The following is a 56,543-nucleotide window of genomic DNA, read 5'->3' as shown; positions in this document are numbered from 1 at the left end:
CGGCGGCGACCGCGGCCGCCGACCCGCTGCTCGAACCGCCGGGCGTGTGCGCCGGGTGGTGCGGATTGCGGGTGGGGCCCGGGGCGGTCACCGCGAACTCCGCGGTCACCGTCTTGCCCGCGATCAGCGCCCCGGCGGCGCACAGCCGGCCGACGACGCCGGCCTGCGGGCCGCCGAGCACCTCGGGCGGCAGCGCCGAGCCCGCGCGGGTGGGCAGCCCGTCGGCGTGCACGATGTCCTTGATGCCGACGGGGATGCCGTGGAGGACGGGCCGGCCGGCGGGGTCCGGCGGACCGTCGGCCGCGCTCCCGCGCGCCGCCTCCAGGAGCCGCGTACGCCGCCCGGCCTCGGGCACAAAGGCCCGCACCTGCGGATCGACGGCGTCGATACGGTCGCACGTGCGGTGCACCGCGTCGACGGGGTCGTCCGTGCCGGCCCGGAGCGCCGCGGCCTCCGGGACAAGGGATCGCTGCCCGAGCAAGGTCGTCACTCGTGCAGGCTACAACCGGGGTCTGACAGCGGCCGGTGCATCGCGGCGCTGCACGACGGCCCGGTGCCGTGACCTCACAACTCCACGACCACCGCGCCCAGATGACGCCCCTCGGTGAGCTCGCGCAGAGCCCGTGGCGCCTGCTCGATCCCCTGGAGCCGGGCGTGCGGGAAGGTGAGGGTGCCCTCGCGCAGCCCCTCGCCGAACCGCTGGTTCCACTCCGGGATCAGGTCCAGGTGCTCGTACAGGGCGACACCGCGCAGGGTGATGCTGCGGGAGAGCAGCGAGAGGGTGTCGATCTCGACCGTGGCCTTGCCGCCCCTGGAGAGCTGGGCGGCGAGCGCGCCCACGATGGCGAACCGTGCGCCCCGGTTGGCGAGCGCGAGGGCGGCCCGCAACTGTTCGCCGCCCACGTTGTCGAAGACCGCGTCGATGCCGTCCGGGGCGGCCGTGCGCAGCTGCTCCTCGATCGGACCCGCGCCGCGGATCACCACCGCGTCATAGCCGAATTCCTTGATCAGCCGGTCCGCCTTCTCCTGCGAGCCCGTGCTGCCGATGATCCGGGCGGCGCCGCGCAGCCGGGCGATCTGGCCCGCCAGGGAGCCCACACCGCCCGCCGCTCCGGTGACGAAGACCGTGTCGCCGGGGCGTACTTCGGCGCCGCGCACCACCCCCATCCAGGCGGTGGGCCCCTGGGAGAGGTAGGCGGCCGGGTCGGGCAGCAGGCCGGGGTCGAGCCGCTGCACCTGGTCGGCGTCCACCACGGCGTACTCGCGCCAGCCGAAGCGGTGTTCCACCAGGTCGCCGGGCTGGAGGTCGGTCCCCGGGGCGGCGACCACCTCGCCGACGACGGCCCCGTGCAGCGGCTCGCCGATCTCGTAGGAGGGCATCGGCACCACGCTGGTCTCGTCCATCAGCGTGCGCATCACGGCGGCGACACCCATCACGGTGTTGCGGACCAGCACCTGACCGGGCCCGGGTTCCGGGACCGGCACCTCCACGATCTCGAAGAGGTCATCGGTGACAGGCCCCTGGGGCCGGGCGGCGAGGCGGACTTCGCGGTGTGTGCGCTGTGTCATACCCCCGAGGCTAGAACCTGACGCGCACGTCAAGGTCAAACGGTCGCTGGTCCTAGGACTTAGGGCTGGGCCTGGGCGGACTCGGGGGCGGCTCTTGAGGCGGGGCCCCAGGGGCCGGGGGCCGGAGCCCGCCGGCCCCGGGGCCACCCCCCTACTCCTGGAGCCGCTACCCCTGGAGCCGCTCCGTCAGCTCCTCCGGGTCCGTCGTCGGCCGCTCGCAGGTGAAGTGGCGGCAGACGTAGGCGGCCGGTTTGCCGTCGACCAGGGGGCGGTCCTTGAGGAGCGGAACCTCGTCGGCCCCGGGGGCGCCCAGCGCGACGGCCGCCCCCGGGGCGGTGGCGAGCAGTGCGGCGCGGTGCAGCGCGACGGTGGCCGGATCATCCTGCGGGCCGACGACGGCGATCTCGCGCGGACCGTCCAGCGCGGCCTCGGCGACGGCCAGCCCCCATCCGATGAAGCGCGGGACCCGGCCGCCGAGTGCGGTGACGATGCCCAGGGCCCGCTCCGCGGCGTCCCGGTGGAGGGCGCTGCCGGTCAGCGCCGCGTACGACAGCAGGGCACCGGCCGCCGCGGTCCACCCGGAGGGCGTCGCATTGTCGGTCGGGTCCTGGGGGCGGCGGATCAGCGCCTCGGCGTCGGCCGCGGTGTCGTAGAGCGCGCCGTCCTCGGTGGTGAACTGGAGCAGCACGGTGTCCAGGAAGAAGCCCGCGAACTCCACCCAGACGCCCTCCCCCGTGACCGAGGCCAGGGTGAGGAAGCCCTCCGCGACATCGGCGTAGTCCTCCAGGACACCGGAGTTGGCGCCGGGGGCGCCGTCGCGGGAGGTTCGGTGCAGCCGGGCCTGCCAGTCCATGTGGACGCGGACCAGCAGGTCGGCGGCGTCGGTGGCGGCCTGGATCAGGTCCGGCCGGTCGAAGTAGGCGCCGGTCTCGGCGAGCGCGGCGATGGCCAGTCCGTTCCAGGAGGCGACGACCTTGTCGTCCCGCCCGGGGCGCGGCCGCTCCTCCCGCGCGGCGAGCAGCCGCTGTTTGACGGAGGCCAGCCGCTCGGCGTCCACCGCCCCTTCGGCGTCCGGGAGTTGGAGGACGGAGGCACCCTCCTCGAAGGTGCCCTCCTCGGTGACGCCGAAGCAGGCGGCGGCGAACTCCGCGTCCTTCTCGCCCAGTACGGCGCGCAGCTGCTCGGGCGTCCAGACGTAGTAGGCGCCCTCGACATGCCGGCCGGTGCCCGAGCCGTCGTCACTGTCCGCGTCCAGCGCGGAGGCAAAACCGCCCTGGTCGGTGCGGAGTTCGCGGACCATGAAGTCGGCGGTCTCGACGGCGATCCGGCGCGCCAGGTCCGAGCCGGTGGACCGCCACAGATGGGCGTAGGTCCGGCACAGCAGGGCGTTGTCGTAGAGCATCTTCTCGAAGTGCGGCACGGTCCAGGTGGCGTCCACCGCGTAGCGCGCGAAACCGCCGCCGAGCTGGTCGTAGATGCCGCCGCGGGCCATCGCCGCACAGGTCGCCTGCACCATTTCCAGGGCTCCTTCGGAACCGGTGCGGGCGTGGTGGCGGAGCAGGAATTCCAGCACCATGGACGGCGGGAACTTGGGCGCGCCGCCGAATCCGCCCTGCACGGCGTCGAATTCGCGGGTCAGGGCCATCAGGGCGCCGTGCAGCTCCTCGGGGCGCGGCGGCCGCCGGTCCGCGGGCAGCGACTCGGTCAGGGACCGGCCGGCCAGGTCGGCGACGATCCGGCCGGCGACCTCGCCCACCTCGTCGCGGCGGTCGGTCCAGGCGTTGCGCACCCCTTCGAGGATCTGCCCGAACGACGGCATGCCGTGCCGGGGCTCGGGCGGGAAGTACGTACCGAAGTAGAAGGGCTCGGCCTCGGGGGTCAGAAAGACGGTCATCGGCCAGCCGCCCTGCCCGGTGGCGGCCTGCACGGCCTCCATGTAGACGGCGTCGACGTCGGGGCGCTCCTCGCGGTCGACCTTGACGGCCACGAAGTGGTCGTTGACCAGCGCGGCGGTGGCCGCGTCCTCGAAGCTTTCGTGCGCCATCACATGGCACCAGTGGCACGAGCTGTAGCCGACGCTGAGCAGCACCGGCACACCGCGCCGCCGCGCTTCCTCGAACGCGTCGGCCGACCACGGCCACCAGTCGACCGGGTTGTCGGCGTGCTGGAGCAGATAGGGGGAAGTCTCATGGGCCAGGCGGTTCGGCATGGGTCCATCCTCTCCCAATGAGGCGCGGGGAGCGGGGAGCGGAGGGAGTTATCCACAGGCCTGCCGGAATCCGTGCGGACGCGGAACACTGTGCGTACGGCGACGATCACCGCCGGAGATTGCTGGAACTGCTGGAGGGGGATGGGCATGCCGGGCTCACTGGCTGTGCTCCGCGACGACCACCGGGCGGAAGCGGAAGCACTGTTGACCAGAGCCGTCGAGGAAGAGGTGCGGCGCTCGGGCGGCCGGCTCGACGGGGACACGCTGCTCAGCCGGGCGCGGTCGGTGCTGGAGGATCTGGCGGGCAGCGCCGCCGAGGAGTACACCGCGTATGTCCGGGCGCTGGACGAGGCCGCCGCCGAGCAGCCGTCGCTGTCGAGGCGGCTGTCGCGCAAGGAGCTGGGCACTCCCGTGGTGGCGACGGCCGTGGCGGCGGTGGCCGCCTTCGGCACGGACCTCGCGTACGGCGCGGACGCGGGCGCGGCGCTGGGTGTGGGGGCCGCCGCGATGGTGGCGGGCGCGGCGGCCACGGTCCTGAAGCTGACCGCGGGCCACTGGCCGGCGGCGCACCGGGAGGCCGGGAGGCGCGGCCGGCCCGGCGGCGCGCAGCAGCTGCGGCTCCAGTGGCTGACGGCGCTGGAGGTGCGCGGCATCCGGCCGTTCCTCGACCAGCAGCGGATGCTGACGGCGGCGGCCCGCGGCGGCGGTGCGGCGTCCCAGCCCGCCGCCTCGAAGGCCGGCCGCGGACCGCAGCTGCGCGGCGCGGACCGCAGCGCGGCGGCCCGGCAGCGGTCCCTGCTGGAGCACTCCTTCTCCCAACTTCCGCGCCCGGACGGACCGTTCGCGGGCCGGCGGGCGGAGCTGACGCAGATCGCCCAGTGGGTGCATGCGGCCCGTGCGAGCACGGAGACCAAGCCGACGGTGGTGATACTGCACGGCGAACCGGGCTCGGGGCGTACGGCGCTGGCGGTGCGGGCCACCCATCAGCTGCGCGATCAGTTCCGTGGCGCGTGCGTGGTGGATCTGCGCAGTGACACCCCCGGTGAGGTGCCGCTGCCGACCCGGGACGCGCTGCTGCATCTGCTCAACCGGCTGGGCGCACCGCGCGAGCAGCTGCTGTTCCGCGAGCGTCCGTCCCAGGAACAGCACGTCAAACGGCTCACCGATCTCTACCACCAGCATCTGACGGGCCTTCCGGTGACGGTGCTGCTGGATGACGCCGCGGACCCGGAGCAGGTGCGCACTCTCGTTCCGGAACGGTCCGACAGCCTGGTGCTGGTCACCTCCCGTACGCCTCTGGAGCTGCCCGGGGAGATCGACGCATGGGTGCATCAGCTGCCGGTGGGAGCGCTGGACGCCGCGGGCACCGAAGAGCTGCTGCGCGCCACCACCGCCGGCGGCGAGGCCCCGGAAGCCTCCGGCCCGTACGACTCACGGGCCGTCGAGGAGATCTCCGAGCTGTGCGCGGGCCTGCCCCTGGCGCTGCGGGTGGCGGGCTCCTCGCTCGGCTCGCGCACCGCCACCGCACTGGCCACGGACCTGGCCGCCTACGGCCCGGTGCCGCCGGTGCAGCGTGCGCTGTCGCTGCGCTACGCCGACCAGTCGGAGACGGCCCGGCGGCTGCTGCGCCGGCTGGCGCTGGTGGGCCGGGCGAGCCTGGGGGCGGCGGCCTCGGCGGCGCTGCTGGGTGTCGAGCAGGCGGAGGCGGAGCGGCAGCTGACGACGCTGGCCCGGGCGGGGCTGATCGAGCATGTGCGCGGCGAGCGCTACCGCCTGCACGCCCTCGTGCACAGCTTCGCGCACGACCGCTTGATGGACGAGGAGGAGCCGGGCGAGCGCGGCGCGGCCCAGGAGCGGCTGATCCGCGCCTATGCGGAGCTGGCCGACTCGGTGATCCGGCTGGTCGACGGCCGTACGTCCACCCGCGCCGACCGCTTCGGATCCCATGGCTTCACCTCCCTGGACGCGGCCCTGCAATGGCTGGACGACGAGACCAGCTTCATCACGGCCGCGCTGCGCCACGCCGACCAGGGCGTGGACCAGGCCGCCGTCTCGCATCTGCTGGGCGCGCTGGCCGACTACTGCCTGCTGCGCGGTGACCTCTACCGCCTGGGCGAGCTGAGCGAGCTGACCCGGGCCGTCGGGCAGGGGCTGCTGGTCCGTTCGGTGCAGTGGCGTACGGGTGTGGCGGCCCGGCAGCTGGGCGAGCTGGACAAGGCGCGGACGACGCTGTCGTCGGTGGTCGATCTGTACTTCGAGGCGCAGCATCCGGCGGGCGCCGCCCGTGCGCTGCGCGATCTGGGCATCACACTCCAGCAACAGGGCAATCTCGTGGAGGCCGCGGCCAAGCTCCGTGCGGCACTGGAGCTCCAGTCCGCCCCGGACATGCACGGCGACCGGGCCTGGACGCTGCACGCCCTGGCGGCGGTGGAGCGCGACCGCGCGCAGATCGCCGAGGCCCTCACCATGCTGCGGGAGGCGCTGGCGCTCCACGAGGAGAGCGAGAGCATCCACGGCCAGGCCTGGGCGCACTTCCAGCTCGGCCAGGTGCATCTGCGAAGGGGCGACGTACCGGCGGCGGAGCGCGCACTGCATGCGGCGATGGAGCTCTACGGCCGTACGCACGACGAGCGCGGTGAGGCCTGGGCGATGACACAGCTGGCGCGCGCCCGGCTGGTGGACGGCGAGCCGGGGCCTGCGGTGGACCAGCTGCGCCAGGCGCTGCCGCTGCACCACCAGCACGAGGACGCCCGCGGTGAGGCCTGGACGATGTACTACCTGGGCCAGGCGCTGGAGGAGCGCGGCGAACACGATGCGGCGCTGCGGCAGCTGGAGCGGTCGCGGACGATGTTCAGCCGGATGCAGGACGGCTACGGCCTGGCCTGCGCCCGGCATCACTCGGGCCGGGTGACCCGCGATCTGCGGGCGGAGCAGACCGGCTCGCTGCGCAACAGCGGTTTCGCCCGGCAGCTGCTCCAGGACGCCCGTAAGGACTTCCAGCGCATAGGGGTTCCGCACGGGGAGGCGTGGTCCTGCCTGGAGCTGCTGATCATCGACGCCGGCAATGGCCGGCCGGCCCAGGCACTGGAGCTGGCCGACGAAGCGGCGCGCCTCTTTGCCGGCTACGGCGACCGGCGCGGCGAGGACTGGGCGCGTTTCCTGCGCTGCACGCTGCTGCCGCTCGCCTCGCCGGGCGGGTCCGTGGTGGGCGCGGCCGTCGCCCAGGAAGAGCTGACGCAGCTGATCCGCGAGAAGCATGCCTCCCGGGATTCCAAGCTGGAGGACTGTGCGGAGGCGTTCGCGCTGCTGCTGGACCGCGGGGTGGAGCCGGAGACGGGGTGGCAGGCATGGCGGCTCGGCATGGTGCCCAACCGCCATGCCCGCGAGGTCATGGGGGTGCAGGTCACGCCGACCGCCACGGAGTGACGCCCCGGCACGGCGGAGCGCCCGGCCACGGCACCGCGGCGCGCGCGGTGCGCACCGTGTGCGCGAGGTACGCCGGGTTCGCCGCCCGGCCCGTGCCGCGGCAGTGCCCGGGGCGGCGGATCGGGCCCGGCCCGCCGGCCGCTCGGACCGACGAGCCGCCGGGCCGGTCAGCCGGCCGTGTCCATCGGCCGGCCGTCGACCGTCACCCGGTCTTCAGGGACCGGCAGGCCCCGCCCTCGGCCGGTCCTCAGCTGGTCTTCGGCTCGGGTGCCTGCGCGGCGGCGGCGGAGGCGGTGGTGCCCGCCCCGCCGTCCTCCGGCTGCTCCTCGAAGTCCACCTTCTTCATCTGCTTGTTCATGGACTTCATCAGCAGCCACACGGCGCCGCCGATGACCGCGAAGACGATGAAGCCGAGGACGCCTGGGGTCACTTTGTCCTTGTCGAAGCTGTCGGCAAGGGTGACGAAGTGCGTCAGGGCGAGGGTGCTGGTCGCGCTCATCATGGGCTCAATTGTTGCGGATGCCCGCGAAGAGGTCGCCCTCGGGGAGGGAAGTGTCCACGAGCGACTTCGCGAGCTCGTACTCTTCCGTCGGCCAGACCTCGCGCTGGATGTCCATCGGCACCCGGAACCAACCACCGTCGGGGTCGATCTGAGTGGCGTGGGCGATCAGCGCCTTGTCACGGATCTCGAAGAAATCGGCGCACGGGACGTACGTGGTCAGCGTGCGCTCGCGCTGCTCGAACTGCTTCCAGCGCTCCAGCCACTCGCCGTAGGGCGAATCCATGCCGCGCTCCAGCAGCGCCTCGTGCAGAGCGATCGTGCGCGGCCGGTTGAAGCCCTGGTTGTAGTAGAGCTTCTGGGGCTGCCAGGGCTCGCCGGCCTCCGGGTACTTCTCCGGGTCGCCGGCCGCATCGAAGGCCACCATCGTGATCTTGTGGGTCATGATGTGGTCCGGGTGCGGATAGCCGCCGTTCTCGTCGTAGGTCGTGATGACCTGCGGCTTGAACTCCCGGATCAGCTTGACCAGCCGCCCGGCGGCCTCGTCGACGTCCTGCAACGCGAAGCAGTCGTCGGGCAGCGGCGGCAGCGGGTCGCCCTCGGGCAGCCCGGAGTCGACAAATCCCAGCCACTCCTGCTTCACGCCCAGGATCTCCCGGGCCTCGTCCATCTCCTTCTTCCGTACTTCGTGGATGTGCTCCTCGATGTACGGGTCTCCCTGGAGTTTGGGGTTGAGGATGGAACCTCGCTCACCGCCTGTGCAGGTGGCGACCAGCACGTCCACCCCCTCGGACACGTACTTGGCCATGGTGGCCGCACCCTTGCTCGACTCGTCGTCGGGGTGGGCGTGGACCGCCATCAATCGCAGCTGCTCAGTCAAGACTCGATCCTCAGTAAAGGGCCGGAGAAGATGCCTCCTATAGTGACCGAAGCGAGGGGGCGCTGTATTCCCTGGGGCGGGGACCCCCGGGGGGTTCGTGACTCAGGTCCCCCAACCAGGAGGATGGATCATGACCGCGGTGCGCGAAGGGCTCCCCGACGGACGCTACGGCCGCTCCGCGGATGAGCGTGCGGACCGTAAGCTCAAGATCATTGGTGCGGTGCTCGGCGCCGCCCTGCTGGGCGTGATCGGCTGGTCCGGCATCTCGTACATCACGGGGCAGGACCTCAGCGCCCGCGTGATCACCTGGGACGCGGTCTCCGACCACGCCGTCAAGGTCCATCTAGAGGTCGTCAAGGGCACGGACGACAAGGGCGTGTGCACGCTCCGCTCACAGGCCGAGGACGGCTCCGAGGTCGGCCGCAAGGACGTCACCGTCGACCAGCGCTCGGACCAGGTGGACACCGAGGTCACGGTGCGCACGACGAAGCGGGCGACCAATGCCGTGCTCGTCGGCTGTACGCCCGCGGGCAACGGCTGACCTGCACGGCAGCGCCCACCGGCCCGGCACACGGGCCCACGGCGCCCCGTACGGCCCGCCCCGCGCCCGGTCACTGCGCGTGTCGTGACCGCCTCTGAGCAGCGATGATGCGTTGCTGTGCGGCCGCTGTGAATTTCCTCTTCCCCGTTTTGTGCCGGAATTGTTAGGCTCGTGGTTTCGCCCACCCGTGAAGGCGCAAACCTTCCTGGTAGGGCGTTTGATTTATCCCCAGTACCGACGAGGAGCACCTGTGACCCAGACCAGCGAAAACGTCACCTGGCTTACCCAGGAGGCGTATGACCAGCTCAAGGCCGAGCTGGAGCACCTGTCTGGTCCCGCACGCGCCGAGATCACCGAGAAGATCGCGGCGGCCCGCGAGGAAGGTGACCTGAAGGAGAACGCCGGGTACCACGCGGCCAAGGAGGAGCAGGGCAAGCAGGAGCTGCGCGTCCGCCAGCTCACCCAGCTGCTCCAGACCGCGAAGGTCGGCGAGGCCCCCGCCGCCACCGGCGTCGTGGCTCCCGGCATGGTGGTCACCATCGCGTTCGACGGGGACCCGGACGACACGCTGTCGTTCCTGCTGGCCTCCCGGGAGTACGCGAGCTCGGACATCGAGACCTACTCCCCCCAGTCGCCGCTGGGCACCGGCGTGAACGGCAAGAAGGTCGGCGCCGAGGCGGAGTACGAGCTCCCCAACGGCAAGAAGGCCGCCGTGAAGATCCTCGACGCGAAGCCGTACACGGGCTGAGTCCCGAGGCTTCCCGCGACGCCGAAGCGGCCCGGAGCGTGACGCTCCGGGCCGCTTCGCGCTGTCTGCGCCGCCAGGCCGCCGAGGCCGTGAGCCGCTCAAGCCGTGAGCCGCCCAGGCCGTGAGCCGCTCAGGCCGTGAGCCGCTCAGGCCGTGGCCGACCGGTATTTGCGGACGGCCAGCGTCCGGAAGACCGCGATGATCAGGACGGACCAGATCACCGAGGCCAGCACCGGGTGTTCCATCGGCCAGGCACCGGTCACCGACGTGGGCGCCCCGCCGATGGTGTTGCCGAACAGCTCCCGGGCCGCGGCCACCGTCGCGCTGAACGGGTTCCACTCCGCGACGTGCTGAAGGAACGCCGGCATGCCGTTGACCGGCACGAACGCATTCGAGATGAAGGTCAGCGGGAAGAGCCAGATCAGGCCGCCCGAGGTGGCCGCCTCGGGCGTCCGCACCGTCAGGCCGATGAGCGCGCCGATCCAGGAGAAGGCGTAGCCCAGCAGGAGCAGCAGCGCGAAGCCGGACAGCACCTCGGCGAGGCTCTCGTGGGTACGCCAGCCGATCAGCAGCGCGACGACCGCCAGCACCACCAGGGTCAGCGCGGTCTGTACGAGGTCGGCGAGGGTACGGCCGGTGAGCACCGCACCGCGGGACATCGGCAGCGACCGGAAGCGGTCGATGAGGCCCTTGTGCATGTCGTCGGCGATCCCCGCGCCGGCACCCGCCGTGGCGAAGGTGACGGTCTGCGCGAAGATCCCGGCCATCAGGAACTCGCGGTAGGCCTGGGCGTCGCCCACCGGGGCGCCGGGGATGTTGATGGACCCACCGAAGACGTACGTGAACAGCACCACGAACATGATCGGCTGGATCAGCCCGAAGATCACCACCTCGGGGATCCGCAGCATCCGGATCAGATTGCGCTTGGCGACGACCAGCGAGTCGCGTACGGATCTGCTGAGGCCGCCCCGTGGCTGCGGGGTGCGGGTGCGGGCGTCGCCGGCCGCTTCGGTCACCGTGGTCACTTCACGCCCTCCTTGTCGGTCGTCGCGCTCGCGTCCGCGTCGACCGCTCCGGCCGCCGGTGTCGTGCCCGGCGCGGCGCCCGCGGCGCCCTTGCCGCCCTTCTTCTGCCGGCCGACGGCGCCCTTGCCGCCCGCGCCGTTCTCTTCCCCGGCCTCCGCTGCGTGCCCGGTCAGCGAGATGAACACATCGTCGAGGGTCGGGCGGCGCAGCCCGATGTCGTCGATCTCCACCCCGCGGACATCCAGTTCGCGGATGACCTCGGCGAGCAGCTTGGCGCCGCCCGCGACAGGGACCGTGAGCTTGCGGATGTGCGGTTCGACCGTGCCCTCGCCCTTGCCGAAGCCGCGCAGGACCTCGTCGGCGACAGAGAGATGGTCGGGGGAGTGCACCACGACCTCGACGCGCTCGCCGCCGGTACGCGCCTTGAGCTGGTCGGAGGTGCCGCGGGCGATGACCTTGCCGTGGTCGACGACGCAGATGTCGTGGGCCAGACGGTCGGCCTCCTCCAGATACTGCGTGGTGAGCAGCAGGGTCGTACCGCCCGCGACCAGCTCCTGGATGACCTCCCACAGCCCTTGGCGGTTGCGGGGGTCCAGGCCGGTGGTCGGCTCGTCCATGAACATCACGGGCGGGCTGACGACCAGTGCGGCCGCGAGGTCGAGCCGGCGGCGCATACCTCCGGAGTAGGTCTTGGCGGTGCGGTCGGCGGCGTCGCCGAGATGGAAGCGTTCCAGGAGTTCGGCGGCCCGCCGCTTGGCGTCGCGCCCGCTCATCTGGTAGAGCTGGCCGACCATCATCAGGTTCTCGCGGCCGGTCAAGTACTCGTCCACGGCGGCGAATTGGCCGGAGAGGCCTATCGAGCGCCGCACTTCGTCGGGGTGCGCGAGGACATCGATCCCGGCGACCACCGCCTTGCCGCGGTCGGGCCGGAGCAGGGTCGTCAGGACCCGTACCGCAGTGGTCTTGCCGGCACCGTTGGGGCCGAGCATTCCGAGGACGGTTCCTTCGGGAACGTCGAGATCGACGCCGTCCAGTGCCCTCACGTCGCCGAAGGTCTTCACCAGACCTTCGGCGTAAATGGCGCCTGGCATATGGGTACTCCCATGGCTTGGGTCAGTTCCAGGTCGAATATTACGTTTGGCGGCTTATGCCCGCCCTGCGGGCATTTGTCCGCGACAGGACGCCACGACTCCTCGGCCCCCCGCAGCGGCGATACTACGGCGGAACGCGATACATCGCGATACATATTTCGATTTTCCGCGCACGAACGGAAGGGGAACGGTCGTTCGTCGACGGGTGTGGGGAGGGCGCCACGGTATACCCGCAGCGCCCCTGAGCCCCATCGTTTTACGGCAATCCCCTGCGCGCCACGCCGTGCCGCGACCGCCCGCCGCGGCCGCCCGAAGCCGCTGCCGTACCGCGCTCACTCCGCGACGGCGTACCCGGCCTCGTGCAGCGCCGCGCGCACGTCGTCGCAGTGCGCCGGCCCCTGCGTCTCCAGATGCAGCTCCACCTCGACCTCGGTCAGCCCGAGCTGCGGATCCGTGCGCACATGGCCGACGTCGAGCACGTTGGCATCGGCCTCCGACAGCACCCCGAGCAGCGTCGCCAGCGCCCCCGGCCGGTCCGTCAGCCGCAGCCGCAGCGAGAGATAGCGCCCGCCGGCGGCCATGCCGTGCCGCAGGATCCGCTGCAACAGCAGCGGGTCGACGTTGCCGCCGGACAGCACCGCGACCACCGGCCCCTCGAAGGACTCCGGTTCGGCGAGCAGCGCCGCCACCGGGCTCGCCCCGGCCGGCTCCACCACCAGCTTCGCCCGCTCCAGGCACAGCAGCAGCGCACTGGAGAGCTTGTTCTCGGTGACCGTACGGACCTCGTCCACCAGCTGCTCGACCATCGCGAAGGTCACCTCGCCCGGCCGCCCGACCTTGATGCCGTCCGCCATCGTCGAGAGCCCCTCGATCGCCACCGGACGCCCGGCCGCCAGCGACGGCGGATAGCAGGCCGCCCCCGCCGCCTGCACCCCGACGATCTTCACGTCCGGCCGCAGCGCCTTGACCGCGAGCGCGACCCCCGCGGCGAGCCCGCCGCCGCCGATCCCGATGACGATGGTCCGCACCTCGGGGCACTGTTCGAGGATCTCCAGGCCGACGGTGCCCTGGCCGGCGATGATGTCGGGGTGGTCGAAGGGGTGGATGAAGACCGCGCCGGTCTCCCGCGCGTAGTCCTGGGCGGCGGCCAGCGTCTCGTCCACCACCTGGCCGTGCAGCCGTACTTCGGCGCCGTATTCGCGGGTCGCGGCGACCTTGGGCAACGGGGCGCCGACCGGCATGAACACCGTCGACCGCACCCCCAGCAGCGACGCCGCGAGCGCCACGCCCTGCGCGTGGTTGCCGGCGCTGGCGGCCACCACACCCGCCGCCCGCTCCTGCGCCGACAGCCCCGCGATCCGTACGTAGGCGCCACGGATCTTGAAGGAGCCGGTGCGCTGGAGGTTCTCGCACTTGAGGTGAACGGGCGCGCCGACCAGCCCGGACAGATAGCGGCTGCCCTCCATCGCGGTGGCCCGGGAGACACCGGAGAGCATCTTGTGCGCCGCGCGCACGTCATCGACCGTAATCGCGGCGCCCGGACCCTCGGCGGAGTGTGCGGAGGCGGAGGTTCCGTGCGGCGTACGCGGCGTGTGGTCGGCCATATCGCCAGTCTTGCAGTTTGCCCACCGCGGGGCCTTTTCTGCCCGAATGGCGATCAGGGCCGCGTCGGAAGCGGCGGACGGCGGTGCGGCGGCGGTGCCGCGGCGGAGTCCCGTACGGCCGCCCGGGGGTTACGGGGCGTTATCGGAATGGACAGCCCAGGTACGCTCCGCGCCGGGTCCGCGTACGCTGTCCTCCCATCCATACGCACTTCCATCGAAGCGAGCTCCCGGCCATGCCCACCTCTTCGGACATGACGACCCACACCGACCCCGCTCTCCTCGACGCGCTGCAACACCAAGTGGCCGTCTTCGCCCGCCGCGCAGAACAGAGCCGGCTCGGCGGCGTCGGGCAGGCGCGCAATTCCATGGACCGCGCCGCCTACCTGCTGCTCAACCGCCTGGACCAGGAAGGCCCGATGGGCGTCAAGGCCCTGGCCGCCGGTATGGGCATCGACTCCTCGACGGTCACCCGGCAGGTCGCCCCGCTGGTCGACTCCGGTCTGGTCAGCCGCGCCACCCACCCGGAGGACGGCCGGGCCGTGGTGCTCCAGCTCTCCGAGCGCGGCCGCGCCCGCCTGGAGGAGGTGCGCACGTCCCGCCGCGCGCTGATGGCCCTGGTGACCGAGCAGTGGTCGGAGGAGGAGCGCACGGCGTTCACCACGCTGCTGACGCGCTTCAACGCCTCCCTCTCCGACATCACCGCGTCGTTGACGCCGGTGGGTCCGACGTCCTGACTGCCGGCCGGTCCGGCATCCCGGCTGTCGGCGAGTCCGCCGTCCCGACTGCCGGCGAGTCCGCCGCCCCGACGCCCGCGCGCCGCAAGAACTGACCCGGCGGACGCGGGACGACCGCAGGCCGACGAACGCGGGACGACCGCAGCCCGGCGGGCTGCCGCACCCGTACGCGCCGTGACCGCACGCCTGCCGCCGCACCCGTCGCACGCCGTCACCGCATGCCTGCCGCCGCGCCTCCGGCCCCCTGCCCACGGGCCGCCGCCCCCGTCACGCCTCTCCCGCACCCCGCGGACTGCCGCCCCCGTCACGCCTCTTGACCACGTGGCCGCGCTGCCGTGCTATTAGGAGCCCAGGGTCGGGTGTCCGTCATCCGGGAGGCGCGGTGCGAGAGCGGCGACCGGCGCAGGAGCGCCGCCACGCCCGGGAGTTCACGCTGTTCGTGGCCGGCGCGGCAGGCCGGCTGCTGCACACCGCCACCCTGCTGACCGGCGAGCCCGCTTCCGGGCCCGCGCCGGCCGCCGAAGAGTTGCTGACCTGCGCGCTCTCGCGGACGTACGCCGTCTGGGACCGGCTGCGCGGCGACGATCCGTACGAGCGCACCCGCCGGGAGATGGCCGCCCACTTCGCGCACACCGCCTGGCGCCACCGCCGGCCGCGCGGCGGACTTCTGGACCGGCTGTCCCCGCAGGAGCGTCTGGTGCTCGTCCTACGGTTGTACGAGGGCGTGGCCGAGGAGCAGACCGCGGCTCAACTCGGCCTGCCCGCCGAGCGGGTGCACGCCCTGTGCCTGCGCGCGGTCGCGGAGATGCGCAGCCACCGCCCCGGGCCGCAGCCCTCCGCGGCACACCGCCCCGCGCCGGCACCGGAATCCGGCCCGGCCCAGGACTCCGCGCCCGGACCGGCGGCCCCATGAGCCTCCCCGACCGCAAGGAGGCCGAGGTGCGGCGGATGCTGGCCGGGCCGCATCCGCTCGTCCCGCCCGATCTCGCCGAACGGGCCACCGCCCGCGGCCGCCGTCTCCTGGCGCACCGCAGGCTGCTGCGCCGCCTCGGCTGGCTGCTGGCGCTGCTCGCCCTGGCGGCGCTGACCTGGGCGGCCGTGCAGCATCCCTGGCTGCTCCCGCCGGCCCACACCACCCCTCCCGTGGAGGGGTGGTGAACGGCAGGGCCGGCGGGACCGGTCCGTCAGCCCAGTGCCTGCGCGAGGTCGGCCAGCAGGTCGTCGACGGACTCGATGCCGACCGAGAGGCGCACGAGGTCGTTGGGGACCTCCAGCAGCGAACCGGCCGTCGAGGCGTGCGTCATCAGCCCCGGGTGCTCGATCAGCGACTCGACGCCGCCCAGCGACTCACCGAGGGTGAACAGCTTGGTCCGGTTGCAGACCTCCACCGCCGCCTGCTCGCCGCCCGCGACCTGGAACGACACCATGCCACCGAAGGACCGCATCTGCTTGGCGGCGATCTCGTGGCCCTGGTGCTCGGCCAGCCCCGGGTAGTAGACGCGGGTCACCTTGTTGTGGGAGGTGAGCAGGTCCGCGATGCGTGCCGCGTTGGCGCTGTGCCGGTCCATGCGGACGGCCAGCGTCTTGATGCCGCGCATCACCAGCCAGGCGTCGAACGGTCCGGCGACCGCCCCCATCGCGTTCTGGTGGTAGGCGAGTTCCTCGCCGAGGGCGTCGTCGTTGACGACAAGGGCGCCGCCGACCACATCCGAATGCCCGCCCATGTACTTGGTCGTGGAGTAGACCACCACGTCCGCACCGAGAGCGAGCGGCTGCTGAAGGTAGGGGCTGGCAAAGGTGTTGTCGACAACGAGCTTGATCCCGGCGTCATGCGCGACACCGGCCAGCGCCGAGATGTCGCTGATGCCGAGCAGCGGGTTGCTGGGCGTCTCCACCCAGATCGCCTTCGTACGGGGCCGCAGCGCGTCGCGTACGGCCTTCGGGTCGGAGGTGTCGGCCACCGACCATTCCACACCCCAGCGCTCGACGACCTTCGAGATGAGACGGAACGTCCCGCCGTAGGCGTCATTGGGGATGACGACGTGGTCGCCGGGGGTCAGCAGGGTGCGCAGCAGGCAGTCCTCGGCGGCGAGGCCGGAGGCGAAGGCGAGGCCGCGGCGGCCGCCGTCGAGCGCCGCGAGGTTCTCCTCCAGGGCGGTACGGGTCGGGTTGGCGCTGCGGCTGTACTCGTAGCCGCCGCGGAGCCCGCCGACCCCATCCTGCTTGTAAGTGGATACCTGATAGATGGGCGGTACCACCGCGCCGGTGGCCTCGTCGGGCTCCTGACCTGCGTGGATGGCAACGGTTTCAAAATGCTGGTGGCGTGGTTCGCGCTGATCGCTCATGCCGTCCGAGGGTAGTCGGCCTCGCGACCGAACTTTTCGGAACTTTCTGGTTGGCTGGATAGTGGATACATACGAGGGACCACACACAGGTTCCCCGCGCACCCCATCCGCCGCCCTCCACCCACCGCGCTCCTCCCGCCACGCCTTCGCCCCGCACCGTTACAGGCAGCCGTTACAGGTACAGGACACCCCACATGGACGCTCTGCTGGTTCTTCTCGCCGCGCTCACGCTCGGCGGCTTCGTCTTCCTGCCCTGGATGCGGCGCCGGCGGGCCGGGCAGCACACCCGGCAGGGCATGGTGGTGGCCTCCGACCCGATGGCCGGCTACGGCTTCGTACCGCTGGAGGAGCTCGACGTACGACTGCCCGGCCCCGACCAGGAACTCGCCGAGGCGCTCGCCGAGATGCGCCGGACGCACGACTGGCGACCGGCCGCCGCGCTGCTGAAGTCCACCGGCGACGACTGGGAGCGCCGCTGGCAGCGGGTGCAGACGCTGGCCGGCGCCGCCGCGTTCGAGCTGGCCGCGGAAGAGGCGACGGAGCAGCAGCGGCGCGGTACGGCGCCGGGGTACGGCGACGGCGGGCGGACCGGCGGGATCTGGCTGCGCACCTGGCGCTCGGAGGCCCCCAAGGACCCCGGCGGCGCCCAGACGCACGCCCAGTTCCTCGTCGTCCAGGCGCTGCGCGACCCGGGCTCGGAGGACTTCCGCATGATCCTCGAGGAGGCCCGTACGGTCTGCCGGGAGGCGGCCCTGCTGGCGCCCGGCAGCCCGATCCCGTACATCACGGAGCTGGCCGTCGCCCGCGGCCTGGGCGACCGCCCCGCCGACTACGAAGAGCTGTGGTCCAAGGTCGCCCAGCGCGCTCCGCAGCACATGGGCGCGCATCTCGCCGCGCTCCCGTACTGGTCGCAGAAGTGGCACGGCTCCCGCCAGGAGGCCGAGGCCTTCGCCGAGCGCTCGGCGGCCGCCGCCCCGGCCAAGACCCTCCTCCCGGCCCTCCCCCTCTTCGCGGTCTACGAGCACCTCCCCGAGGCCAACATGGTCCGCAGCCTCTACCAGAGCGCCGTCGTCGAGCGCGCCATAGAAGGCGCCCACTTCGCCCTCCGCGAGGCCCCCGCCGACCACCCCATGGCCCCGCACGTCCGCCATCTCCTGGTCTGGTTCCTGGTCCGCGCCGAGCGCTACCCGGAGGCCATGGAGCAACTCCGCCAGGTCGACGGCCATGTCGGCGCCGTCCCCTGGTCGTACGGCCGCAGCCCCGCCGCCGAGTACGCCGCCTACCGCGCCCTGGCCATCGCGGGCTGGGAACAGCTCGGCGGCGGCAACTCGGCGGGCTTTCCGCCGCCGGGACAGTAACCGCCCTGGCCGGAAATCTTGGCTCACTCGCCCGGGGGCGGCTTCGGCTTCCTCCGGTGGCGGCTTCGGTTGCGGCTCGGGCCGGAATACCCCCCACCCCGCCAGCGTTGAGCGCACTAGGACACTGCTGCCACGTCGGCGCCACATCGCTCGCCCCAGCCCCAGGAGCCTGATCCGGATGCTCTTCTCCCGCTTCAAGACCCACCTCCCCACGCCGGACGAAGCCCTCGAAGGCCGCCCCGAGCGGCCCTTCGCCGTCCCCGACCGGCACACCGTCCTCGGCAACCCGCTGCTGGGCCCGTACCCGGACGGCCTGGAGATCGCCGACTTCGGCCTGGGCTGCTTCTGGGGCGCCGAGCGGAAGTTCTGGCAGGCCAAGGGCGTCTGGACCACCCTCGTCGGCTACCAGGGCGGCCACACCCCGCACCCCACCTACGAAGAGGTGTGCAGCGGGCACACCGGCCACACCGAGGCCGTCCGCGTCGTCTACGACCCCGCCGTGATCCCGTACACGGCCCTGCTGAAGCTCTTCTGGGAGTCGCACGACCCGACCCAGGGCTTCCGCCAGGGCAACGACGCCGGCACCCAGTACCGCTCCGCCATCTACACCCACTCCCCCGCCCAGCAACAGGCCGCCGAAGCCTCCCGCGACGCCTACCGCACCGTCCTCCAGAACTCCGGCTACGCCGACATCACCACCGAAATCCTCCCCGCCGACGGCACTCGCCCCTTCTACCCGGCAGAGGGCTACCACCAGCAGTATCTTTCAAGCAGCAAAAACCCGAACGGGTACTGCGGCATCGGCGGGACGGGCGTGAGCTGCCCGGTGGGCGTGGCTCCGGCCGGGGACTGACTGGCTCTCGTCACCCCAGGTAGGGGCGCTCCCGATGCTCCAGAAAGTGCTGGATACGGAGCTGCTGCGTGTGGTGCATCGGGAGATCCCCGATGTCGTCGGGGTAGATGAACCGCAGCTCCGTCGACTCGTCCGAGATGGCAAGCTGCCCGCCGACGACGCGTGCCGTGAAGCACACGTTGAACTGCCGGCGTACCTCCCCGTCCGTATAGGCGATCACGTGACGGGGATCGGTGTACGTCCCCACCAGCCCCGTGATCTCCACATCCAGCCCGGTCTCCTCCTTGACCTCCCGGACTGCGGTGCCGGGGAGGGAGTCGGTCATCTCCATGCCACCGCCGGGCAGGGCCCAGAGGTCGTTGTCCCGGCGCCGCTGGAGCAAGATGCGGCCCTCGGCGTCGGTCACCACTGCTGAAGCGGCAACGACGAGGCTGTTGGGCTCGGGGGCATCAGGATCGTCGTAGTACTCGGTACGCGACAGGGTTCACTCCTCGGGTACAGGCTTCGCCGCCGTCCAGACCGCGTCGAAGCTTTGGGCGTAGGTGTCGAAGATTCCACCATCCCGGTTGCGACGAAGGTGCCATACCGGTGCCCCATAGGCGTTCACGCCCCAGACATGGGCATTAGCCAGCAGTTGATCGTCCGCCCGGTAGATGGAGTTGTACAGCGTGGTTCCGTGGGTCCTGATCTCGACTCCGGGTACCCCAAGGAGCGGCCGGTAGTGCATGAGGGCGAGCTGGCAACGCGATTCGATGCCGTGCCCGAACCGTTCCTCCTCGCCGCGCTGCCGCACGTTCTCGCTCTCCGCATCACCCAACGCGATGCGTACGGAGCACCCTTCGGCGGCGCGCTCACGAAGCAGATCGTTCAGGCGTGGAAACCCTTCGTGTAGGAAGACCGCCGCGTAGACGAGTACGTCGATGTTCTCGCGGGCCTCCGCCAGCATGTCCGTGAACGTGGATACGGGAACGTCCGCCCGCTGGTCGTACAACGCGACCAGCTCGGAGCTTACGGCGCGGGCAGAGCGTGCTTGCCTGAGCGCCGGCCAAAGTGCATGCACGTCTTCTCCTAACGTCTCAGCCGCCAGCAGGGCCGTCGCCCGTCGCGGGATCCGGCCCAAGTTGACCCATCGCTCAACGGACTTGGGGTCCACCTGAGCCCTCGCTGCGAGAGTGGCATGGGTCCACCCTCCGGCTGCCATAGCGGCTCGAAGTCTCTCGTTCGGCATCCGCAGTCTCTCCCTGGAAGTTGGGACGTTGCTAGGGACGTTCTACCTCCTCCGGGACGTCCCAAAATGGGTTTTGGGTGAGGTTCCTACGTCCTGGGCATCGCCGTGATCCTCCTTGCATGAGCGACAAGAAAGCCCCTGCGGTGGGCACTTTGACGCTGGACACCAGGAGCGGCCGAGTCGGCCGGGTCATGGACTTTGAGGGGCCGCACGTACAACTGCGGCCGCCCCAAGGCGGGATCGAATGGGACGCACGACCGGAGGATCTGCGTCCGCTCGGTTCCTGTGACGACCTGAGCTCGCGCGTGGCAGAACGCAACGCTCACAGCAGGAGCGGGCTGTGACCAGGTCAGTCTTTCGCTATCTCAGATGGACGATGGGGCCGGAAACCGCTCCGGAGGCTCCCGAGATGGTGCACGAGTTGGAGTGCATGTCCTGCGACGCCGCAGCAGAGCCCTCGGAAGAATTCGAGACGGCACGTGACTGGGCCTTCTCGCATACCGGTCAGCACCCCTCGCACCGCGGGTACCGCGAGACCGTCACACGGTTCTGGCGCATGACGCCAACGGACGGTGAGTGCCTGTGAGACAGCGATTATTCAGCGCTCTAATCGTGGCCTTCTGGGCGGCGATAGTCGTGCCGCTTGTCGTCATCAGCACCCCTGACAACGGCTGACCCAAGACATGTGAGACCGGACCACCCCTCGCCTGGACAGCATCCGGGGTGGTCCGGTCCGGAGCCCTCGCGGACCCCAGTGCCGATGGTACTGGGGCCGCTGTCATGCCTGTTGACCGGCGGGTGGACATCCCCAGGTAATCAACTACTGCTCCTGGGAGTGACGTTCTGTGCAGCACGATCCGATGGACCCGAACTTCGACGAAGAGGCTCTGGAACCGGACGGCTGGATGTGGGTACGCGGCGTGGACTACGTGGCCGGCTGGCGGAGCGCGGTGGACGCTGCGACGGAGCTGAAGGGCGCGATGGATGAGGCGGGCATCGACACGACCGAGGTCATGTCGACGGCATCGACAACAACTGACGGCTCGGGAGTACTCCGGCTGTCGCTTCCTGTGGAGGCCGCGCTAGCACTGGCCAACGCAGCACGAGAAGAAGCGCTCAGGTGGCGAAAGGCTGGCGCTTAGCGCGAGTTACTACGACGTTGCGCCGCCTTGACGTTCGCTGCTATGTAGGCCTGGTGATGGCCTACAGGGCTTCTGCGGTGGTCACACCACGCGTCATCTCCGTCGGTCGGCAACGCGGTTTCGTACCTCCAGGCCCCGTAGTTAGCCGTGGTTGACCGGCCAACCTGGCACGCATCTGGCACGTGCCGCCCACCGCCTTAGGAGACAGGCTGGGAGGTCATGCCGGTGATCAGGGGCTCCCTACCTGGTGAGGCGCCTCAAACTCGACCGAGGACCCCCTTGTTGACCGTGACCGACCGCTGCATCTTGCACGGTCGTGGCACGAACCTCAGCCGACGAAAGTCAGCCACGGCGGCGGATGCGTCGGCCGACCAGGCGCGCGTGTGTCTCGCTACACCCCCACCGGCCTCAGCCAGGCTATCGGGGCCTGTCATCGCTGACAGCAAGTTGCACGGGCCGGCCCGTGACGACGGCGTGAGGCTTCATCGTGGGGAAGCTGCGATCGTCACGGTTGGCCAGGGCGCTGACCTGGGCGAACGAAGAAGGAAGGTGCTTTTGTAGGGCGAGGCTGACATCACGCGTGACTCCCCGCTGTTGCCTGCCCAATCTGGTGCGTTCAAGCGTGGGGCTGACTGGCCGCAGCTAACAAGTCAGCGGTCATCACTTCCAGTTATTCTCATAAGTATCTTCCTGGACTCTTCATCCCCCTTTTCGGCTCCCTTCAGGAACCAATCTTTTGCCGACTGCCAGTCGTGCTGACGCAGGCACAGCCTGCCGAGTCTCGACGCCGCCTCGAAGTCCTCATGAACAAAGGCTTGCTGGTACAGCTCTTTCGCCTTCTCTATGTCGCGACGCTGTTCGAAGATCATGCCCAGATGTAGATAGGCGTGAGCATCTCCCGCTTCTGCGGCAATCCTGTAATAAGGTGTCGCCCTCTTCGATTCACCACGTCTCTCGTAAATATATCCTAGACGGATTCCGGCATTCGTGTCTCCCAAGTCCACCGCTTTCTGTAGCCAGAGGATAGCCAGATTAGTTCTACCCAGATCCTCTTGCACACGCCCCATCTCCTTGAAAGCGGCTGCGCTCCCTTCGCGGATGAGACTGCGAAGAATGCTGATCGCTTTGGAGAAACGCCCTGTTACTCGATATAGGTGCGCCAAACCGCGGGGAGCCTTGGAATCACCCTTCTTTATTGCGGCACAGTAAAGCTCTTCTGCTTCCTCCGTACGCTCACCATCCGACAGCAAATTAGCCAGATTCATCATTGCCTTTACATCGCCCAGGTCAACCGCCTTGCGATAATAAAATTCCGCCTCCTCAAAGTTGCCAACTCTCTGGAGATAGAAGGCGAGGTTGAAGTAACCGGTTGAGTCCTCTGGGTGCTCATTCATGTAGCGCCTGGTAACCGACGCCGCTTCCTCGTAGTCCTTCATCTCCGAATAGCACCGGGCCATGCTAATCAGCGCCGCGTGATCGCCTCCCTTGAGAGCTGTTTCGAATTGAGAGATAGCTTCCCTGTACTTTTCCCTTTCCAGATTCACTAGACCAAGACCCGTCGCCACCTTGTGCGGAAACCTCTCTCGCATTTCCAAGTAGATGGGCTCAGCTAGATCGATATCTCCTCTGGCCACATAAATATCGGCTCGCAAAACGCGAGCATCGATAATCCCCTTCTCCTCCGCGACGGAGCACCATGCATCAGCTTCGTCAAGCCTTTGCTGCTTGAGGAGGAGTGTGGCAAGTCCCAGGGCGGCCTTTTCGTCGCCCTTTTGGGCAGCTTCGCCGAAATATCTTTCCGCCCCTTGGTAGTCGCGCTTCCTCGCATGAACGTACCCTAGATTTGCGAGAGCGCGAATGTTTCCATTCTCCGCAGACTTTGTATACCAGTTCACGGCCTGGTCGTAGTTGCCGGCTGTCAAAAATACGTAACCAAGCCGGAAAGCGTCCTGCCCCTGCGGGTCCGCCCCTTCCGCAAGTCGATACGCTCTCTCTGCAAGGTCTGTTCGGCCTGCTTTTGCGGCGTACTCGCCCACAGTGCGGAAATCAAATTCTAGTTTCCCGGTGAGGACTTCATCCCACACGACGTCAGGAATCTCGGTGACAGTCTCCGAATTTGCAATCTTATCCACCAGATAGTCAAACGCTTTATAAGTGCCCGCTTCGTAAGGGACGAGTAGGCTAGTGGTCGCATGAAGAGGGGAAGTGGCCCACGAGATGGCTTCTTCGAACTTCTCCGGACGGAGACGCATTCCTCCCTTTTCTTGCAAGTAGTGCTCGTGAGCAGAGATCAAGACTCCGATTCCAACAGGCTTGTTGATCCCTGCACGCTTGAAGTCAATTGCAGCAGAAACCAACGCCGCTGCGCGCGGGTGACCTCCCGGGGACCACGCATTACGCCATTCATCATAAAGCTGAGGGCCTGCAGCCAGATATTCTGCTACCCCATATTCGTCTGCGTGGTCTACTGCATTTTTGAGTCGGGGATCGGAACTGATGTCAGCCTGACTGATTTCCCGCTGCGACCATCGACGATCAAGAAAGAACTTTTCAGCTCTGCTCATGATCTGACGTGCATTCCGAACCAAAAGGCGCTCGGTATCGAATGCGGACCGTTCTTCACGAAGAGACAACTCGTTGAATCGCTCAGCTCGTAGGGTTGCGAGAACGATCCCATTTCTGTTCTGAATCTCGTCAATTACGCGGACGGAAATCGCCGGTGGAGCAAGAAAAACGTCCAGGTCATCGAGCCATAGAAGCACCCTAGAGTCATGCTGTACCAACTCATGAGCAATTCCGGCCTCATTACCGTCGAAAGGCATTAGGACCCGGTAGTCACCCAGAAGGCGTTGGGCTGCTTCGAATGCCGTCCTGGACTTCCCTGCCGTGGAATCTCCGATTAGCAAGATGAAGCGCCCCGGCTTGAGAGCCTCTAGGAATTCCGTGTCTATGTCGCGGTTTACGTACTCGACATGCCTTATCTGGTGCCGCGCTGGTGCAGGATGAACACCCCACCTGACGGGGTCAGACACCTCCTCGACGAGCGGCCAAAAACTTAAACTGGAAAGACGAGCATGGGTGATCGCGGCTGCGATACTCTCTCCGCCTCCAGCGCCAACGTAGACCTGTACGCCATGCTCCTGCTGAAAGGACGTCGCATGGTCATGAGCGTGGATTGATTTTCCTAGTCCACTACTCAACCCTCGGTTTACGGATTCACTTGTCATTGGCATCTGATTGACCGTAGTAGTTCTGCGTTCCAGAACCCTGCTGAAATGCGACGGCGTGATCTCGCGCTACGATACTTTGATGCACAGTTCGACTTTGCGCGTTCGGGGTTTCGATCTCAGCTAGGAGATCACGCAATTCGCCAGCCATTTCAGGATTGGCTAGAAGCGCTTGCCGGAACCGGGCTCTCCACACTTCAGTAACTACAGTACTGTTGGGATCACCATCAACTACGGCGCTACGTGCTTCTTCTAGATCGGCGTCGATCGCGCTTGCATGCTCCTCATTGCCACGGCCTAGAAGGCGGGCGAACCTTTCCTTAGCGGCTAGCCACGCGTCTGTAACCATGCATGAAACAAGCACCTGCGCAGCAGGTGCTGCCAACTGAAGGACCTCAAGCTCACTCATACGCCCCCCTTGTAGCCTCTATCGTTCCTGGTCTACCAGTTGTTGCCTACTCGCACCACCAGTTCTGGCTATCTGCCGAGTCACGAGCTCCCCGAGGTGGAGTGGGTGGGCTGTGGTGGCTTGCCAGATTTGCTCGGCGTGGACTTCGGGTCAGAGGGCGCCGGGGGCTCCCGTCCGCGACGTACCCCTTCTCTGGCATGGGCGGTTGACTGCTGGGTGCGCGGCACGGACGCCGGCCGGGCTGAAGCGGGGCGGAGACAGGAGCGCAGGTCCGGCCGGGGGCCGGGCCGTGCGCGGGGAGCGGAGCGAGCCGCCTTGAGTAAGTGAAGACAGTTTTCGACAGTTGGCCGGTGCGTGGGCTCAGACGGCGTGGAGTGTACGAGGGCTGTTGGCGGTGATGCGGTAGGCGAGTTGGGTGCGGTCGGCGCCGGCGCGGAGTTCTTCGAGGATCAGCGGGCGTTGGTCGGTGCCGCGGGTGATGCGGGTGGCGTGGACGATCGGGGTCGCGTCGGGGATTTGCAGTGCGGCGCGTTCGTCGGGCAGGGGCATGCGGGCGCTGACGGTCTCGTCCCAGGTGAGTTTGTGGCCGGCTGCGGTGAGGATGGCGTAGATCTGCTCCGGTTCGGTGTCCGGGGCTTCGCCGAGCTGTTCGGCCTCGTTGGCCGCGGTGGCGAACGGGATGAGCACGCGGTGCAGTGCGCGGGTCTCGGTGTGGGGGTCGGCCAGGAGCCGGTCGACGGCGAACAGGGCTTCGCCTTCGGGGAGTCCGAGGAGTGGGCCGGTGGTTGCTGTGGTCGTGGTGCGGTAGACGGTCGGCGCCTCGACTTCATGCCATGCCCGGTGGCCGGTGTGGAAGGTCTTGCCGCTGCGGGTGATGGTCCGCTCGATGGTGACCGCGGGGGCGGGGACGGCTCGGACGTAGCTGCCTTTGCCGTGGATGACCTCGATGAGTCCTTCCGCGCGGAGTGCGGCGATGGCCTTGCGCACGGTGGGGCGGCTGACCTGGTAGCGGTCGATGAGCTGGGATTCGGAGGGGAGTGGGGCTCCGGGCTTGTACTCGCCTGCGGTGATGCCGCTGCGGATCTCGGCGGCAACCTGCTGGTACAGCGCGCCGGGACGCTGGATCTCTCCCATGCCGGGCTCTCCTCATCACCTGTGTGTGCGGTCCTGACGTGAGATGACGTCACTCGTAAGCATAAGTGCTTGCCTTCTTCGGTCAACCCATGCCACTCTCAACTCGTAAGCACGAGTGACGTCATGTGATGTCTTGGCGTCTGAGTGGCCAAGGAGGCCCCACCCATGCAGTCCATCCCTGTGGACACCTCCCGGCTGGGCGTACTGCGGTGCGCGGTCGGGCCTGAACCGAAGATCGCGGATTTCGAAACCAAGGAGGTCAAGAAGGACCGGGACGGCAACACCATCTACTCCGTCGCCGTGACGGTCCGCCAAGAGGGGCGCCGGGTCTCGGTGATCGAGATCGCTGTCACCGGAGAGCCCAAAGGCGTCGTCGAGGGCGCGGAAGTACGCGTGACCGGCCTCGATGCCTTCGCCTGGGCCATGGGCGACCGGCACGGAATCAGCTTCCGCGCCGCAGCCATCACCCCCGTACCCACCGCCGGCGCACCGGCCGCAGCGTCCAACGGGAAGGCGGGTGGTGCGTGATGAGGCCGACTCTGCTCGCGTTCGCCCTCGCGTTACTGGCGTGGCTCCTGGTGGTCAGCAGGGAGTTGCGGCAGCGTCGGCCGGAGTGGCACTGGTACCTCACGGGCTACCCCCGCACTGCTCTGCGCGTGGTGTTCACCTGGTCCAAGGTGGCCTACCTCAACGGCCTCACCGTCTCCCGCAAGCCCACGCGTCGGGTTCTGGGGGATCTGGCGGTCAAGGGTGATCCGCTTCGTCCCCGTGCCCCGCGGATCTCGTTTCCCCGCTCCACCCCGAACGGTCTGGAGCTCCTGGTGCGCTTACGTGCCGGGCAGACCCCGGCCCCGTTCCTGGCAGCGTCCGATGCCCTTGCGCACGCCTGGCGGATGCACGCTGTACGCGTCGTCTCGCCGGAACGCGGCGTCGTACTGATCACGGCCACGGCCAGCGATCCGCTGGAGCATCCCGGCCGCCCTGCTGGGCCGGAGCCTGCGGCGCTTCTGTCGGCGGTGGTCGGTGCGCTGGAGAGCGGTCTTGCGTGGGTGATGGACTTCCGGCGGGTGCCGCACTGGCTCATCGTCGGGGCAACCCAGTCCGGCAAGTCGACGCTTATCGCACGGCTGATCACCCAACTCGCCCCGCAACCGGTCGCCCTGGTCGGCATCGACTGCAAGGGCGGCATGGAACTCGGCCTGGTCGCCCAGCGGCTCTCCGCCCTGGCCACCTGCCGTGCGGAAGCCGTCATCGTCCTGGGCGCGCTGGTCACCGACATGCAGGACCGCATGCGGCTGTGCCGTGCGGCGGGCGCCCGGTCGATCTGGGACCTGACGGAGAAGGAACGGCCAGTGCCGGTGGTCGTGATCGTCGATGAGCTGGCAGAGCTCTACCTGACCAACGGCGGCAAAGAACAGCGGGCAGAGGCCGAGCAGTGCTCGACCTACCTCCTGCGGCTGGCGCAGCTCGGCGCGGCCCTCGGCGTCCACCTGGTCGTGGCCGGCCAACGCGTCGGCTCCGATCTCGGGCCTGGAGTCACAGCCCTGCGTGCCCAGCTGAGCGGACGGATCTGCCATCGCGTCAACGATCCCGGTACGGCGGAGATGGCGCTCGGTGACCTCAACAAGGTCGCCGTGGCGGTCACCCAGTCGATCGGGGAGGCAGAACAGGGCGTCGCGGTGACCGTCGGCGATATGGGTGCCTGGATGCGCAGCCGCTCCCGGCTCACCACGTCCGCCGAAGTGCAAGAGGCGGCAGAGCAGTTCGCGGACCTGACTCCGTACGTGCCGTGCCTGGCGAGCGCGGTGGAAGGCGGTGCGGGCGCATGAGCGAATCGGCAGCTCTTCCGCTGTTGCTGGTCTTCGGGCTGGCCACGGTGCTTCTCGTCCGCTCCCGCGAGGTGCGGTGGTGGGAGGCCGTGTTGATCGCCCTGTTCGGCATGTACCTCGGCCAGACGCCGTTCATCTTCGCTGCGAACGGCCTTGTGCACTGGTTCCTGACCGGCGTCAGCCACACCTAGAGACCAGGGAGGAACCCGAACGATGCCCATGCGCCGAGTGCGCTGCCCCGTCTGCAAGGGCGAGCGCTCCGCCAAGACCCGCACAGGCCACAGGCGGCGCTGCCGCTGCTGCCGAGGCACCGGCACCATCCGCTGAACCACACACCACCCCACAGGGAGTGATCGCCATGGACTCATCCGACCAAACCCCATCCATCCGCGCCGCCACGGCGGCCCACCCCGGAAGGTCCCCACCATCCCCACCGAGAACCCCTCGGCTGACAGACGCGCCGTGCTCGACCGCTCGGCGCGTCTGCGTCAGCTCTCCGAAGTTGACCAAGACCTGATCCGCCTCGTTCAAGAGCCCCGATTCGGCCGCTGGTTGGAACAACTAACAGCTACCGGTGGCTGTGCCCACCCGATCCACTTCACCGGCTCCACGACCACCCGCGATGCTGCAACCGGCGAGGTCCTGCACCGCTACGACACCCGCGACGAACCTGGCGAACGGCTCCTGATCCGCTGCCGCAACCGGCGCCAAACTGTCTGCGCTCCCTGCTCCCGCCTCCATGCCGGCGACACCTTCCATCTCGTGCGAGCCGGACTCGTCGGCGGCAAGACCGTCACCGCTGATGTGCGCGCCCGGCCCCGACTGTTCATCACGCTCACGGCGCCCGGCTTCGGCCCCGTCCATCACGCCACCACGGACCGTCGACGATGCCGGCCGCGCCGGGACGCGGGCCGGTGTGAGCACGGCCGGTCCCTCGGCTGTCCGGCCGTCCACGACCTGGCTGACCCGCCCAACGGGCAACCGCTGTGCCCCGACTGCTACGACTACCCAGCGCACGTCCTATGGCACGCGAACGCCGGACGGCTGTGGAAGGCATTCACCGACAACCTCTACAACCACCTCGCCGCCCGCACCGGCCGCACCCGTACCAGTCTGCGCCGCAGCCTTCGCATCTCCTACGCCAAAGTCGCCGAGTACCAGAAGCGTGCAGCCGTCCACGTCCACGCGGTGGTACGCCTCGACGGCGCACACGGAACGGACGATCCTCCCCCGGCCTGGGCGACGGCGGACGTGCTCTCGTCCGTGGTACGCACCGCTGCGGCGGCCGTACGCCTACGCACCCCGTATAGCTCGGCTGTGGGGGAACACGAGCTGCGTTGGGGCACCCAACTCGACGCCCGGCCGCTCCGCGCCTTCGGCGACCGCGAGGGCCTGGCCGACGACGCGGTTGCTGCCTACGTAGCCAAGTACGTGACCAAGGGCGCCACGGACACATCCGCCGGCCTCGATTACCGGATCGCGAGCCCAGACGACATCGCAGCAGCCCCCGTGTCAGCACACGTACGCACCCTCATACGGGCCTGCTGGCACCTGGGCGGCCTTCCCGAACTCGAACCGCTCCGGCTGCGCGCTTGGGCTCACACGCTCGGCTACCGAGGCCACATCCTCACCAAGTCTCGCGCGTACTCCACCACGTACACCGCACTGCGGGCAGAGAGAGCCGACCACGAACGTGGCGGAACTCAACTCGACGACACCGACGCGATCACGGCTGCCCACTGGCGCTACGTCGGCTCCGGTCACACACCCGGCGCCGCGCTACTCGCCGCAGGAATCGCCGAAGACCTCTCCCGAAACCGAGAAATAGCAAGGGAAGAAGCAGAGCACGAATTGCACGAGCGACGGGGAGGAGTGACGTGCCCTGCCTAAGCGCTCGCGAGTGGGGAAAAAGGCAAGCGGCCAATGCTCCCGCGTGGAGTGAGGAACGCTGGCGTCGCATTTCCAGAATCCTCGGAGTTGATCTCTTGGAGGAAGAACGAAGAGGCCATCGATCGAGAGGGAACCACGACCCAGAAAGAACACCGTGAACAGACAAAGAGGGGCGCAACTTTCGCGCCCCTCTTCGCCGTATCTACCCTAGCTTTCAGTCCACTTGGGGACAAGAAGATCAGGGTTGAACGGACGCCTTCCTCCTCCGCCGACTGGAAGAACGATCACGGCATGCAGGGCTTCCCGGATGAGAGCACGCTTCTGGGCCATGTCCAGCTTTCCCGAGTACCACTGCTCCCGGATGTTCTCCGTGACCACTGAAGCGCGCTGAACCTGCAAGGCATGCTGAGTGCGCTCCTTGCGGAGTTCCTTGATACGAGATTCCATCTTGTGGTTCTCAGGAAAGAAGAGCTCGTCCGAGACCTGGTCCTCCTGCCACGCCTGCAACATCTTCCGCTGCTTGGCCATCAGGCGATCGAGCTCTTCCTGCCTGGTCCACTCAGAGCTCACTTGGCTCTTGGCAGCAGTGCGTTCCTCCAGCTTCGCCAGGACCGCTTCCGTAACGTACTCGTCGACCTTGGCGCCGTTCCGTGCACTGCCACCGCAGCCCCCCATGGACCTGCTCTGGCACTGGTAGACATATCCGCCTGACAGGTCCGGCCTGGTGCTCACCCGCAAAGGAGCGTTACAGATCTGCCCGTCACCCTTCGGCTTCCCGCACCGAAGAATTCCGGTCAAGAGATGCGAAGGAGTGCGGTAGTCCGTGACCGTACCGTCCGCCTTGATGTTGGGACCAGTCCGCGCGGAAAAGATGGCATCGATAGCCATCCATTCTTTCGGGGTGATAACCGCTTCCCATTTACCCATGACGGGGACACCATCAGCGTCTCGCACCAACTCCCCATTGTGCTTACGCCAGCCACACAGACGAGGGTTCCACAGTGCGAGCTTGAGCGACCGGCTCTGCCATTCGTTGCCGTGGACAGTCCGTACCCCTTGCTCTCGCCACGCGGCAAGAATGGAGTGGAGGGACTTTCGGGCGATCACATCTCGTGCGGCCTGTGCGAGGTGCTGTGCCTCTTCAGGCTCAAGCGTCAGCTTGTCGTCCTGCCATCCGAAGGGCCGTTTCCCACCAACCGGGATCCCCTCCTCCGCACGCCGCCGGTGCGAGCGACGCGTACGCCGCTTGATCTTGCGGACCTCTGCCTTCGCGATGACCACACCGAAGAGCCCCATGGACTCGACGTCTTCGTTGTAGAGGTCCTTGAGCCCCTTGGCGTCCGCGTACACCCGCCCGTCCTCGTAGGTCAGGGCGTCCACGAAACGCTCATAGTCACCGACACGCCTCACCAGCCGATCGTCCGCCACGACGATCGCGCCGCGCACCGGTTGTCCGTCCGGAAGGTGCCCAACCTTGAGCGTCCTCAGCATGGCCTCGAAGTCGGGCCGCACAAGGCCGGCCTTGGCTGCGGAAAGGTCGTTGTCCGTGTAGTAGTGAACGATCTTCAGTCCCAGCGTTGCCGCCGTCGCGTCATTCACCTTGTGCTGGTCGTCGACGCCGTGGCCATCCCTGGCCAGGTCTGCGGAGATCCGCGCGTAGGCCACCACCGGCACTAACTGAGCGTCGTTGGTCATGCCACCCCCTGTCGTCCGTGAAATACTGCATGAAGAGAGTACGTACCACCAGCAGTACCTCGACAAGAACCCGACGGGGTACTGCGGCATCGGCGGGACGGGCGTGAGCTGCCCGGTCGGGGTGGCTCCGGCTGGGGACTGACTCGGTCTCGTCAGCCCAGGTAGGGGCGCTCTCGACGGGGATCGCGCCGGCGCCGGAAGTCACGGAGCAGTAGAACGCTCCCGCCGAGCCGGTCCAGGCGCCGGTAGCCACACTGCCTCCGCCTCACTCGTTCGAGCGGAGGCAGAGCACTTGTGCCGGATAGGCTGGCGCACGGGATCAGAATCACGCCCATGGGAGCAGCCATGACCACCTCCGCCGCTGGGCAGCCACTCATTCCCCAGCCCCCTGCCACGGTTGCCGCACTGCGGCAGGCCATCAGTCAGATCGCGCCCGCGGCGCTGCCGGCCTTCACACGGGAGCTGGACCAAGCGGCCGACCAGTCCCGGCAGGGCTCCGACCTGGCACCGCTCCAGCGGTTCATCGCCCAGTGGGCCGCCTATGTCCACATCCAGCGTCGGCCCGACGCGGCAGCGGACCTCCGTCGGTGGGAGAACGCTGCCGCATCGGGCGACGCGGCTCAGGCACGGCAGGCCGCCTCCGAGATCGGCCGGATCCTGGACGAAGCCCACTCCGCCATCGGCCTACCGGCCCGGTGAGCGCTGACTGGCGCTGGGAGTACGACCCCGACCACGACCATGTGGCGGGCGGCATCCCCGGTCACGTGGTGGCGGAAGTGGAACGTCTGGCCGGCCAGCTCGTAGACCTTGCAAGTACAGGCATCGACGTCAGCGATTTCGGCAACGGTCCCCGACCGGGAGGTCTGCGCCGCATGGACGCCGCCGGCGGCTGGTTCTACTTCCTCGCGGCACCGCGCGCCCAGCTGATCGCCATCGTCCGCATCATGCCACCGTTCGACGCGCTGTAGCCGTCACGGCTGAAGCAGCTTGCGCGCGGCGCCTGGCGCCTGGCGCCTGGGGTTACTTGGCACGCGAGACCCGTAGGGACGGGCGTGAGCTGCACGGTGGGCGTGACACCGGCTTCCGACGGACGACTGACGACTGACGTAGAGGGCGCCGAGGGATGACTGACAGCTGATGCGCACGGCCGTTTACCGAGTGCTCGGCCCCGCCGGGGGCATCGCCATCGACCTCACGGCAGGGTCGGCGTCGGTGGCAGCTCCCCCGCGCAGCGCCGACCGGATCAGCAACCGGATCTGGCTGGACGCCACGCCTGTCCTGGAACATCCCCCCACCGACCACTCAGGGCTGCGCCTCACCCCGGATGAAGCCTGCTGGCTGCGGCACGGATTGAGCCTTGCAGCAGAGGCGATCGAGGCAGCGCAGCCCCGAGGCCGGCACACGCTGGTCACCGTGCACCGCGTGTTGTTCCCCGAAACCGAGTTCCAGGCGGAGGGGCTGGCCGGAGCCATCATCGACTGGTCACGGAGAGAGTTCAGCATCCCCGAAGTCGCCGTCGGCATCTCGTTCGACCGTGCCGCCAACCGCTTCGCCTTCAACTGGCAGTCGCATCAGCCCGGCCCAGGAGAAGACGTGCACAGGAAGCACCCCGCCCGGGATCTGCGTGGCCGCCTTCTGCCGGACGAACGAGTTGCGGAGTAGCCCGACTGCCCCGCCGCCGGGAGTGGGCTACACGGAGCTTTCAGACCCTGCCGGACGGCGTCACGCCACGCGTTGCGTCGGCCACCGACTCTCAGCCGTCCTGAGATCCATTTCGGCCAAGAGACGCACCCCAAGCATGCCCCGGCCCGCAGATCGCCACGATTCAAGGCATGGCGAATTCGGGGGCAAGAAGCAGCAACCTTGGCGGCTTGGGGCAGTGGTGGGGAGCCCTGGCCGGCGCCCTACTGATCGCGGCCTGGGTCAACAAGGCAGCAGGGCCAGCAGTGGTGATCGCACTATCAGCCGTCGTCCTGCTCTGGTGCGCATTCCAGGCACCAGTGACATGCGGTGCTCCGGTGAGAGGGCGCGAGGACGGCTGCCGCAACAACGCATCAGGGCTCCTCCTGGGCTGCCACATCCGGCAACACCGCTGGCAGAAGCTCAAGATGCTGGTCGTCCGCCGCCAAATCCGGGCCTTCTGCTCAGGACTGTTCTCGGACGGAAAGGCCACCATCGTCACCCTCGCGGGAATCGGCAGCTTCGTCTCCGGGCTGGTCGCCCTCGTTCCCGGCGTGGTCATCCACTGACCACCACGAAAGAGCGCTCGACAGAATCAACAGCGAACCACCCTACTTTCAGGGCGGTTTCGTGGTGCCGAAACTCGAATCCGGTGCCCCGTGCAGCAGTCGGTAGTGCATGAGGGCTGGGGCGGCGGCGGGATGCCTGCGTGGCTTCTGGAGCCGTTAGCTTGATCCGTATGGCTGGCCAGATCATTACTCTCATCGGCGTCCTGGTGGGCGCTCTCACGTCCTTCTTCGCCACCAGCATGGCCGAACGTGCCAAGTTCCGGCGGACGTTGGCCACACGGTGGGACGAGCGGAAGCTGGACACCTATATCGAGTACACGTCGTGCATCAAGGAAGAGGTGCGGACGGCGAGGCGAGCCGTTGAGGCCGGTGAGCGAGGCGAGAGCCCGGCGGAGGCGCTTGCTGAGATGGATGCGGCAGAGGCGAGGCGGTCCCTCCTCTTCGAGGGGCTCGTCCTGCTGAGCAACGATGCGGCTATCGAGGCGGCCAACACGGTCAACCAGCGCACCTGGGACCTGTTGAAGTGTGCGCGCGGGCCTGTGCAGGAAGCTGTCGACCAGCGGCCGGAGTTGAGCATGCTCGTCATCGAGGCGCTGAACGCCTTGCACATCGCGGCGCGTTCCGATCTCTTCATAGACGGCTCGCAGTTGGTGCGGCGGCGGTGAACACTTGCCGCGGTCGTAGCGCCCGGCGTGCTGCGCGGCTGCGGCACCTCCGCGTACGCCTTGATCGGCTGAACACCGTCGGCGGTGGGAGCGGTTGCGCGGAATTCGGCGGAATGCAGTGGATTTCAGGGGGAGATTTTCATGGGGCAGGACATTCAGTTCGTGCGGGTGACGGCGGGGGAGCTGGAGCGGGCGGAGCAGGAGCCGGACTGGGCGGACGAGTTGGTCGTCGAGCGCAGTGAGGAAGGCGAGGAGGACGACGACCTCGTGGGGTTTCTGGGCAGGGACTGGGCCGGGCTTCAGTACCTCTTCGATGCCGCGGAGGTTCCGGTGATGATCCTGGACGGCGGATCCACTATCGACGAGCAGGGGATCTACACCGGCTGGGACGTCGAGTCCGTCGAGCACGTGGCGGGGGTGCTGCGGAAGGTGGACTGGGAGGACCTGGCCGGGCACTACGACCCGCAACAGATGCTGGAGGAGGACGTCTATCCCGGGCATGGCTATTGGGACCGGGACGGGAACGGTCTCGGCTATCTGGAGGGTGCCTTCGTCACCCTGCGGCACTTCTTCACCACTGCCGCGGCCGCGGGCTCCGCGGCGATCCGGGAATTCAATTTCTGACCGGGCGGACCGGTCCGACCGGCCGGCCGTCGCACTTTTTCCGATGTGAGGCAGGCGTCACATCGGAAGCTCACTGCGTGTCAGGGAGTTCACCGCGTGTAAGCGAATGGTCCGCATAGTGGGCGTTCACCTCGTACGCGCAACACGTCCCTCCACACTCTTGAGGCTCTCCGAACGTCTCGATCAATGAACAGGCACGACCATGAGTCGGACATCCACCCAGTCCCCCCAGGGCTCCCAGCAGGCCGTACAGAACGGCAGCGAGCCCGTGTTGTCGCACGGGCTCAAACAGCGCCATCTGTCGATGATCGCGCTCGGCGGGGTCATCGGCGCGGGGCTCTTCGTGGGGTCCGGGGTCGGGATCGCCGCGGCCGGGCCGGCCATCGTGCTCCTCTTCATGGGTACCGGCGCGCTGGTCATGCTGATCATGCGGATGCTCGGTGAGATGTCCGCGGCCCGGCCCTCCACCGGCTCGTTCTCGGTGCATGCCGAGGAGGAGATCGGGTCCTGGGCGGGTACCACCTCGGGCTGGATGTACTGGCTGATGCTCTGCGCCGGCGTGGCCGCCGAGGCCACCGCGGCGGGCACGATCATGCACACCTGGGTGTCGTTCATCCCCGCCTATGGCTGGGTGGCGATCTTCATGGTGTTCTTCTGCGCCAGCAATCTGACCGCGGTCAAGAACTTCGGCGAGTTCGAGTTCTGGTTCTCCGCCATCAAGGTCACCATGATCGTCGCCTTCCTGGTGCTGGGCGTGCTCGGTATTCTCGGCGTGTTCGGCAGCGCCCCCGGCACGAGCCATCTCACCGGCCACGGCGGTTTCTTCCCGACCGGCGCCGCCGGCCTCGCCGCCGGGCTGCTGACCACCATTTCCGGGTTCGCCGGGCTGGAGACCGTCACCATCGCGGCGGCCGAGTCCGACGAGCCGAGCCGGAACGTGGCCCGTGCCGTCCGTACTGCCGTCTGGCGCATCGCCGTCTTCTACATCGGCTCCATGGCCGTGGTCGTCACCCTGGTGCCGTGGAACGACCCGAAGGTCGCCTCGGCCGGCCCGTACGTCACCGTGCTCGACAGGCTCGGCATCCCGGCCGCCGGCACGATCATGCAGATCGTGGTGCTGGTGGCACTGCTCTCCGCCATGAACGCCAACATCTACGGCTCGTCGCGCATGGCGTACTCCCTCGTCAGCCGGGGCCAGGGCCCGCGTTTCCTGGGCAAGGTCACCAGGGGCGTACCGGCTGCGGCGGTCCTGGCGTCCTGTGTGTTCGGCTTCGCGGCCGTCATCGCCGGGATCGTCTGGCCGACCACCGTGTTCGCCTGGCTGCTGAACATCGCGGGCTGCTCGGTGCTGGTCGTCTGGTCCATCGTCTGCCTCACCCAGCTCAAGATGCGCCGCCGACTGGAGCGCGAGGCACCCGAGCTGCTCTCCGTGCGGATGTGGGGCTTCCCCTACCTGACCTGGCTCGCGTTCGCCGCCATCCTCGGAGTCTTCGCCGTCATGGCCGCCAACGCGGACGGCCGTCAGCAGCTCGCCGGCACGGCCGTCGTGGTGGCGGCGCTGGCCGGCGCGGGCCATCTCAAGCAGCGCCGCGACGACCGCCGGGCCGACGTCACCGCCTGAGCCCGACGCCACACCACAGCCCCGGGCCCGACGTCACAGCCCGAGCTGACCTCACCGCCCCGAGCTGATCTCACCGCCCTGAGCCGACGGCACCCCCTCCAGGCGTCGCGGCAGCCGAGCCGCTGTGCGGGCCGCGAGGACTTGTGAGGGCTACGAGGACCGGCGGACCTCGATGGCCTTGCGGACCTCGATGGTCTTGCGGGCGCGATGGCCTTGCGGGCGCGATGCGGAGGATGCCCTCCGTGCACGCACCTCACCAGGCCGTGCCGGACGGTTGCCCATCCTGCGCCGCCCGGATGCTGCTCCCCTGACGCGCGGATACCGCTCCCCTGCCGCCGTCTCCCGCCGAAGGGACGAAGAGGGCGTGTCCGCTGCCCGGCGCTTTCGTTGGCCACCGCGCCGGTGGTGGCGGGGGTGTGGGGTACGTCAGGAGCGTGGAGCAGTGAGCCGTTGGATCGTGGTCAACCTCCCTTCCTGGTTGCTGCTGGCAGGGCTCATCGTCGTGGTCGTCGGCGGGACGGCGGCCGTCCAGGCGTTCGTCCGGCACCGTTTCCCCCGCCTCAAGCAGGGCGGGCAGAACGAGGTCGCGCAGTTCGTGTTCCCCGTTATCGCTGTGGTGTACGGGTTCCTCATCGGCTTCATCGTCCTCGCGCTCTGGGGCCAGGTGAACTCGGCCGACCAGACGACGCGGGCCGAGGGCGCCGGGGCGGTGCAGATGGCCGAGCTCCGCGACGTGTTCGGCAAGGCCGAGAGCGCACGGATCCGGCAGAGCCTGCTGGAGTACGGACGTGCGGCGGCGGCCGAGTGGCCCCGTGCCTCGACCGGCCTCACCACGCCCGAGGCCGAGAACGCGCTGGACCGCCTGCACCGCACGTACGAGAACATCACGCCCCGCAACGACACCCAACGAGCCTTCCTCACCAGCTCGCTCACGTCGCTGCGGGACATGACCCTCGCCCGTACGCAACGGCTGCTGGCGGCCCGCAGCAACCTCGGCCCGCCCCTGTCCCTGTGGATGGTGATCCTGCTGACCAGTGGACTGGTCCTCGGGTTCTCCGTCGTCTACGGCTCCGAGCAGGCCCGGATGCGCTACGGAATGGTCGGGGCGGTGAGCGTCCTCGTCGCCGCCAACCTGTTCCTCGTCACGGAACTGTCCTATCCCTTCCTCGGCGAGTTCGCCACGTCGCCGGAGCCGCTGAACACGGTGGTCGAGGTCCTGTCGTCGCCCCGGTAGGCCGGAGGCGGGGGCCGTACCGCTGCCGAGCGGCTCAGATGACTCCGAGGCACTCACACCGCCGTGTCCGCCGTCGTCGGCCCTCGGCCGTCGTGAGATCCCTTTCGGTCAGCAGACCGTCCTCACCATGGCCCGGCCTATGACTCGTCCTGAGCCCGTGGCGGGTCGTAGTGGTCATACAGCGCGTTGACCTGGGAGATCCAGAACTCTTCCTTATCGGCCTTGGATGCCTTCTTCGGCAGCAGGTCGAGCTGCTTGGCAAGTTCGTAGAAGCCGGAGCCGGCGTCATTGGCGCCCAGGTAGTGCACCAGGGCGGAGAGCATGAGCCGCGAGGTGGCGGGATCGTGCTCGTGGTGGCGGAGGACGATCAGGCCCAGTAAGTGGCCCATCGCGGCTCGTTCATGGGCCCGTTCGAAGTCGAATCCGCGGTGTCCGGTTCTTCTGGCCAGGATGGAGTTGAGTTCGGTGTAGGTCGTGACCTTGCGCAGTCTGGCGCGCTCAACGAGGAACTTGCGGCCTGATTCTGTCAGTTGGTCCCACTCGTTCTCGTCACGCCCGTAGGCAGACATCCGATCCCCCTGTCGCGATATCCCTTCGAACCCCGCCACGCGAACGTACAGCGTGCGACGAGAGCTCACCTCCCCGTCGGCAGGATCGGTCGCGGCGTGTGAGCCCGGGGGATCTACGGACTGCCCTCGCCGGGCGACCCGGGTTCCGCACCGCGAAACCCGGTCGGGTTCCGCACCACGAAACCGCAGTGGCACCCGCCCTGAAGTCACCTGCCAGATGCGCTGTTCGGAGGTCGAGCACGACCGTCGTGTGCGCCTCGCGGCGGCTACCTGGACGGTGCCGGCTCGGGCCGGGAGCCGTAGGCGGAGAGGAAGCGGTTGCGGAAGGCGTCCATGCGCCAGACCGGGGCCTTGTGGCCGGGGTTGAGGCCGGGTGTCCAGCCCCAGTCGGAGATCCGCTTCAGGACGTCGGGGTCGTGGGCGACGATCGCGACCGGGACGTCCCTGCTGGCGTGGTCGCCGGAGACCTTCGCGACGGGCTGGTGGTCGCCGAGGAAGACGAGCACGGTGTTCTTGTTGCCGTACTTCTCCACGTACGAGATGAGGCTGTTCAGGGAGTACTGGATGGACTTGCCGTACTCGGTGCGCACCTTGTCGGTCTGCTGCCATACGTCGACGGGGTGCTTGCCGGCCTTCTCGATGCTGTTGTAGACGGAACCGTCGCCGACCTTGTCCCAGCCGATCGTCCTGGGGAGGGGCGCCCAGGGGTTGTGGCTGGAGGTCAGGATGATCTCGGACATCAGCGGCTTGTCGTGCGGTTTGCCGTGCTCCAGGCGCTCGAAGGCGGCGAGGCTGTACTGGTCGGGCATGGTCGACCAGCTGAACTTGGGGCCCTTGTAGCCGAGTTCCCGGGAGTCGTAGACGTGGTCGAGGCCGTAGAACGTGCCCTCCGGCCAGCTCTTGGTGACCCCGGGCATGATGCCGACGGTCCGCCAGGCGCCGGTGCGCTTGAAAGCGCTGGTGAGGGTCAGATGATCGCCCGCGGTGACGGTGCGGTAGCGCTGCTGGTTGTCGATCCACAGGCCGGACAGGAAGGTGGAGTGGCCCAGCCAGCTGCTGCCGCCGTACGTCGCCGAGGTGAGCCAGCCGCTGCGGGCGGAGTAGCCGGCGGCCCGCAGTCGCTTGGTCCCCTTCGCCAGCACCGCGTCGACCCCCGGTGCCATCAGCGGGTCCTGGACCGCGCTGCGGCCGTAGCTCTCGATGAAGGTGAAGATGACGTCCTTGCCGCGCAGTCCGGTCAGCAGGCGGTTTCCCGGGGTGTGGTGGTAGGGGTCGCTCGCGGCTTCCTTGGCGAACGTGCGCTCGTCCTTCAGGGTCGCGTTGACGCCGTCCACGCGGGCCTGGACGAGGTCGGAGGTACTGCGGGAGGCGACCGGCGCGCCGGCGATCTGCACGCCGAGCGCCGAGGAGACGACCCAGGCGGTGCCGAGTACGAGGGTGGTGCCCGTCGCCCTGGCGCCGTGCCGGGCCATGAGGTTGCTGAGCCGGAGGACCGCCAGGGCGGGGAGGACGAGCAGGGCCAGGACGAGGAGGACGGCCGCGATCTCGACTCCGATCGTGCCCGCGCGGCCGATGGAGTCCTGGAGGAAGGAGGCGCCGTCGCCGAGCAGGGCCCAGTCGAACACCACGTTGAATCCTCGGCCGAGCACCTCGGCGAAGCCGATGTCGAGGAGGTCGAGGAGGGCCAGCAGGCCGAGCCCGGCCCCGGCGAGCACCGCGGCCATCCGCCGCGCCGTCCGGGGCAGGAGGAGGAGCAGGGCGGCGCCGGCTATCCCCTCCACCGGTATGCGGGCGAATTCGGCGGGGGTGAGGCGGGCCGGATCGTTCGGCAGCAGGAGGGTGACCAGCACCAGCGCGCCGGCCAGGGCCGTGGTCGTCCAGGCCACTGCCCGCGCCGCGACCGGATGCCGATGCCGCCAGCCGCCGGCCGGGGCGGGGCCTGTGTCCGTGCCCTCGTTCTCGGCCTCGGCCTCCACCGCGCCGTCCGGCGTGTGTTCCGGCAGGTTCTCCGGGGAGCTGTCCGGCGGCAGGTCCTCGGTCGCGGTGGCCTCCGTCTCCTGCGGCAGCTGGCGAAAGCGCGTGAAGTGGGACAACCCCAAGGTCCTTCCGTGCGAGGCCCGGTAGTGGCATGGCGGACCGGACTCGGGAGGTCGGCGCCGTCGTTATCTGTACGGCGGACCGGCGGCCTGCGTTCAGTGCTCAGGTCACCCTCGTGGGACGGATGTGTGAGGCGGGCAGGCGAGACGGACATGTCCGGCGTGCGTCTGGGACGAACATGCCGGACAGACCCGTTGGACGAACCTGCGTCCCACACGTCGGACGGACATGTGGGACGGACCTGGCGGACGGATACGGGTGAGAGGAGGGCCAGGCCGTCCCCCGATCGGCCCGGACCTCCCCTCTCCCCCACCCCCACCCCTCCCTTCGCCCTCCCCCCCCGCGGCACCACGCATTCCGGTGGCTGAAGGGCGAAGCAGGGTGGCTCCGGCCGGCGCAGTACGGCCGTCAGGCCGCGGCCGGCTGTTCCGTGCCCGTCGCGTCGACGGGCGCCTGACGAAGTCGCCGGCGCTTTGTCACCAGAACCGCGGTACGGGTGAGAACCATGGCAAGGGACATGAAGACAAAGGCATTTGCGTAGACGTCCGGGCCGCTGAGCTCATTCTCGATACTGAAGCGGATGAGCCCCTCGGTGAACCAGTGCTCGGCACCGTAGGCGAAAAGGACGCGGGCGCTGGAGAGGACGATCCAGACAAGGGCGTATCCGAATCCGCCGGTGGTGTAGATCAGGCCGTCGCCGCCGCGGTGGGCGGGGAGCAGGGCGCCGGCTATCAGGCCGCAGATCACGCCCACTCCGAGGCCGATGAGCTGGAACGAGGGCGCGTTCCCCGAGGTCGGGAAGGAGTGCACAAAGAGCCCGATGATGATCGCGACCGCGATCACGGAGCGCAGCATACGCATATTGGTGACGCGGCGGCGGCCCAGATCCGTCGCCAGGATGATGGTGAGGATTGTGGCGCTGGCGATGAGTGCAGTGGCGAACTGACTCAGGTGGCTCATGGAAATCCGGGCCTTTCCGTAATTATTCGGTGATTCGCATCGGTGATTCACATCGGTGATTCACATTCGGCACTCGGTATGCGGTGCCTTCGGTGTGGACGTCAACGACGCTATGGCGGCGGGGTGTTGTCGCGGGACGACCGACCGGTTGATTCGGTGTCCACCGGTCGGTGGACACCGCGGCGGAAGGCGAAAGGCGAGGGTGAGGGGGGGAGGGTGATAGGACTGTGGTGCGGTGGCGTGGCGGCACGGTGACACCCACCGCGCCCCGGTCGTGGGCTGCCGCTCGGATTCAGGGAGACACGGTGACGCGTGAGGCGCGGCGCGCGCCCGAGGCGCGGGTGCGTTGGTTCGGGCTGTGGGACAGCTACTTCGTGATCTGCTATCTGGTGACCACGGGGCTGGTGTTCACCTCCGGTGTCCCGCAGGGCCTTCGCGTGATCGCCATCGGTGCGCTGACGCTGGTCGTGCCCTGGTACGCCGGGCTCGGGCGGCCGTTGATGCTCCGTCATGAGAGCGACCGGCGGAACACTGTCTTCCCGGTCGGTCTCTTCGTGCTGTTCGGGGTCGCCGCCGCGGCCGATCTGATGAGCGCGTTCGCCCTGTTCGCCGTCGTCCCGATGCTGATGATGAGCCTGGCGACCAGGCCGGCTCTCGTGCTCGGCGTACTCGGCAATCTCCTCCCCGTGACGATGATGTGGCTCCAGGGCGGCGCCACCGGCCCGGCCGTGCTGTTCGTGCTGCTGGCGTCGCTGCTCGGGATCGCCCTGTCCGTACTCCTCGGACTGTGGATCAAGAGGGTGGTACGGCAGAACAAGGAGCACGCCGCGCTGATCGAAGAGCTGCGGCAGAACCGCGAACAGGTGGCCCGACTGTCGCACCAGGCCGGGATCTCCGCCGAACGCGAGCGGCTCGCACGGGAGATCCATGACACCCTCGCGCAGAGCCTGACCAGCATCATCAGCCTGGTGCAGGCCGTGGATGCGGAAGTCGAAGCGGCCCCCGCCGCTGCCCGTCAACACCTCGCGCTGGTCGGGCGGGTGGCCAAGGAAAGCCTGGCCGAGGCCCGCGCCTTCGTCGCCGACCGGACGCCCGCTTCCTTGCAGGAGAGCTCCCTGGCGCAGGCGCTGCGGCGGCAGGCCGACGGGCTGACCGCCCAGACGGGGCTGCTGGTGCGGTTCGCCGTCGAGGGGGACGAGCGGCCGCTGCCGATGGCGGTCAATGTCGTCCTGCTGCGTGCCGCGCAGGAGGCCGGCACGAATGTACGGAAGCACGCCGACGCCCGCGCGGTGGACATGGTGCTCCGGTACGGCGCGGGGCAGGTCGGACTCCGTGTCGCCGATGACGGCAACGGCTTCGGCAAAGCAGCGGCCTCAGCGGCAGAGAAGGACGAAGGGCGCGGTACGGCGGGGCAGGGCCAGGTCCAGGTCCAGGACCAGGACCAGGGTGACGGTGGGGGCTTCGGGCTGCGGGGGATGGCGGCGCGGGTGGCGGAGATCGGTGGGGTGATGAGCGTCGTGAGCGATCCGGGAGCGGGCACCGCCGTCGAGGTGAAGGTGCCCTTGGAGGAGGCGGCGGCAGGACGGATGGCGGAGGCGGCGGATGAAGAGCGTTGAGGGCGTTGACGACACGGTCGCGGTGCGGGTGCTGCTCGCCGACGATCACCCCGTCGTACGCGAGGGTCTGTGCGCCATGCTGGAATCCGATCCGGGCATCGATGTGATCGGGCAGGCGGGCTCCGGCGAGGAAGCCGTGACGCTGGCGACCCGGCTGACGCCCGATGTCGTACTGCTGGACCTGCGGATGGGCGGGATGGACGGGGTCGCCGCCACCGGGCACATTCTGCGGCAGTCGCCCCGTAGCAAGGTGGTCATCGTCACCACCTACGAGGACGACTCCGACATCCTGCGTGCCGTGGAGGCGGGCGCGGCCGGCTATCTCCTCAAGGGCAGTTCGCGGGCCGAGCTGGTCGATGCCGTGCACGGTGCGTCGCGCGGGGCGACCGTGCTGACGCCGTCACTGGCTCCCAAGCTGTTCCGGGCGCGGGCGGTGGACACGCCGCTGCTGTCCGGCCGGGAGTGCGAGGTGCTGCGGCTGGTCAGCCAGGGGCTGACGAATGCCGATATCGGCCGGGAGCTGTTCATCGGCGAGGCCACGGTCAAGACCCATCTCCTGCGCGCGTTCAAGAAGCTGGAGGTGTCGGACCGGACGGCGGCCGTGATCACGGCGCTGGAGCGCGGGTTGCTGTCCTAGCAGGAGGCGAGGCAGCACAACGGCAGTGCGGCCGTGCGGCCCGTAGGCGGCGGCCCCCGGCCCGTAGGCCACGGCCCCCGCCCGTAGGGCCCCGCAGGTCACCCGCCCCCAAGGTCACCCGCCCCCACGGTCACCCCTCCCCCAGCCGCGCCCGGTCCGCCGCCGCTCTGCCCTGGTGCCAGCCGTCCGCGTCGCGTATGCCGCGGAGGCGGACCGGGGCGGTGTCGGGGAAGAGGGCACCAGTGGTCTCCTCGACGGCGAGTTCGCGGGCGGCGAGGACCGGGAGGAGGCCGGGGGCCGCGTCGGCGGACTCGGCGGTGGCGGCGGCCGTGGCGGCTGCGGTGGCCGCCCCGAGCCGGTCGCGGATGCGGTCGGCGTAGGCGACGAGGAAGGTCTGGCGGAAGTCCCGGGTGCGGCGGGAGCGGCCGCGGGCGACGGGGGTACCGCCCTGCTCCTTGAGAGCCCGGTGGTGGTCGTCGCCCGCACGGCTCATCGCGGCGGTGGCCTGGAGCAGCAGCGAGGTGTAGAGCATCTCGGCCGCCTCCAGGTCGGGTGCGAAGCCGACCAGGGTGGAGAAGCCGACGTCGGCGGCCCAGACGGCCTGGCAGCGGTTGGCGGCCGCGACCGCGTCGAGCAGCAGCGCCTTGGCCTGCTCGTACGGGCCCTCGATGCCGATCCGGACCGCCGACGGGCCGCCGGCCTGCCCGCCCGGCGAACCGTCCGCGCCGTCGAGGAGCGCCTCGTCGATGCTGTGCCGCGCCATCAGCTCCTGTGCCTTGGCGGACAGCGCCTCCGCCTCCTCGGGGTAGTCGGTCGCCTCGGCCTTGGCGAGCAGTCCGCGGATCCGGCCGAGGGCGCGGGACGCGGCGGCGCCGTCGGGGCCGCTCCTGCGGCCTGCCTGCGGCGGGGCCGGCAGCGGGGTGACACGGGGCAGCCGGGCGAGCACCCGCAGGGCCGCCAGGACGTCGTACGCGGTCTCGAAGCGGGAGGCGCGGCGGCGCCGGGCCAGTGCGTCGAGGTAGCCGGTGTCGGAGACCCACCACACCTCGGCGCCGAGGTGCCGCAGCTGCTCGGCCCAGCGGGTGTCCCGCGCGGACCGCGCTGCCGCCGGACGGGCCGCGTCGGCCGCGATGGCGTCGACGACCACGGCAAGGTGGGAGGCATGGGAGGCATGGGACGTCTCGCGCCGGACGATCCGCTCCAGGTCGGCGGGGTGCCAGCCGCCCGCCCAGCACTGCCGCACCCCTGCCACGGCGGCCGCGACCACCGCCGCGCTCACCGCCTCCCAGCCGGCCTCGGCCGCGGCCAGCATCGAGGCGCCCGCTTCGATGGCGTCCTCGGCCTGCGCACCGTCCGGCGCGTAACGGACGCTGCCGAGCACCTGCCCGACCAGTTCACCGGCCGCCGACGACGACGGCCCGCCGCGCCCTTTTCTCCCGCGCTCACTCACCCGCTCACTGTACGGAGGGCTTCCCCGCGCCCGTGGCCCGGTGGCGGTCGGTGGCGGTCGGTGGCGGCGCACCGCTCACAGCGGCGACGCCCGATCCACAGCAATGACGCCCGCCGCGCGAAGCGATGACGCCCGCCGCGCCCTGATCGGGGCGCCACGGGCGTCATCGCTTCATGAGGCGGGGCGGGGCCGGGCGGTCACGTCATGACACGGCCTGCCACGCCCCCTTCCGCGGGATCATCCCCACGCGGTCACCGGGAGTCACAGACAGTCATACGACGAAGTCATGCGCCGAAGTCACGCGTGACGTGTGCTGCCGTTACCCGCGGCGTCACTGCATCTGCACCGCGCTGCCGGCCACCCACTGCGACCAGTCCATGTTCCAGCCGTTCAGGCCGTTGTCCGGCTTGACGCTCTGGTCGGGGGAGTTGGCGACCTCCACCACATCGCCGAGCTGCGAGTGGTCGAAGAACCAGGCGCCGTCCGACTTCGGGTCCTTGGCGCCCTTGACGTCCTCCAGGCCGATGCAGCCGTGGCTGGTGTTGGCCTTGCCGAAGACGCCCTTGCCCCAGTAGTTGCCGTGGATGAAGGTGCCGGTGTCCGACAGGCGCTGGGCGTGCGGCACATCGGGGATGTCGTACTCGCCCTTGCCGTCCTTCTTCTTGAAGCCGACGGTCGAGCCGTCCATCCGGGTCTGCTCGAAGCGCTCGGAGATGACCATCTGGCCGTTGTAGGTCGCGTGGTCGTCGCTGCCGGCCGAGATCGGAATGGTCTTGATCAGGTTGCCGTCCCGCACCACGTACATCTCGTGTGCCGTGGTGTCGACGGTGCTGACCTGCGAGTGGCCGACGTTGAAGCTGATGGTCTTGTTCTGGATGCCCTTGACGCCCGGAGACGCCTCGACGCCGTCGAGGCCGAGCTTCATGGTGACCTTGGAGTGCGCCTTCCAGTGCTCCGAAGGGCGGAAGTCCAGCCGCTTGTCGTTGAACCAGTGGCCGACGACCTTCTGGTTGCTGCTCGAAGCGACCTTGATCGCGGACTCGACGGACTGCTTGTTCTTGACCGGCTTGTCGAAGTTGATCGACACCGGCATGCCGACGCCGACGGTCGAGCCGTCCTCCGGGGTGAAGTTCCCGACGAAGCTGTTCTCCGGGGCGACGGTGGTGAAGCTGGAGTTCTCCACCGCCGTGCGTCCCTTGGAGTCCTTCGCGTGCGCGGTGACCTTGTACTTCGTCGAGCGCTCCAGCGGCTTGTCCGGCTTCCAGGAGTGGCCGTCGGCAGAGAGGGTTCCGTCGACCGTCTGCTTGGACTCGGCCGAGGTCATGGTGACGTCGGTGAGCTTTCCGGCACTGACCGTGACCCGGGCGTCACGGTTGACGCCCGCGCCGGTCGCACCGTCTTCCGGCAAGATCTTGATCTTGGCCTTGGAGGCGTCCTTCGCGGCCGCCTCGTCCACCTGTTTGGTGTTCTCGTGCCGGGTGCCGTCCGTACCGCCGTCGCCTTGGTCGGCTGCCGTGCTGCCGCCACACGCCGCAAGCGTGAGTACGCCCCCGAGCAGCGTGGCGCTGGCTATGAGCCCCTTCCGGCGCTGGCTGTCCGTCTTCACACGCATCTCCATTGCTACCGATTTCGCATAGTTCCCCGAGCGAGCTGCCAACTGAACGCAGGCATATGTGGACGCAGGCATTCCTGCCGACTCCATATAAACGCCTTTTCCTTTTCGCCCGTTCCATGCGTCCACAAAGTGTGGGGAAGGCCACTAATGCCGTCCATATCGGTCACGAGTGCTCACGGACCGAAGTCGCGGCGGGCACGAGAAGGGCCCCCGCACGGCGGGTAGCCGTACGGGGGCCGTGCCATCGGGGGGATTTTTCCGCTCAGCCCTCCCCGTCCGCGTCGTCCGCCAGATCCCACTCCGCCGCGTCCCACTCGGCGTCCGGGTCGTAGTCGGTCAGCTCCTCGCTGCTCCAGGAGGCCTGGGCGAGTTCGGTACCCGGCACCGCGGTGACGAGGTCGAACGGGTCGATCAGGTGGGCCAGCGCCTCCGCCGGGTCCCCCTTGACGGTGTCCAGGGACTGTCTGCGCTCCTCGTCGGGCAGCGACGGGTCACCCTCGATGTGATCGAGGGCCGCACCGGTCAGCTGACCGCCGTCGGTGATCTCCATGATCAGTTCGACATGAAGGCGCACAAAACGTGATGTCTCACCATTGCTCATAGCACGGAGGTTAGGCATGGACGGGTCCTGACTTCCCCGCGACCCGCGGCGGTCACTAACATCTGAGGTCAACGGCCAATTCGCCGAACCCACAAGGGGGATCGCTCCGTGACCGCTCGACGACCACTGCTGACCGCCGCAGCCGCGGGATCGGTACTGTTCGCCCTGTGGTTCGTACCGTCCGCCACTGCGAGCGCGGAGGCTGACGGAGCGACAGATTCCGGCCTGCGGACGGCCTCCGCGACGGCCGGGAGCGGCCTGACCCACCGGGCGGGCAGCAGGGCCCAGGACACCGTCAGCGGTTCCACGACGACCACCCCGCACCACAGCGGCACGGGCGCCGCCTCCGGTGCCGACGGCGCCTCCGCCGGCACCCCTGCGCACCTCCTCGCCGACACCGGCAGCCCGGACACCACGCCGTACGTGATCGGCGGCGCCGCCTGTCTCGCGCTCGGCGCCGGCCTGGTCAGCTACTCCGTCCGCCGCACCCGCGACGAGACCGCCTGAGGCGGGACGGGACGGCCGCCCCGCCCGCCGCGGCTAGGGCGTGTCCGCCCTACGCCAGCTCGCCGGTGACCGACTCCACGGCCGCCACCAGCTTCCCGCCCCGCACGAACGCGTACGCGTCCGCCAGGTCCGGTGCCAGGAAACGGTCCTCGCCCGGTCCCTGGATGCCCGCACCGCGCACCGCGTCCAGTACGGCGCGGGTGGCGGGGGCGGGCGTCAGCCCCTCGCGCATCTCGATGGCACGGGTCGCCGCGTAGAGCTCGACGGCGATGATCCGGGCCAGGTTGTCGACCGCGGTGCGCAGCTTGCGCGCCGCCGACCAGCCCATCGAGACATGGTCCTCCTGCATCGCGGAGGACGGGATGGAGTCCACCGAGGCGGGCGCGGCCAGCCGCTTCAGCTCGCTGACCAGCGCGGCCTGGGTGTACTGGGCGATCATCAGCCCGGAGTCGACGCCCGGGTCGCCGGCCAGGAAGGCGGGCAGCCCGTGCGAACGGTTCTTGTCCAGCAGCCGGTCCGTACGGCGCTCGGCGATCGAGCCGAGGTCGGCCGCGGCGATGGCCAGGAAGTCCAGGACGTAGGCGACCGGCGCGCCGTGGAAGTTGCCGTTCGACTCGACCCGGCCGTCCGAGAGGACCACGGGGTTGTCGACGGCCGCGGCGAGCTCGCGGTCGGCGACCAGGCGGGCGTGGTCGAGGGTGTCCCGGCCTGCGCCGGCGACCTGCGGGGCGCAGCGGATGGAGTAGGCGTCCTGGACGCGCGGGGCGTCGTCCTGGTGGTGACCGGTGAAGCCGGAACCGGCCAGCACCTTGGACATGTTGGCCGCCGAGGCGGCCTGCCCGGGGTGCGGGCGGATGGCGTGCAGCTCGGGCGCGAGGACCTGATCCGTGCCGAGCAGCGCCTCCAGGGAGAGGGCCGCGGTGATGTCCGCCGAGGTGAACAGCCGGGCGAGGTCCGCGCAGGCCATCACGAGCATGCCGAGCATGCCGTCGGTGCCGTTGAGGAGCGCCAGGCCCTCCTTCTCGCGCAGTTCGACGGGCTCGATGCCGTGGGCGGCCAGCAGCTCACCGGCCGGCCGTACGACGCCGTCGGGGCCTTCCGCGTCGCCCTCGCCCATCAGCGTCAGCGCACAGTGCGAGAGCGGCGCCAGGTCACCCGAGCAGCCGAGCGACCCGTATTCGTGCACGACGGGCGTGATGCCGGCGTTGAGTATGGCGGCCATCGTCTCGACGACGAGCGGGCGGACGCCGGTGTGCCCGGAGGCGAGCGTCTTCAGCCGCAGGAACATCAGCGCGCGCACGACCTCGCGCTCGACCCGGGGGCCCATACCGGCCGCGTGCGAGCGCACGATGTTGCGCTGGAGCTGCACGCGCAGCTCGGGGCTGATGTGCCGTACGGCGAGGGCCCCGAAGCCGGTGGAGACGCCGTATACGGGGTCGGGCTTGGCGGCGAGTTCGTCGATGAAGGCGCGGGAGGTGGCGACGGCCGCGAGGGCCTCCTCGGACAGCTCGATCCGGGCCGCGCCGCGGGCCACCGCGATGACGTCCTGTGCGGTCGTGCCGGACGTCCCCAGCACCACAGTGTGCATATCCATATTCAGGCACCCTAGAGACTGAATCGCCGGATGTCACCACCGGATTTCGCGATCACCCCTTACCGGGGCGTACGCAAGGGACCGGGGGCCGTGCCGGGTGTCGCGACGCCTCACCTCCGGAAGCGGCGGCGTTCCGGCCCCGTCCGCCGGTCCGGGGCGTCCGCGAGCCGGACGACCGGGTCGTCCTTGCCGCCGTGCCGCCCGGCGACCACCGGCTCGCCGGACCGCGCCGCCTTGGCCTTGTACTGGGCGGCGTCCGCGAGCCGGAACAGCCGGCGGGCGCTGCGCACCGGGCCGATCGGATCACCGGTCGAGGCGACCCCGACCGCGACCCCCTCGCCGAGGTCCAGCTCCCCCGCCCGGTCACACAGCTCCCCGGCCACCTTGACCACCTCGTCGGCCGGCGGGCCCACCGCGAGCAGGCAGAACTCATCGCCGCCGAGCCGGGCGGCCAGCATGCCCGGCAGCATCGCCCCGCACAGGGACAGCACCGAGCCGAAGCGCTCCAGCAGACGGTCCCCGACCGCGTGGCCGCGCGAGTCGTTCACCCGCTTCAGCCCGTTGAGGTCGCACACCACCAGGCTGACCACCGTCCCGTCACCGCGGTGCAGCTCCAGCGCCTCGTCCAGCCGCATATCGACGGCACGCCGGTTGGCGAGGCCGGTCAGGGAGTCCGTGAAGGCCAGCCGGCGGGCCTCCGCCAGCCGCTCGGTCTGGGCGATCCCGGCGGCCGTCACGGCGGCGAGCACGCTCGCGAAGTCCGCGTCCGCCCGGCCGAAGACCTGCTCCCCCGTACGCCGCGCGACATACAGCTCGCCCCACGCACGGCCGTGCAGCACGATCGGCGCGACCACACAGCAGCCCCGGCCGCGGCGGCGCAGCGCGGCCACCCGCTGCGGGTTGACGCAGCCGCCCGCTTCCCTCCCGGTGGCCGCCGGGCCGCCGGGCGGCTCCTCGGCCGTCTCCACCCAGGCACTGGGCTCACCGCCGCCCGCCCACTGCTCGTGCAGAAAGCCGACGATCTCCGGGAATTCGTGGACGGGGTAGCTCTCGTCGTCCGGGAACTCCTCCTCGCCGTCGGCGAGTTCTCCGACATTGACCAGCACCCGCAGCTTGCCCAGCTCGCGCTCCCACTTCGAGATCGCCGCGAAGGAGCCGCCCAGGGCCTGGCGCACGCCCAGCGCCGCGGCATGCGCCGATTCGCGCGGAGTGTGCGCGGCCGCCATCGCCTGCGCCAGCTCCACCACGGCCCGCAGCCGCGCATCGCCCTCGCCCGTCACCGGATCCTCGCATTCCGTCACCGTGAGCACGCTCTGTATTACAGCGTAGGAATGTTTAACCCCTTTCGCCCCTTTCCGTGCGAGATTGACACCTAGGCGTTATTCGCGTCGTTCCTCGCGTCGTTCCTGGTGGGGCGGCCGAGGCGGACCGAAGCGGGGCGGAGGCCGAGCGGGGCGGGGGCGGCGAGTCCTTACGGTGCGTCACCATGGGCGGCCCGCCCGGCGCCGCGGGAGACACCGTCCGGCGCCGGCCGTCCCCACCCCCGGACCACTCCCCGGATCACTCCCCGGGCCACTCCGGATCCCGCTTCTCGTTGAAGGCCGCCACGCCCTCCGCCCGATCCCCGGAGAAGGCCACACTGCGCCAGGCGCCGTCCTCCAGCTCCAGCCCGGCCCGCAGGTCCAGCCCGTGCCCGAGCCGCATCGCGCGCTTGGCGGCACGCAGCCCGACCGGCGAGTTACGGGCGATGCCGGCCGCCAGCTGCAGCGCCTCGGCCCGGTCCTGCCCGTTCGCCACCAGCCGGTCGACCAGCCCCAGCTCCGCGGCCTCGGCCGCCCGCACCCGCCGCGCGGTGAAGACCAGCTCGGCCGCCCGCGCCGCGCCCACCCGGCGCGGCAGCAGCTGGGTCCCCCCGCCGCCGGGGATGACGCCCACCGACACCTCCGGCAGGCCGACCTCCGCCGTACCGTCGGCGACGATCAGATCGCAGGCCAGCGCCAGTTCGAAGCCGCCGCCGAGCGCGAAGCCGTGCACCGCGGCGATGGTGGGCACCGGCAGGTCCAGTACGCCGGTGTACGCGGCGCGGGTGTGCGGGCGCTGGCGCATCAGGTCCGCGTCCGTGAAGGAGTTGCGCTCCTTGAGGTCGGCGCCCACACAGAACGCCCGCTCATGGGTGGAGCTGAGGACCACCGCCCTCACGGAGCGGTCCGCGGCCAGCTCGGCGCAGGCCTGCGCCAGGCTGTCGGCCATGGCCGTCGAGACGGCGTTCATGGCCTTCGGACGGTCCATGACCAGCTCCGCCACGAAGCCGTGCCGCTCGACGGCGATCCAGCCGTCCGCGCCGAATTGTTGCCGTTGCCCCTGCCGTTCCATGCAACCCTCCCAGTTAACGGGCGTTGACCTGACGGGGGGATCATGCCAGGTGGGCGGGCCCGGGAACAGGGATGACGGGGACGGGGCCGGATAAGACCGGGGGTGCGGTCCGGGCTTCGTTCAGGGCAGCCCGGTCCGCGCGCGGGCCTCAGTCGTTCGCGCCCTGGCCGTTACGGCGGCTCAGCATCCACGGCTCGACCACGCCCAGGCCTCGCACCGGCCGCTGCCACATCGGCTGGAGCGCGAAGCGGTACGACGGCGGCGGGGCGCCGGTGCCCTCCGCGGCCGCCTTTTCCGCGGCCGCGGCGTCGGCCTCGGAGACCGGCGCGTCCCCGATGCGGCCCAGCTCCTCGGCGAACGCCTCGTCCACCAGCACGGTGTCCTTCGGCGCTATCGAGGTGAGGCGGCTGGCGAGATTGACGGTCGTGCCGAAGACATCGCCCATCCGGGTCGTGACCGTGCCGAAGGCGATGCCGACCCGCAGCTCCGGCATCGTCTCGTCGTTGGTCATCGTCTCGATCAGCCGCAGCCCGATCTCGGCGGCGATACCGGCGTCGTCGGCGGAGAAGAGCACCTCGTCGCCGAGGGTCTTGATGAGCCGGCCGCCGTGCGCGGCCACCAGGTCGGAGCAGGTGGTCTCGAAGGCCTCCACCAGCTCGCCCAGTTCCTCCTCCTCCAGGCGGCGGGTCAGACGGGTGAACCCGACCAGGTCGGCGAAGCCGACGGCGAGCCGGCGGTCGACCATCTCGGCGTCGTCCTGGGCCCGGACGACGCGGCCGGTGGCGGCCGCGAGCTGCCGCCGCCAGACGTAGACCAGGAACTCCTCCAGCTCGGGGAGCAGCAGCTCGACCAGCGGGTAGGTGATCTCCGTACGGGTCAGCCCGGAGTCCTGGGGCTCGGTGAGGCCCTCCAGGAAGGAGTCGATCTGCCAGTCGGCGAGACGGGCGGTGGTCTGGCCCGTGGAACGGGCGACCTGGATGGCCATGGCCTCGCTCAGCAGCCCGGCCTCGACGAGACCGGACAGGCGGCGCAGGGCCAGCACATCGGCTTCGGTGAGGGCCTTGACCTGGCCGATGTCGGCGAAGCCCATGGCCCGCCAGAAGCGGGCCGCGAGATCCATGGAGACACCGGCGCCGCGGGCCGCCTGGAACGGTGTGTAGCGGCGGTCGGCACCGAGGATGAGCTGTTCGAGGCGGACGGCGATGTTGTTCTCGTCGCCGTTGTCGCCGGCGCCGTCGTCGGCTCCGGGGTTGCCGCCGTCATCGGCGCCGCCGTGGGTGGTGGCGCCGCTGTGCGCGGCAGCGTGGTGGGGGGCGCTCCCGTTCTCGGCCCCGGAGGGGTCGTCGACGGGGACGTCGCGCACGGCGTCGTCCTCGGTGTCCATGTCGCGCGGGGCGGCGCCCGAGTCGTCGGCGGTCACCGGCCGCTCCCTGTCCGATCCCTGCGCACTGCCCTTCCGATCACTGCTCGCCGGTGGTCCGCTCCCTGGCGGACCGCCTTAACGATACGGCAGGTGTGCTCTGGCTCACTCTCACATGTCGGCCCTGACCACGGAAGTGGTGGGGGTGTATCGGCGCGGCGGGGCGGCGGCCGGGCGGCGGTGGTGCGGGCTGCCCCCGCACCGTCGTGCCCGGCTGCCGTGACCGGTGCCGGCGGGCCCCGGCGCCACCGCTCGGGACCGGGAACGTCTCCCCCTAGGCCTCCGCCGCCGGGCGCAGGTGGACGATGTCTCCCGCGCCCACGGGCCGCTGTACGCCGTCCGCGGTGGCCAGGACCAGGCGGCCGTCGCTGTCGATGGCCACCGCCTCGCCGGTGATGGCGGTGTCGCCGGGGAGTTCGGCGCGCACGGAGCGGCCCAGGGTGGCGCAGCCCGTGGCGTATGCCTCCTGGAGGCGGCTGGTGACGGGGTCGCCGCCGGCGGACTGCCACGCGCCGTACCAGTGCTCCAGCGAGCGGAGTACGGCGCGCAGCAGCGGGTCGCGGTCGGTGGTGGTGGCGCCTGCCAGGACCAGGGATCCCGCGGTGGGCACGGGGAGTTCATCAGCCGTGAGGGAGACGTTGAGGCCGATGCCGACGACGACGCCCGGACCGGCGCGTTCGGCGAGGATGCCGCCCACCTTGCGTTCCGTGAGGGTCCCCCCTGGACGGAGCGCGTCGGCGTCCGGGGAAGTTACCAGCAGGTCGTTGGGCCACTTGAGGGCCGTGTCGACGCCGGCGGTCTGGGTCAGGGCGCTTGCCGCGGCGACTCCCGTGAGCAGCGGGAGCCATCCCCAGTGCTCCACGGGGACGCGGGGGGTGAGGTAGACGGAGAAGAACAGGCCGGAGCGCGGGGGCGCCGACCAGGTGCGGTCGAGGCGGCCGCGGCCGGCGGACTGTTGCTCGGCCACCAGGATGGCGCCCTCGGTCTCCCCCTCGGCCGCACGGGCCGCCAGGTCGGAGTTGGTGGAGCCGGTGGCGGAGACGACGTCCAGGGCGGTCCAGAGCGAGCCGGGGCGCAGCAAGGCGCGGCGCAGTGCCGTGGCGTTCAGCGGAGGGCGGCCCAGATCGCTCCAGCGACCGGCATCTTTGTCCCGGTTTTCCGGTGGTTGAGGCGTCATGGGACCAGCCTAGGTGTGGTCAACGACGCAGTGCCGGTGAGCAGTCCCGCGGATACGCTACGAATCGGTAGCCAAACCCGTACCACCCTCAGTACGAGCACCAGTCCAGGACGAGCAGGAGCCGCATCCCGATGTCCGAGCCGGAAGCAAACATCCACACCACCGCGGGCAAATTGGCGGATCTGCAACGGCGGGTCGAAGAAGCCACGCATGCCGGTTCCGCCCGTGCAGTGGAAAAGCAGCATGCGAAGGGGAAGTTGACGGCGCGTGAGCGCATCGATCTGCTGCTGGACGAGGGCTCGTTCGTCGAGCTGGACGAGTTCGCGCGGCACCGGTCGACCAACTTCGGAATCGAGAAGAACCGCCCCTACGGCGATGGTGTCGTCACGGGCTACGGCACCGTCGACGGGCGGCCGGTCTGTGTCTACTCGCAGGACTTCACGATCTTCGGCGGGTCGCTGGGCGAGGTCTACGGCGAGAAGATCGTCAAGGTGATGGACTTCGCGCTGAAGAACGGGTGCCCGGTCGTCGGGATCAACGACGGCGGCGGGGCCCGGATCCAGGAGGGCGTGGCCGCGCTCGGCCTGTTCGCGGAGATCTTCCGGCGCAATGTGCATGCGTCGGGTGTGGTGCCGCAGATCTCGCTGATCGTCGGGCCCTGTGCGGGTGGCGCGGTGTACTCCCCCGCCATCACCGACTTCACGGTCATGGTCGACCAGACCTCGCACATGTTCATCACCGGTCCTGACGTCATCAAGACGGTCACGGGTGAGGACGTCGGCTTCGAGGAGCTGGGCGGCGCGCGGACGCACAACACCACCTCGGGTGTGGCGCACCACATGGCGGGCGACGAGAAGGACGCCATCGAGTACGTCAAGGGGCTGCTGTCGTACCTGCCGTCCAACAACCTCTCCGAGCCGCCGGCCTTCCCGGAGGAGGCGGACCTGGAGACCTCGGACACCGACCGCGAGCTGGATGTCCTGATCCCGGATTCGGCCAACCAGCCGTACGACATGCATGCCGCGATCGAGCACGTCCTGGACGACCACGAATTCCTGGAGACCCAGGCACTGTTCGCGCCGAACATCCTGACCGGCTTCGGGCGGGTCGAGGGGCATCCGGTGGGCATCGTCGCCAACCAGCCGATGCAGTTCGCCGGCTGCCTCAACATCGACGCGTCGGAGAAGGGCGCCCGCTTCGTGCGGACCTGCGACGCGTTCAACATCCCGGTGATCACCTTCGTGGACGTGCCGGGCTTCCTGCCGGGGACGGACCAGGAGTACGACGGGATCATCCGGCGCGGCGCCAAGCTGATCTACGCCTACGCCGAGGCGACGGTCCCGCTGATCACGGTCATCACGCGTAAGGCGTTCGGTGGCGCCTATGACGTCATGGGCTCCAAGCACCTGGGCGCGGACCTCAACCTGGCCTGGCCGACCGCGCAGATCGCCGTCATGGGCGCACAGGGCGCGGTCAACATCCTGCACCGCCGCACGCTGGCCGCGATCGAGGACCCGGCCGCGCAGGACGAGCGGCGCCAGGAGCTCATCCAGGAGTACGAGGACACCCTACTCAACCCGTACGTCGCGGCCGAGCGCGGCTATGTCGACGCGGTGATCATGCCGTCCGAGACGCGCCGGCACATCGTCCGCGGGCTGCGCACGCTGCGCAACAAGCGCGAGGCGCTGCCGCCGAAGAAGCACGGCAACATCCCGCTCTGACCGGCGGAACCAGCGGAACCAGCGAAGGGAGCCGTTCTCCATGATCAAGGTCGTACGGGGCAATCCCACACCCGAGGAGCTGGCCGCCGCCCTGGCGGTGGTGCAGGTCCGCGCGGCGGCCGCCGCTTCCGCCGAGCCCCAGGGCACCGACCGTGGCACCGAGTGGTCGGACCCCGCGGCCACGGTTCCGGCGCGGGCGCGGATGCCGCATCCGGGCCCGCGGGCCTGGCGGACGAGTTACTGGCCGCATTGACCGGCTGACCTCATGCGGTGACCGGCCGCGTCAGGTCGGTGCATGGTGCATTGACTAGTCCATAACGCCCGTGGCGCCAGAGTACGCGTACTCAGGCGCCACGGGCGCAACGGGCACAGGATCG

The 56,543-nt window shown here is 69.5% G+C and carries 52 protein-coding genes and 1 pseudogene (1 of these 53 running past the window's edge); 27 read left to right on the top strand and 26 right to left on the bottom strand.

The window, feature by feature from the left end; genetic code table 11:
• The 3 genes from M8I34_RS26230 to M8I34_RS26220 form a co-directional block, all read right to left on the bottom strand.
• Positions 1-490: the beginning of an amidase gene (locus M8I34_RS26230; RefSeq protein WP_250053204.1), read on the bottom strand. It extends 869 nt beyond the left edge of the window; only the first 490 of its 1,359 coding nucleotides appear in the window; its start codon is at positions 488-490; the stop codon falls past the left edge of the window.
• Positions 491-564: 74 nt separating this feature from the next.
• Positions 565-1,569 (bottom strand): NADP-dependent oxidoreductase, encoded by a 1,005-nt coding sequence (locus M8I34_RS26225; RefSeq protein ID WP_250053202.1) that lies wholly within the window; start codon positions 1,567-1,569, stop codon positions 565-567.
• 166 nt (positions 1,570-1,735) lie between these two features.
• On the bottom strand, positions 1,736-3,778 hold the full coding sequence (locus M8I34_RS26220) for a thioredoxin domain-containing protein (RefSeq protein ID WP_250053200.1): 2,043 nt from the start codon (positions 3,776-3,778) through the stop codon (positions 1,736-1,738).
• Between the two features lie 147 nt (positions 3,779-3,925).
• Between M8I34_RS26220 and M8I34_RS26215 the strand changes: the two genes are divergently transcribed.
• Positions 3,926-7,204, top strand: a complete 3,279-nt coding sequence (locus M8I34_RS26215) for a tetratricopeptide repeat protein (protein WP_250053198.1) — start codon at positions 3,926-3,928, stop codon at positions 7,202-7,204.
• Between the two features lie 247 nt (positions 7,205-7,451).
• On the opposite strand, the gene M8I34_RS26210 is transcribed toward M8I34_RS26215, so the two are convergent.
• A complete protein-coding gene (locus M8I34_RS26210; protein WP_250053196.1) occupies positions 7,452-7,706 on the bottom strand; it encodes an RAMP4 family protein in 255 nt (84 codons plus the stop codon).
• Positions 7,707-7,710: 4 nt separating this feature from the next.
• Positions 7,711-8,583 (bottom strand): mycothiol conjugate amidase Mca, encoded by an 873-nt coding sequence (gene mca, locus M8I34_RS26205; RefSeq protein ID WP_244418953.1) that lies wholly within the window; start codon positions 8,581-8,583, stop codon positions 7,711-7,713.
• A 130-nt stretch (positions 8,584-8,713) separates the two neighbouring features.
• Between mca and M8I34_RS26200 the strand changes: the two genes are divergently transcribed.
• Both M8I34_RS26200 and greA read left to right on the top strand, forming a co-directional pair.
• On the top strand, positions 8,714-9,124 hold the full coding sequence (locus M8I34_RS26200) for a DUF4307 domain-containing protein (RefSeq protein ID WP_244418954.1): 411 nt from the start codon (positions 8,714-8,716) through the stop codon (positions 9,122-9,124).
• A gap of 250 nt (positions 9,125-9,374) precedes the next feature.
• Positions 9,375-9,872 (top strand): transcription elongation factor GreA, encoded by a 498-nt coding sequence (gene greA / locus M8I34_RS26195; protein ID WP_030088184.1) that lies wholly within the window; start codon positions 9,375-9,377, stop codon positions 9,870-9,872.
• A gap of 146 nt (positions 9,873-10,018) precedes the next feature.
• Here the strand turns inward: greA and M8I34_RS26190 are convergent, their stop codons facing one another.
• From M8I34_RS26190 to ilvA, 3 genes are all read right to left on the bottom strand, one after another.
• Complete coding sequence (locus M8I34_RS26190) at positions 10,019-10,897, bottom strand: ABC transporter permease (RefSeq protein WP_374210988.1); 879 nt, start codon at positions 10,895-10,897, stop codon at positions 10,019-10,021.
• Positions 10,894-11,988 carry an ATP-binding cassette domain-containing protein gene (locus M8I34_RS26185; protein ID WP_250053194.1) on the bottom strand — a complete coding sequence of 365 codons (1,095 nt, stop codon included), beginning with the start codon at positions 11,986-11,988 and terminating at the stop codon, positions 10,894-10,896. The genes M8I34_RS26190 and M8I34_RS26185 overlap by 4 nt, the downstream gene beginning before the upstream one ends.
• Positions 11,989-12,320: 332 nt before the next feature.
• Entirely contained in the window at positions 12,321-13,592 is a 1,272-nt protein-coding gene (gene ilvA / locus M8I34_RS26180) for a threonine ammonia-lyase (RefSeq protein ID WP_250053192.1), read from the bottom strand.
• Between the two features lie 233 nt (positions 13,593-13,825).
• Here ilvA and M8I34_RS26175 point away from each other — a divergent pair, with 233 nt between their 5' ends.
• The 3 genes from M8I34_RS26175 (at position 13,826) to M8I34_RS26165 (ending at position 15,484) form a co-directional block, all read left to right on the top strand.
• Entirely contained in the window at positions 13,826-14,326 is a 501-nt protein-coding gene (locus tag M8I34_RS26175; protein ID WP_030088166.1) for a MarR family winged helix-turn-helix transcriptional regulator, read from the top strand.
• 382 nt (positions 14,327-14,708) lie between these two features.
• On the top strand, positions 14,709-15,239 hold the full coding sequence (locus tag M8I34_RS26170) for a sigma factor-like helix-turn-helix DNA-binding protein (RefSeq protein WP_250053190.1): 531 nt from the start codon (positions 14,709-14,711) through the stop codon (positions 15,237-15,239).
• Entirely contained in the window at positions 15,236-15,484 is a 249-nt protein-coding gene (locus M8I34_RS26165; protein WP_250053188.1) for a hypothetical protein, read from the top strand. The genes M8I34_RS26170 and M8I34_RS26165 overlap by 4 nt, the downstream gene beginning before the upstream one ends.
• A gap of 26 nt (positions 15,485-15,510) precedes the next feature.
• Here M8I34_RS26165 and M8I34_RS26160 read toward each other — a convergent pair whose 3' ends face one another.
• Positions 15,511-16,671: a cystathionine gamma-synthase gene (locus M8I34_RS26160; RefSeq protein ID WP_030981367.1), complete on the bottom strand. Its 1,161-nt coding sequence runs from the start codon at positions 16,669-16,671 to the stop codon at positions 15,511-15,513.
• Positions 16,672-16,865: 194 nt separating this feature from the next.
• Between M8I34_RS26160 and M8I34_RS26155 the strand changes: the two genes are divergently transcribed.
• Positions 16,866-18,029 (top strand): hypothetical protein, encoded by a 1,164-nt coding sequence (locus M8I34_RS26155; protein WP_244418958.1) that lies wholly within the window; start codon positions 16,866-16,868, stop codon positions 18,027-18,029.
• A 178-nt stretch (positions 18,030-18,207) separates the two neighbouring features.
• On the top strand, positions 18,208-18,882 hold the full coding sequence (msrA, locus tag M8I34_RS26150; RefSeq protein ID WP_250053186.1) for a peptide-methionine (S)-S-oxide reductase MsrA: 675 nt from the start codon (positions 18,208-18,210) through the stop codon (positions 18,880-18,882).
• Between the two features lie 10 nt (positions 18,883-18,892).
• On the opposite strand, the gene M8I34_RS26145 is transcribed toward msrA, so the two are convergent.
• Positions 18,893-19,363: an NUDIX domain-containing protein gene (locus tag M8I34_RS26145; RefSeq protein WP_250053286.1), complete on the bottom strand. Its 471-nt coding sequence runs from the start codon at positions 19,361-19,363 to the stop codon at positions 18,893-18,895.
• Positions 19,364-19,366: 3 nt separating this feature from the next.
• Positions 19,367-20,110, bottom strand: a complete 744-nt coding sequence (locus M8I34_RS26140; RefSeq protein WP_250053184.1) for a helix-turn-helix domain-containing protein — start codon at positions 20,108-20,110, stop codon at positions 19,367-19,369.
• Between the two features lie 860 nt (positions 20,111-20,970).
• Here M8I34_RS26140 and M8I34_RS26130 point away from each other — a divergent pair.
• The gene (locus M8I34_RS26130) at positions 20,971-21,252 is read left to right on the top strand and encodes a hypothetical protein (protein ID WP_250053173.1); all 282 of its coding nucleotides are present in this window, start codon (positions 20,971-20,973) and stop codon (positions 21,250-21,252) included.
• A 650-nt stretch (positions 21,253-21,902) separates the two neighbouring features.
• Here the strand turns inward: M8I34_RS26130 and M8I34_RS26125 are convergent.
• From M8I34_RS26125 to M8I34_RS26115, 3 genes are all read right to left on the bottom strand, one after another.
• Positions 21,903-24,284: a tetratricopeptide repeat protein gene (locus M8I34_RS26125; protein ID WP_250053171.1), complete on the bottom strand. Its 2,382-nt coding sequence runs from the start codon at positions 24,282-24,284 to the stop codon at positions 21,903-21,905.
• Positions 24,285-24,468: 184 nt separating this feature from the next.
• Positions 24,469-24,888 (bottom strand): hypothetical protein, encoded by a 420-nt coding sequence (locus M8I34_RS26120; protein WP_250053168.1) that lies wholly within the window; start codon positions 24,886-24,888, stop codon positions 24,469-24,471.
• 360 nt (positions 24,889-25,248) lie between these two features.
• The gene (locus M8I34_RS26115; protein WP_250053166.1) at positions 25,249-26,022 is read right to left on the bottom strand and encodes a GntR family transcriptional regulator; all 774 of its coding nucleotides are present in this window, start codon (positions 26,020-26,022) and stop codon (positions 25,249-25,251) included.
• A gap of 165 nt (positions 26,023-26,187) precedes the next feature.
• On the opposite strand from M8I34_RS26115, the gene M8I34_RS26110 reads away from it, so the two are divergent.
• From M8I34_RS26110 to M8I34_RS26095, 4 genes are all read left to right on the top strand, one after another.
• Entirely contained in the window at positions 26,188-26,550 is a 363-nt protein-coding gene (locus M8I34_RS26110; protein ID WP_250053164.1) for a hypothetical protein, read from the top strand.
• The gene (locus tag M8I34_RS26105; RefSeq protein ID WP_250053162.1) at positions 26,550-27,851 is read left to right on the top strand and encodes an FtsK/SpoIIIE domain-containing protein; all 1,302 of its coding nucleotides are present in this window, start codon (positions 26,550-26,552) and stop codon (positions 27,849-27,851) included. The genes M8I34_RS26110 and M8I34_RS26105 overlap by 1 nt, the downstream gene beginning before the upstream one ends.
• On the top strand, positions 27,848-28,042 hold the full coding sequence (locus M8I34_RS26100; protein WP_250053160.1) for a hypothetical protein: 195 nt from the start codon (positions 27,848-27,850) through the stop codon (positions 28,040-28,042). The genes M8I34_RS26105 and M8I34_RS26100 overlap by 4 nt, the downstream gene beginning before the upstream one ends.
• A 271-nt stretch (positions 28,043-28,313) precedes the next feature.
• A complete protein-coding gene (locus tag M8I34_RS26095) occupies positions 28,314-29,741 on the top strand; it encodes a replication initiator (protein WP_250053158.1) in 1,428 nt (475 codons plus the stop codon).
• A 207-nt stretch (positions 29,742-29,948) separates the two neighbouring features.
• Here the strand turns inward: M8I34_RS26095 and M8I34_RS26090 are convergent, their stop codons facing one another.
• The gene (locus M8I34_RS26090) at positions 29,949-31,436 is read right to left on the bottom strand and encodes a recombinase family protein (protein WP_250053156.1); all 1,488 of its coding nucleotides are present in this window, start codon (positions 31,434-31,436) and stop codon (positions 29,949-29,951) included.
• Positions 31,437-31,479: 43 nt separating this feature from the next.
• Here M8I34_RS26090 and M8I34_RS26085 point away from each other — a divergent pair.
• The 9 genes and pseudogenes from M8I34_RS26085 to M8I34_RS26045 form a co-directional block, all read left to right on the top strand.
• Positions 31,480-31,578, top strand: a pseudogene (locus M8I34_RS26085) (peptide-methionine (S)-S-oxide reductase); the annotation flags it as partial.
• Positions 31,579-31,781: 203 nt separating this feature from the next.
• A complete protein-coding gene (locus tag M8I34_RS26080) occupies positions 31,782-32,135 on the top strand; it encodes a DUF6247 family protein (protein ID WP_244420237.1) in 354 nt (117 codons plus the stop codon).
• Positions 32,132-32,404 carry a hypothetical protein gene (locus tag M8I34_RS26075; RefSeq protein ID WP_250053154.1) on the top strand — a complete coding sequence of 91 codons (273 nt, stop codon included), beginning with the start codon at positions 32,132-32,134 and terminating at the stop codon, positions 32,402-32,404. The genes M8I34_RS26080 and M8I34_RS26075 overlap by 4 nt, the downstream gene beginning before the upstream one ends.
• Before the next feature lie 169 nt (positions 32,405-32,573).
• The gene (locus M8I34_RS26070) at positions 32,574-33,098 is read left to right on the top strand and encodes a hypothetical protein (RefSeq protein ID WP_250053152.1); all 525 of its coding nucleotides are present in this window, start codon (positions 32,574-32,576) and stop codon (positions 33,096-33,098) included.
• 356 nt (positions 33,099-33,454) lie between these two features.
• Entirely contained in the window at positions 33,455-33,685 is a 231-nt protein-coding gene (locus M8I34_RS26065) for a hypothetical protein (RefSeq protein ID WP_250053150.1), read from the top strand.
• A 170-nt stretch (positions 33,686-33,855) separates the two neighbouring features.
• Positions 33,856-34,350: a hypothetical protein gene (locus M8I34_RS26060; RefSeq protein WP_244418963.1), complete on the top strand. Its 495-nt coding sequence runs from the start codon at positions 33,856-33,858 to the stop codon at positions 34,348-34,350.
• Between the two features lie 141 nt (positions 34,351-34,491).
• A complete protein-coding gene (locus tag M8I34_RS26055; protein ID WP_250053140.1) occupies positions 34,492-34,974 on the top strand; it encodes a DUF1877 family protein in 483 nt (160 codons plus the stop codon).
• A 202-nt stretch (positions 34,975-35,176) separates the two neighbouring features.
• Positions 35,177-36,595 (top strand): amino acid permease, encoded by a 1,419-nt coding sequence (locus M8I34_RS26050; protein WP_250053138.1) that lies wholly within the window; start codon positions 35,177-35,179, stop codon positions 36,593-36,595.
• 442 nt (positions 36,596-37,037) lie between these two features.
• Positions 37,038-37,829 carry a DUF4239 domain-containing protein gene (locus M8I34_RS26045; RefSeq protein WP_250053136.1) on the top strand — a complete coding sequence of 264 codons (792 nt, stop codon included), beginning with the start codon at positions 37,038-37,040 and terminating at the stop codon, positions 37,827-37,829.
• Between the two features lie 137 nt (positions 37,830-37,966).
• On the opposite strand, the gene M8I34_RS26040 is transcribed toward M8I34_RS26045, so the two are convergent.
• From M8I34_RS26040 to M8I34_RS26030, 3 genes are all read right to left on the bottom strand, one after another.
• Positions 37,967-38,398, bottom strand: coding sequence for a hypothetical protein (locus M8I34_RS26040; protein WP_250053134.1), 432 nt, complete (start codon positions 38,396-38,398; stop codon positions 37,967-37,969).
• Between the two features lie 266 nt (positions 38,399-38,664).
• The gene (locus M8I34_RS26035; RefSeq protein ID WP_250053132.1) at positions 38,665-40,491 is read right to left on the bottom strand and encodes a sulfatase; all 1,827 of its coding nucleotides are present in this window, start codon (positions 40,489-40,491) and stop codon (positions 38,665-38,667) included.
• A gap of 412 nt (positions 40,492-40,903) precedes the next feature.
• Entirely contained in the window at positions 40,904-41,455 is a 552-nt protein-coding gene (locus tag M8I34_RS26030) for a hypothetical protein (RefSeq protein WP_250053130.1), read from the bottom strand.
• Positions 41,456-41,760: 305 nt separating this feature from the next.
• Between M8I34_RS26030 and M8I34_RS26025 the strand changes: the two genes are divergently transcribed.
• On the top strand, positions 41,761-43,071 hold the full coding sequence (locus tag M8I34_RS26025) for a histidine kinase (protein ID WP_250053128.1): 1,311 nt from the start codon (positions 41,761-41,763) through the stop codon (positions 43,069-43,071).
• The gene (locus M8I34_RS26020) at positions 43,058-43,708 is read left to right on the top strand and encodes a response regulator transcription factor (RefSeq protein WP_250053126.1); all 651 of its coding nucleotides are present in this window, start codon (positions 43,058-43,060) and stop codon (positions 43,706-43,708) included. The genes M8I34_RS26025 and M8I34_RS26020 overlap by 14 nt, the downstream gene beginning before the upstream one ends.
• A gap of 130 nt (positions 43,709-43,838) precedes the next feature.
• Here M8I34_RS26020 and M8I34_RS26015 read toward each other — a convergent pair whose 3' ends face one another.
• The 3 genes from M8I34_RS26015 to M8I34_RS26005 all read right to left on the bottom strand — a co-directional run bounded on the left by M8I34_RS26015 (position 43,839) and on the right by M8I34_RS26005 (position 47,374).
• Complete coding sequence (locus M8I34_RS26015; protein WP_374210990.1) at positions 43,839-45,089, bottom strand: DUF2786 domain-containing protein; 1,251 nt, start codon at positions 45,087-45,089, stop codon at positions 43,839-43,841.
• A 400-nt stretch (positions 45,090-45,489) separates the two neighbouring features.
• Positions 45,490-46,776 carry an Ig-like domain-containing protein gene (locus M8I34_RS26010; RefSeq protein WP_250053112.1) on the bottom strand — a complete coding sequence of 429 codons (1,287 nt, stop codon included), beginning with the start codon at positions 46,774-46,776 and terminating at the stop codon, positions 45,490-45,492.
• A 259-nt stretch (positions 46,777-47,035) separates the two neighbouring features.
• Entirely contained in the window at positions 47,036-47,374 is a 339-nt protein-coding gene (locus tag M8I34_RS26005) for a hypothetical protein (RefSeq protein ID WP_250053105.1), read from the bottom strand.
• Positions 47,375-47,482: 108 nt separating this feature from the next.
• Between M8I34_RS26005 and M8I34_RS26000 the strand changes: the two genes are divergently transcribed.
• Positions 47,483-47,881, top strand: coding sequence for a hypothetical protein (locus tag M8I34_RS26000; RefSeq protein ID WP_250053097.1), 399 nt, complete (start codon positions 47,483-47,485; stop codon positions 47,879-47,881).
• A gap of 49 nt (positions 47,882-47,930) precedes the next feature.
• Here the strand turns inward: M8I34_RS26000 and hutH are convergent, their stop codons facing one another.
• The 5 genes from hutH to M8I34_RS25975 form a co-directional block, all read right to left on the bottom strand.
• A complete protein-coding gene (gene hutH, locus M8I34_RS25995) occupies positions 47,931-49,475 on the bottom strand; it encodes a histidine ammonia-lyase (RefSeq protein WP_250053090.1) in 1,545 nt (514 codons plus the stop codon).
• 110 nt (positions 49,476-49,585) lie between these two features.
• Complete coding sequence (locus M8I34_RS25990; protein ID WP_250053284.1) at positions 49,586-50,701, bottom strand: sensor domain-containing diguanylate cyclase; 1,116 nt, start codon at positions 50,699-50,701, stop codon at positions 49,586-49,588.
• 334 nt (positions 50,702-51,035) lie between these two features.
• The gene (locus M8I34_RS25985; protein ID WP_250053082.1) at positions 51,036-51,848 is read right to left on the bottom strand and encodes an enoyl-CoA hydratase/isomerase family protein; all 813 of its coding nucleotides are present in this window, start codon (positions 51,846-51,848) and stop codon (positions 51,036-51,038) included.
• Between the two features lie 148 nt (positions 51,849-51,996).
• The gene (locus M8I34_RS25980) at positions 51,997-53,268 is read right to left on the bottom strand and encodes an adenylate/guanylate cyclase domain-containing protein (protein ID WP_250053076.1); all 1,272 of its coding nucleotides are present in this window, start codon (positions 53,266-53,268) and stop codon (positions 51,997-51,999) included.
• Between the two features lie 274 nt (positions 53,269-53,542).
• Positions 53,543-54,445 (bottom strand): biotin--[acetyl-CoA-carboxylase] ligase, encoded by a 903-nt coding sequence (locus tag M8I34_RS25975; RefSeq protein ID WP_250053069.1) that lies wholly within the window; start codon positions 54,443-54,445, stop codon positions 53,543-53,545.
• Between the two features lie 131 nt (positions 54,446-54,576).
• On the opposite strand from M8I34_RS25975, the gene M8I34_RS25970 reads away from it, so the two are divergent.
• Both M8I34_RS25970 and M8I34_RS25965 read left to right on the top strand, forming a co-directional pair.
• Positions 54,577-56,166, top strand: coding sequence for an acyl-CoA carboxylase subunit beta (locus tag M8I34_RS25970; protein WP_244418979.1), 1,590 nt, complete (start codon positions 54,577-54,579; stop codon positions 56,164-56,166).
• 40 nt (positions 56,167-56,206) lie between these two features.
• Complete coding sequence (locus tag M8I34_RS25965; protein WP_030981345.1) at positions 56,207-56,419, top strand: acyl-CoA carboxylase epsilon subunit; 213 nt, start codon at positions 56,207-56,209, stop codon at positions 56,417-56,419.
• Positions 56,420-56,543: the final 124 nt, after the last annotated feature.

Origin of the sequence: Streptomyces sp. MCA2 (assembly GCF_023544705.1) — a bacterium.
GTDB lineage: Bacteria > Actinomycetota > Actinomycetes > Streptomycetales > Streptomycetaceae > Streptomyces > Streptomyces decoyicus.
The sequence above is the reverse complement of the archived record's forward strand: the minus strand, read 5'-3'. Positions and strand labels throughout refer to the sequence as shown.

Bases quoted from the DNA above. Each gene is read 5' to 3' on its own strand.
- M8I34_RS26225 (WP_250053202.1), bottom strand. From the start codon at position 1,569: ATGACACAGCGCACACACCGCGAAGTCCGCCTCGCCGCCCGGCCCCAG.
- M8I34_RS26220 (WP_250053200.1), bottom strand. From the start codon at position 3,778: ATGCCGAACCGCCTGGCCCATGAGACTTCCCCCTATCTGCTCCAGCAC.
- M8I34_RS26215 (WP_250053198.1), top strand. From the start codon at position 3,926: ATGCCGGGCTCACTGGCTGTGCTCCGCGACGACCACCGGGCGGAAGCG.
- M8I34_RS26210 (WP_250053196.1), bottom strand. From the start codon at position 7,706: ATGATGAGCGCGACCAGCACCCTCGCCCTGACGCACTTCGTCACCCTT.
- M8I34_RS26200 (WP_244418954.1), top strand. From the start codon at position 8,714: ATGACCGCGGTGCGCGAAGGGCTCCCCGACGGACGCTACGGCCGCTCC.
- M8I34_RS26185 (WP_250053194.1), bottom strand. From the start codon at position 11,988: ATGCCAGGCGCCATTTACGCCGAAGGTCTGGTGAAGACCTTCGGCGAC.
- ilvA (WP_250053192.1), bottom strand. From the start codon at position 13,592: ATGGCCGACCACACGCCGCGTACGCCGCACGGAACCTCCGCCTCCGCA.
- M8I34_RS26175 (WP_030088166.1), top strand. From the start codon at position 13,826: ATGCCCACCTCTTCGGACATGACGACCCACACCGACCCCGCTCTCCTC.
- M8I34_RS26165 (WP_250053188.1), top strand. From the start codon at position 15,236: ATGAGCCTCCCCGACCGCAAGGAGGCCGAGGTGCGGCGGATGCTGGCC.
- M8I34_RS26160 (WP_030981367.1), bottom strand. From the start codon at position 16,671: ATGAGCGATCAGCGCGAACCACGCCACCAGCATTTTGAAACCGTTGCC.
- M8I34_RS26155 (WP_244418958.1), top strand. From the start codon at position 16,866: ATGGACGCTCTGCTGGTTCTTCTCGCCGCGCTCACGCTCGGCGGCTTC.
- msrA (WP_250053186.1), top strand. From the start codon at position 18,208: ATGCTCTTCTCCCGCTTCAAGACCCACCTCCCCACGCCGGACGAAGCC.
- M8I34_RS26140 (WP_250053184.1), bottom strand. From the start codon at position 20,110: ATGCCGAACGAGAGACTTCGAGCCGCTATGGCAGCCGGAGGGTGGACC.
- M8I34_RS26130 (WP_250053173.1), top strand. From the start codon at position 20,971: ATGGACCCGAACTTCGACGAAGAGGCTCTGGAACCGGACGGCTGGATG.
- M8I34_RS26120 (WP_250053168.1), bottom strand. From the start codon at position 24,888: ATGAGTGAGCTTGAGGTCCTTCAGTTGGCAGCACCTGCTGCGCAGGTG.
- M8I34_RS26115 (WP_250053166.1), bottom strand. From the start codon at position 26,022: ATGGGAGAGATCCAGCGTCCCGGCGCGCTGTACCAGCAGGTTGCCGCC.
- M8I34_RS26110 (WP_250053164.1), top strand. From the start codon at position 26,188: ATGCAGTCCATCCCTGTGGACACCTCCCGGCTGGGCGTACTGCGGTGC.
- M8I34_RS26105 (WP_250053162.1), top strand. From the start codon at position 26,550: ATGAGGCCGACTCTGCTCGCGTTCGCCCTCGCGTTACTGGCGTGGCTC.
- M8I34_RS26100 (WP_250053160.1), top strand. From the start codon at position 27,848: ATGAGCGAATCGGCAGCTCTTCCGCTGTTGCTGGTCTTCGGGCTGGCC.
- M8I34_RS26090 (WP_250053156.1), bottom strand. From the start codon at position 31,436: ATGACCAACGACGCTCAGTTAGTGCCGGTGGTGGCCTACGCGCGGATC.
- M8I34_RS26080 (WP_244420237.1), top strand. From the start codon at position 31,782: ATGACCACCTCCGCCGCTGGGCAGCCACTCATTCCCCAGCCCCCTGCC.
- M8I34_RS26070 (WP_250053152.1), top strand. From the start codon at position 32,574: ATGCGCACGGCCGTTTACCGAGTGCTCGGCCCCGCCGGGGGCATCGCC.
- M8I34_RS26060 (WP_244418963.1), top strand. From the start codon at position 33,856: ATGGCTGGCCAGATCATTACTCTCATCGGCGTCCTGGTGGGCGCTCTC.
- M8I34_RS26055 (WP_250053140.1), top strand. From the start codon at position 34,492: ATGGGGCAGGACATTCAGTTCGTGCGGGTGACGGCGGGGGAGCTGGAG.
- M8I34_RS26050 (WP_250053138.1), top strand. From the start codon at position 35,177: ATGAGTCGGACATCCACCCAGTCCCCCCAGGGCTCCCAGCAGGCCGTA.
- M8I34_RS26040 (WP_250053134.1), bottom strand. From the start codon at position 38,398: ATGTCTGCCTACGGGCGTGACGAGAACGAGTGGGACCAACTGACAGAA.
- M8I34_RS26030 (WP_250053130.1), bottom strand. From the start codon at position 41,455: ATGAGCCACCTGAGTCAGTTCGCCACTGCACTCATCGCCAGCGCCACA.
- M8I34_RS26020 (WP_250053126.1), top strand. From the start codon at position 43,058: ATGAAGAGCGTTGAGGGCGTTGACGACACGGTCGCGGTGCGGGTGCTG.
- M8I34_RS26010 (WP_250053112.1), bottom strand. From the start codon at position 46,776: ATGGAGATGCGTGTGAAGACGGACAGCCAGCGCCGGAAGGGGCTCATA.
- M8I34_RS26005 (WP_250053105.1), bottom strand. From the start codon at position 47,374: ATGAGCAATGGTGAGACATCACGTTTTGTGCGCCTTCATGTCGAACTG.
- hutH (WP_250053090.1), bottom strand. From the start codon at position 49,475: ATGGATATGCACACTGTGGTGCTGGGGACGTCCGGCACGACCGCACAG.
- M8I34_RS25990 (WP_250053284.1), bottom strand. From the start codon at position 50,701: ATGGCGGCCGCGCACACTCCGCGCGAATCGGCGCATGCCGCGGCGCTG.
- M8I34_RS25985 (WP_250053082.1), bottom strand. From the start codon at position 51,848: ATGGAACGGCAGGGGCAACGGCAACAATTCGGCGCGGACGGCTGGATC.
- M8I34_RS25975 (WP_250053069.1), bottom strand. From the start codon at position 54,445: ATGACGCCTCAACCACCGGAAAACCGGGACAAAGATGCCGGTCGCTGG.
- M8I34_RS25970 (WP_244418979.1), top strand. From the start codon at position 54,577: ATGTCCGAGCCGGAAGCAAACATCCACACCACCGCGGGCAAATTGGCG.
- M8I34_RS25965 (WP_030981345.1), top strand. From the start codon at position 56,207: ATGATCAAGGTCGTACGGGGCAATCCCACACCCGAGGAGCTGGCCGCC.